Origin of the sequence: Serratia silvae (assembly GCF_023282985.1) — a bacterium.
In the GTDB taxonomy this organism is placed as follows: Bacteria; Pseudomonadota; Gammaproteobacteria; order Enterobacterales; family Enterobacteriaceae; genus Chania; species Chania silvae.
This window is the reverse complement of sequence record NZ_JAGQDC010000007.1, coordinates 1-57,671: the sequence shown is the minus strand read 5'-3', so window position 1 is coordinate 57,671 and position 57,671 is coordinate 1. Positions and strand designations below refer to the sequence as shown.

Sequence of the window (57,671 nt, the reverse complement as noted above, 5' to 3'; positions counted from 1 at the left end):
CATGATAGATATTAACGATCTTCACGATCGCATCCTTTAACCATTTTAAAGTCGAGGTGTGGCGTAATTGACTGGATTAAAATTTGTTAATAATTTGAAAAACGGTTTTTTATTCTTATTTTACTTAAAGTTGATAAATTCCGCTTAAGCTAAATTTAATAATCTATATTTAACCACGATAGCCTGTGTCATCAGGTTGTTGCCGCCAGGGTTCCCTTGCAAAAAAACAGAACCCGGCTTGAGCGTCATTTTTGGCAGTTTTTGGCAGTGCGTGAGTCCACCAGAGAATTTCCATACGCAACCTGGTTGCATGAATACACATCGGTGTAAGTTGTTATTGGGAGTTATCATGGGCGAAAAAAAGAGTTTATTACTGGCCTTGCTGGCTACTGCAACCTTGACGTTGGCCTCTGGTGTTCAGGCGGCAGGGACCTTGACAGGTCAAGTCGGCATTCAGTTGACGATCGGCAGCGGCTGTACCGTGGGTAATGGCGGCGCGACCGGCGGCACCAACCAATGGGGGACCTTGAACTTTGGCAGTTACTCCGATCTGACCAGCGTAATCAACGGTACGGTGTTTGGTGCCAATGGCACCAGTGCCGTCACCATTACCTGTAGTACTGGCCTGAGCCCAACGCTGTCGCTCAATGGCGGTCTGGCGGCAACGGGAGCGTTGCGTGCTATGAGCTCCGGTAGCGACACCATTCCCTATCGCCTCTATTCAGATAGTGCGCGTACTACGGAAATCGCCATTAATACGCCGATTGCTTTAACGACGGGCACAACGGCGCAAAACATTCCGATTTATGGCCGCGTATTACCTGGCGACCAACTCAGCACCACTCCAACCGCAGGGACTTATAACGATACCGTCGTCGCCACGCTTTCCTGGTAAGGCTGTTATTGAGCCAGGGGGCGAGTCTGCTCCTGGCCTGTTTTCTATACGGGAAGGAACGAGCATGGGGTTCAAGGTGTTGCTGCTGTTGCCTGCGATCTTGTCGCAGTCTTTACTGCTCTACATTCCCTTAGGTCAGGCGGCGACGATCGGCATTGCAGCCACGTTGCTGCCTGCCTGTGAAGCAGGAACGACGACGTCTGGCAACACCAGCTTTGGCACGATGAATTTCGGCACTTTTGCCGCTCTGAGCAATGTTATCAACGCGACCAGCGCCCAGTTGGCGGGCTCAATCCGTGTCAAATGCGTCAGCGGGTTGAGTTATAAAATCTTGCTGGATGGGGGCAGTAGCGGCGTGGTCTCGAATCGCAAAATGGTGAATACCACCAACAGTTCGGTAAGCGTGCTCTACAACCTTTACACCAACCAACCCGGAGGAACGATTTGGGATAACACCACCGGGCTGAGTGATACCGGCAACGGTGCCGATCAATGGCACACCGTCTATGGCCGTGTTCCGGTGCAAACCACACCGGCTGCCGGTGTTTATCTGGATACGGTGAATGTCACCGTGTCCTGGTAGCGGGGGCCATTGATGCGCTATGTCTCCTTGATCCTGCTGCCGTTGATGATGTGCGGTGCATTACGTGCTGCCACGCCAACCACTACGACCTTTACCGTGACGGCAACCCTGACCAACGGCTGTGCTTTTGGCAGCTCGCTTTCCAGCCCTACTTCCAACCTCGGCACCATCAATTTCGGCACCATGACGATCCTTGCCAGCAATGTCGATACCGTTAGCACTGCGGGTGCCGGCTCAGTGGTGGTGACCTGTACGCCGGGAGCGACGGTCACCATTTCCATGGATTACGGGACTCACGGTGGCAGCGCCACCCGGCGTTTCATGCAAAACACCGCCAATAGCGACACGCTGGGTTATCAGCTGTTTCAGGACGCCAACCGCAGCCAGGTTTGGGGGAATGGCGCACTGGTGATGTCTATCCCCAGTTTTCCCAGTACAACACAAACTTACCCGGTTTATGCCCGTTTATACGCCGTGACCACACTGCCTTCGGCAGGAACGTATACCGATACGGTCACCGTAACGTTAACTTATTGAATCATCAGGATATGAGCCATGTCGACCTTGTTTAGCCGCCTTATCACTGCCGCATTACTGAGTTACACGCTGTGCTCCTCAATCACCGCCCAGGCTGCCAGTTCGGTGCTGGTCTGGCCGGTATATCAAATCATTGAATCCGATCAGAATGGTTCCGCCTTATGGCTGGAAAATCGAGGGGCAGAGCCCGTTTCTTTACAGGTGCGGGTGCTGGCGTGGAAACAGGAAAATTTTAACGAGCGCTATGCCGATCAGAATAACGTGGTTGCCAGCCCACCTTTTGCCACCGTACCACCAGGGCAACGCCAACTGATCAGGTTGATTCGCAATACGCCGGTACCGGCCAATACCGAGCAGGCCTACCGCATTATCGTTGATGAAATCCCGTCGCCGATCAGTGGTGCAGCCGAGGGGCAAAGTAAAGCGGTGGTTGGTCTGCAATTACAGATGCGCTATCTGCTGCCGCTGTTTATGGATGGAGGCAGCTTGTGGACCAACGAACGTAGCGATATCAAACGTGATGCCTCCACGGCGACGCGCCCGGTGTTGCAATGGCGCACGGTCAATGACGGCGGGAAAAGCTATTTGCAGGTCCGTAATAGCGGCATCGTGCATGCGCGGTTGAGCAACGTGTTCTGGTCACAGCCTGGCAATCAGCAGCAGGGTGTGAAAACCATGAACGCAGGCTTTATGGGCTACGTATTGCCGGGGCAGTCAATGCGTTGGCCGGTTCCTGCCGGAGTTAGCCCTGGCGGGCAGCTCAATGCGCAAATTGCCGATAACACCAAGCCCATTGTCATTCCACGCGGCGAATAGCGTCAGGAAGCGCACCGAATGCCGATCAGAACCATTACTCGTCCCGGTCATCAGTATCCGCTGTATTGCCGGGGAGGCCTATGCCTGCTTTGTCTGAGTACCTTCAGCGTCCAGGCGCAGGAATACTCCTCATTGCCCGATGCCCCGCGTGCGGCGCCGGTGATCACCAATGCGATGTTCTACCTGACCCTGGTGGTTAATGGTCAGAGCGACGGCCAGGTGGTTCCCGTGACCTATCGGGAAAATGCGTATTACGTGGAAGCTGGCGTGCTGGCTAAAAACCACGTACATACCCATGGTCAGCAAGGGTTGATTAAGGTCGAGCAGCTGCCTGGGGTGAAGGTAAAATATGATTCTGCCGCCCAGCAACTGGTTTTGCAGGTGCCGGATGCCTGGTTGCCAAAACAGGACGTCGGCGGCGGTGAGCTGATGAATTACACCCCGGCGCAAAGCAGTACCGGGCTGTTGTTTAACTACGATTCCTATTATACCGATCCTCACGGTGGCTCCAGATCGGTTTCGACCTGGATGGAGCAGCGTCTGTTCAGCAATGCGGGGATTATCAGTAACACCGGGACTTACCGCTACAATATCGACACGCTATCGGGGGATGGGGGCAGTAGCGTACAGGATCGCTATCTACGCTACGATACGTTCTGGCGTTACAGCGACGAAAAAGATCTGATTAGCTATCAGATTGGGGATTTCGTCAGCAACTCGCTAACCTGGAGCAATTCGGCCCGCATGGGAGGAGTACGTGTTAGCCGTAACTTTGCCCTGCGCCCGGATCTGGTGACCTACCCGCTGCTGCAATACAGCGGTACTGCTGCGGTCCCCAGTACCGTCGATTTATTTCTCAACGGCTTTAAGGCCAGTAGCAATAATCTTAACTCCGGGCCGTTTACCCTCACCAATGTGCCTTACATCAACGGGGCAGGTGAGGCGACGATCGTCACCACCGATGCGGTTGGGCGTCAGGTCTCGACTACCGTGCCGTTTTATGTGTCCAACACCCTGTTGCGTAAAAATCTGAGCGACTTTGATGCGTCACTTGGCGCGGTGCGTCAGAACTATGGCATCTCCAACGGCGACTATTCCGACGCGGCTTTCAGCGGGATTTACCGCTACGGGCTGAGTAATTATCTGACGCTTTCCGGGCATACCGAGACTACGCAAGGTTTGACACTCGGTGGGTTAGGTGCCGATATCGCGGTAGGAACCTGGGGAACGCTTAGTCTGTCTGGCAGCCAGAGCAAAGCCAATCATCCACCGGTGGCGACCAGCGACGTGGTGAACGACCAGATCGTCTCGCCGAACATGCCTGGCATGCCGAATCCCAACCAAGATGATAATAATCCACTGGGCACCAACGTGACGGACAAAAAAGACGGTAGCCAGTACACGCTGGGCTACTCTTATAGCTCCACGCTATTTAGTATTTCGGCACAGCGGGCTTCACGCAGCGTGGGTTATCAGGATCTCACTTCTTATACCAGCAATACCCGCCTGAGCCGTCAATCCGATCAGGCCACCTTCAGCGCTTCGCCGTTTGGCTCGAGCAATGGCACCTTGGGTCTGGGCTATTACGACGTGCAGGCCTATGACAACTCTCATACCCGCCTGGTGAACTTCTCTTACAGCCGCGCCCTGTGGGGTCAGAGCAGCATGTTTGTCTCACTCAACAAAACGTTGGGCGATAACGGCTACAGTGCACAGCTGCAATTCATTATTCCACTGGGCGGTGATATCAGCCTCAATGCGGGGTTGGCACGTAACAATAATGGGCATTATCAGCAGCAGGTTGGTGCTGGCAAAGCGGCTCCCACCGACGGTGGCCTGGGTTGGAATCTGGCTTACAGCGGCGGCGGTGATGCCTATCAACAGGCCGATGCCACCTGGAAAACCCGTTATGCTACGCTGCAAGGCGGCATCTTTGGCCCACAAGGGGAATATACCAACTGGGCAGACCTGAGCGGCTCAGTGGTGTTTATGGCCAACTCTTGGTTCCTGTCGGACAAAATTAACGATGCGTTTATTGTGGTGGATACCGATAATTACGCAGGCGTTTCGGTGCTGTATGAGAATCAGAAGATGGGCACCACCGACAGCAACGGGCATCTCCTGATCCCGTCGATCAGCTCGTACTATCCGGCCAAGGTAGAGATTGACACACTGCCGTTACCGGCTGACGTGGTGGCTAACCAGGTCAATAATCGCATTGCCGTTAAGCAAGGCAGCGGGATGGTGGTGAAGTTCCCGGTACAAAAAACCCTGTCGGCCAATATCACGTTACATGACAGCACTGGGCAACCGTTGAAATTGGGGACGTTGGTTACGGAACAAAATACGCAACAAACCACCGTCGTCGGTTATGACGGGCTGGTGTACTTCTCGCATTTACAACCCCATGGTCAGTTAAGTATCCAGCGGGAAGATCGCTCGGTATGCCGTGTGGGCTTTGACCTGAACCCCAATTATCGTAGCATTGAACAGGTCGGGCCGCTGGTCTGCCAAGGCGGTGCAGATGAGGCAAAATCATGAAAGGGTTAGTATCATGGATACGAACAGGATTGGCGTTGACGCTGTTAGCGGGGTTTATGTCATCAGCCTGGGCAGGCTGCACGGCTCCTGCCACCAACGGAACGCTGGGCACGCAAAATTCCTTTGACGTCAGCACGACCCCGTTAACCACCTCTGTCAGTAGCGGGCTGAAATGTACTGGCTCGCTGCTTAATATTGGCGGCACTAACACCATTAAGGCGACCATCGGTACGACTTTACATCCAGTTGGCACCCAGCCGCGTTTATACAGTGCGGCCACCGGTCAGTATCTGCCATACAGTCTGTGCAAAGATGGTGGCTGTAGCGCCCTGTATAATCAGGGTAGCGTCATTACCTGGACCAGTACTACCGCACTGGATCTACTAGGTCTGTTTACCGGGCCAAACGGTACGCTGCCGATTTTTATCCGGCCACAAATGAACTCTAATCTTGCTGCTGGCACTTATACTGATACCATTCCGATTGCTTGGGACTGGAGCATCTGCTCGATTGCGCTTGGCCCCATTTGTATCGCAGACACCGGGAGTATAACGTCCGGCTCCAATATCAATCTGTCGCTGGTTGTCACCAACTTTTGCTATATCGACAGCGCGCCGAATGTCGGGTTCGGTAGCGCGGCGTTACCCTCTGGCCTCACTACGGTAGTTGCCAATACTATCAGCGTACGTTGCACCCTCAACGCCAGCTATTCGGTCAACCTGACCAGCAGCGTCGCCAGTTCGGGGCAATATCGGCAAATGGCGTCTACGGTAAACGGCACCACCAGCTATATTCAGTATCAGCTGTTCAAAGGGGATAGCACCGTTTGGACCGCCGCCACCAATAGCAACGCGACGGGCGCGGGCACCTCGCAATCCTTCCCGTATACCGCTTCGGTTAATCTGTCACAAAATAACCAGCCAGCGGGGAGCTATAGTGACACTGTAACGGTTACCGTAGCCTATTAGACGTTATTGATGGAAATCCAGTACTCCATCGCGCACCAGTTCGCGGGGCAGACTGTTTTTAATCCGGCTGCCGATCAGTTTGGCCAACCCTAGCGGCTGATGCTGATAAGTGACGATACACTCATTGCTCTGCGGTGGTTGCGAGGGATAGAGATCGCGGCCATGAAACCATTCCTGGGCCAGTGCCGCATTGAGCTCAAAAGTTTGTGGGTTGCCACTGGCAGCCAAGGCGATCACCGCCTCATGCTGCCAGCGGAACCCTTTTGGGAAGCGTTCCGCCAACTTAAGGCCAATGCGCGAAAAACGCACTTTGCTGACTAAAGGTTCCAGCGCAGCCGGGAACAGCCAGATTTCTTTATCCCGCACCCATAATTTGCTGGTTTCATCCCAAGCTAAGCCCGAGGCTGCGGCAGCCTGTGCCACCAGCACGGACTCTTGGGCCGATAGTGGGGCGAAAGGGAACTTGCCCAGCTTATAGTTCGGTTTGGCCAGGGCCGGAACGCTGTGATTTTTACGCAGCCGGGCGACAAAGAAGCCTTCACTGTCATAAATCTGCGGGAATACGTGCAGGTAGCCTTCTGGGGTGAGGGCAAGCTGTGCCTGTGGGAACAGATCGCCCAGCGGTTCCACGCTGACGGCATCGCCATAGGTTGCCAACAGTTGGTGCACCACTTGCTGATTTTCCTGAGCATTCAACGTACAGGTGGAGTAAACCATCACGCCGCCGGGTGCCAGGGCGTGGAAGGCGCTGTCGATCAGTTCCCACTGGGTTTGCGCAATGCTGGTGACGCTTTCTGATGACCAGTTGCTCATGGCATCCGGATCTTTGCGCACTACGCCTTCACCAGAGCAGGGGGCATCCAGCAGGATGGCGTCAAAGCTTTCCGGTAAAGCTGCGCCAAACACCCGGCCGTCGAAATGGGTCAGCGCCGTATTTTTGACGCCGCAGCGGCTGATGTTGGCGTGTAACACCTTGACCCTGCTGGCCGAATATTCATTGGCGACAATGCCACCCTGATTGCCCATCAGCGCGGCGATCTGGGTAGTTTTGGAACCCGGTGCGGCGGCAACGTCCAGCACCCGGTGCGGGGTTTCACGCCCGGCAAACAGGGCGCTCACCGGCAGCATGGAGCTGGCTTCCTGAATGTAGAACAGGCCGCTTAGATGCTCCGCCGCGCTACCCAGCCGTAATGCTTCGTCCTCGCGCTCGATCCAAAAGCCTTCGGGGCACCAGGGGATGGGCTCCAATCGCCAGTCGTAGTCTTTTACCAGCGCCAGAAAGTCCACAACGCTGATTTTCAGCGTGTTGACCCGCAGGCTACGTCGCAAGGGTTGTTGGCAAATAGCGATGAAGTCATCCATGGATAAATGGTCAGGCATGATGGCGCGAGTCGCGTCAAGAAAAGCAGGAGGCAAAAAAGCAGGGGCAGGTTTAGCCACAGGGAGCCCTCAGGGCGGAAAAAAATCGAAGGGGCTAGTTTAACATAAACTGCCTGCCTGAGAATACCGGCAAGTTTCGCTTAATGAGATGAATGGCAAAGCAGTAATGGTATGGATTATCTTGGGGGGACAGGCGGGCGCGGCAGGGTTCAGAACATTGAACCCTGCCGAGAGCTATCAGTTGTCCCTTGGGATGGCGGTGCCCCATTCGCGCCAATCTTTCGGCTCTTCTGCATTCAGCAGGAAGTGTTTGTTCGGCGTGGCTTTAGGGGCCAGCGGAATGCTAGGTGGGGTGGCAAAGGCAATACCCCCGCGAATAAACTGCTGGAAGGTACCGCTCTTGATCACGCCACCCGTCAGGCCAAACTGCAGGTTATAGCCAGAGGCCAGCCAGAAGACGCTGTTGTTACGCACCAGATGCTGGAATTTCTTGCTGACGCGCAGTGAGACGTGCACGCGATCTGACATTGCCCCCAGATAGAAACCGGTCACGGTACCCACTTCAATGCCACGGAACAGGATCGGCGTGCCGATTTGCAGCGAACCGGTCTCGGCGGCGTCCAGGATCACGTTCAGGCCGTCCAGGTAGCGGGAGTCGGTAATGCTGGCTTCCTGTAGCTCAAACGTGCGCATCGAGCCGCCGTGGCCAGGTTCCACGTTGATATAGGGCTGCAACAAGGAGTCCAGATTATTGACCCCAGCGGCGGAAATCTCCGGTGAGACGATGGCGAAACGGCTGCCGAGGCGGGCAAAGGTTTTCACATACTCTGGGTACAATACCGCTTTCGCCAGCACCTCGTTACGCTCCGGTGCCAGCTTCAGTGACTCAAGCTGGCCGATATCAATGCCCAGATAGCGTATTGGCATCCCAGGCGACAGCTTGCTGGCATCATAAGTACGCAGCGTAATCTGACTACCCACGGCGCGAGCGGCGGTTTCGGAGGCGTACAGTACGCGTTTAGCCCCTTTATCCAGCGTAACGCCTTGTAGGTTATCAAAGCTGATGGCACCTTTCAGAGCGCGGTTAAGCGGGGAAGCCTGCACCGTCAGGCCGCTGCCGTTCAATTGCACCTTGGCGCCGCCCTCCGCCCAGAAAATGCTTTCGCTGGTTAACAGCTTACGGTATTCGGGGCTGATGTAGACCTCAACGTCAAACTCGTTGGCCTTGGGCCGCACGTTGACAATCTCACCCACCTGGAACTTGCGGTATAGCACCACCGAACCGGCTTGCACATCTGGCAGACTGGTGGCGGTAAGCGTCAGGGTAGGGAGTGGGTTGTTGCCGACGATGCCCTCGGCGGCTTTTTCCGCGTTGCTGTACAGCGGATACTGCGCCTCCGGCTCGCCTTTACCTCCAGGGATCAGGCGTACGCCGCCGTCCAGCCACTCTTGGGCGCTGGCACCCAACATCTGTACGCCATCCAGACCGAATTTGACATCCACTCGGCTGTTGACCACGAACTTACTGTCTTTATGCAGCAAACTGCGGTGCTGAGCTTCGATCGCCGCCGTAAAGGTCACGCCGTCGTCGGTCAGGGTACGAGTCAGGATCTGGCCGATCTTGATACCGTGCACGATTAACGGCTGCTCGACGTCGATGCCGTAACTTTGCGGGGCATTCAAGGTGACCGTCACAACGCCAGGCTGTTGCAGCAGCGTTTTACTGCTGTCCAACACGGTAAAGTGCTGTTGGGGTTCGCCTTCACCCGGAACCAGTTCCAGAGTGTTGCCGGTTAACAACTGGCTTAGCTTGGCATCGTTCAGGCTGATTTTTGGGCTGCGCATCTCGATACGTGTGCCGCTGCGCATCAGATCGACCACCGAAGGATCGATAGTCAGCTCGCCAGTTACCTTACTATCCGGTTGCAGAGCCAGGCGGGTCAGCGTGCCGACCTGCAATCCTTGATACATCAGCGGCGTGTGCCCCTCGCTCAGGCTGTTGCCGTCAGGCAGATCCAGCGAGATGCTCACCCCACGCTGGCTACGGGCCAGGTCTGGATACAGCGCATAGTTTTGATCGGCCTTGGCCTGCTTGCCGTCGAGCGGGGAGTCAAAGGCTATCGCACCATTTACCAGCGCGGCCAGGCTCTCCATCTGCACGCTGGCCCCGGACAGGCTGAAGTCGCCTTTAAAACCGGAGACGTTCCAGAAGCGAGTGTTATCCTTCACCAGATTGGCAAAGCGGCGGTCGATCAGCACGTCGATGATCACGCCTTTGTTACCCGGCGAAATCGTGTAGTCATACACTTTACCTACCGGGATCTTGCGATAATAGACCAGCGAACCGGTGTTCAGGGAACCGAGGTCGTCTGCTTGCAGGTGGATCATCAGCTCGCCGGTACTCAGGCGGTATTTCGGCTGTGTATCCAGCGCGGTGAAGTGGGTTTGTGGCTTGCCCCGGCCTGGCATCATGCCGATGTAGTTACCACCGACCAACGCATCCAGGCCCGAAACCCCGGCCAATGAGGCTTTGGGCGTCACCAGCCAAAATTGTGTGCCTTCGCGCAGGGAGTCTTCCAGATCGCTCTTGATGCTGGCTTCAACCACGATGCTACGCAGGTCCTTGCTCAGTGAAATGCTTTGCACGGTGCCCACGTCCACGCCCTGATAACGCACCGGCGTTCGGCCAGCGACAATACCTGCTGCCGACTGGAAGTCGATGGTGACGCTGTTGCCGCTCTCCTGGTAATTGGTATAGACCAGCCACCCGGCAATCAGCAGGGCGATAAACGGCAGTAACCAGAATGGCGAGATTCGGCGCTTGTTTTTGACCCGCGCCTCAGTCGGCGTATTCGGCGTTTCCTGTTGCATGTGCATCCCAAATCAATCGGCTGTCCAGCCACTGTACGGCAAGAATAGTTAAAATAACCGCAGACCCAAAGTAAAAAGCTGCTGGTCCCATAGTAAAAGAAAACAGTTGGTCGCGATTGATCAGCGACATCATCAACGAAATCACGAACAGATCGAGCATCGACCAGCGGCCAACCCAGATGACCAGCCGTAGCAGCCGGATGCGGGTTTTGAGGCTGTGCGATGTTTTGAAATGAATGCTGCACAGTAGCACCAGCAGCACGATCACCTTGGTAAAGGGCACCAGGACGCTGGCGATAAACACGATGGCGGCGATTGGCATGTTGCCCGAGGTCGCCAGCGCAACGACGCCGCTGAAAATGGTATCTTCCATGCGCGCGCCGTTGGCGTAAACCACTGAAATCGGCAGCAGGTTGGCGGGGATCAGCAGCACGATGGCGGCAATCAGCGCGGCCCAGGTTTTTTGCAGGCTGTAAGGCTGGCGATGGCACATCGGCACATGACAGCGGGGGCAGCGGCCACGTTCATCCTGAAAACCGGTAAAGTGGCAGGCCAGGCAGACGTGTAACGCCTCTGGTTTGCCCTCTGGTTGTTCCTGCGGATAGTAGCGTTCCCACATTTGTTCCAGATTCATGTGGATCAGCGTCAGCAGGCTGAGGAGGGTCAGTGCCAGATAGGCAATCAGGGCGCTGCCGGTTTGAATATCTGCATATTCCTTGACCTTGATCGCCGCGACCACCATGCCAATCAGGTAAATATCGAGCATGATCCACTCTTTCAGCCGCTCCAGCATCAGTAATACTGGCCGCAGGTTCATGCCGAGCGCATGGCCAAACCACAGGTACAGCAATGACAGCGCCAACGTCAGCGGCGCGCCGATGGTGCAGAAGGCGACCATGCTGGCGGTAAACGGATCGCCTTGGCTGCTCATTTGCCAGATGCCTTCCAACAGACTAGCGTTAATCCGCGTGCCGAGTAGGCGAATGCTGATCAGTGGTTCGGTAAAGGCAAAGGGCATCAGCAACAGCATGGTGACGGCCATGGCGGTCAGACGGGTCATCGACCAGTCGCGGCCATGCACCACCTTGGCGTTGCAGCGTGGGCAGTAGGCGGCCTGATTTCGGGTCAAAGGCGGCAATGTGAACAGCAAATCGCATTCACAACAGCGTTGGTGGCGAGCCTTGGAGAGCGGGCCGGTAATGGCGAGTATCTTCATGAGTGCTGTTCTGCGACCTGAGGTCTACTTAGGTTAGTTGGAAAACCAACCTGTCAATGTCATCAGTCTGTAAAAAGGGATGGCATCGCAAGTTACAAATGATTTTAGACGGCAAACATACCCTGTTGTACCGTGTTTTGGGAAGCAACGGATGATTAACCTTGTGGCTATACGCATTTAAAGCTTATTTTATAGGGGCTAAGTCTGGATTATTGAAGCATTTGAACGGTTGATTATGACTAAAGAATCATTCTACGCGGAATTAAAACGCGATTTAAACGCATTGCTGGATGGGGAAGAAAATTTTATTGCCGCGTTGTCTAACGCCAGTGCGCTGCTCAATGAGCGTCTTGATGACGTTAATTGGGTGGGTTTTTACCTGATGGAAGGCCATCAAATGGTGCTAGGTCCGTTCCAGGGCAAGATTGCCTGCGTGCGGATCCCGTTGGGTAAGGGCGTTTGCGGTACGGCAGCGGCGGAGAACCGAGTGCAGCGCGTTGGCGATGTTCATGCATTTCCTGGACATATCGCTTGCGATGCCGCCAGTAACGCAGAAATTGTGTTGCCGTTAGACGTCAGTGGTCAGGTCATCGGTGTCCTGGATATCGACAGCACAGTTTATCAACGCTTCGATGAACAGGACGAAATCGGTCTGAAAGCAGTGGTGGCGGGGCTTTGTGCACGGCTGGCACAGAGCAATTTTGCGAAATATGTCACTGTAGCGGCAAGTTGATCTACGGTTAACGTGGCATTTAGCGATGGCGTCATTATAATGACGCCTGTTCATGCCTGCGGCTTGTTGGCAACCCGTTGTAATCAGGAAATTTCATGGAAAATCAACACAAGTTGAACTCAGTTAAAGAAGTCATTGCTTTTCTTGCCGAGCGTTTCCCGCTCTGCTTTAGCGCCGAAGGCGAAGCACGCCCGCTGAAAATCGGTATTTTTCAGGATCTGGTAGAACGTGTACAAGGGGATGAGAACCTCAGCAAAACGCAGCTGCGTTCCGCCCTGCGCTTGTACACCTCAAGCTGGCGTTACCTGTACGGTGTGAAAGTTGGCGCCCAGCGTGTAGACCTGGATGGTAACCCGTGTGGTGAGCTGGAACAGCAGCATGTCGATCATGCTCGCCAGCAGCTTGAAGAAGCCAAAGCGCGCGTTCAGGCACAGCGTGCCGAACAGAATGCCAAAAAACGTGAAGCTGCTGGTGAGTCCGCCACTGCCGAGCCTCGTCGTGCGCGTCCTGCCGGCAAAAAGCCAGCCGTACGTCGTGAAGGCGGAGCCGCAGCAGAGAACCGCAAGCCGCGTCCACAACAAGCACGCCCACAGCAAGCTCGTGAACCTCGTGTTGCCAAAGAGGCCAGCCAGCCGCGCCATGTGCCAGTCACAGACATCTCAAAACTGCAAATTGGCCAGGAAATCAAAGTCAGAGCAGGTCAGAGCGCGATGGACGCAACCGTACTCGAAATCGCTAAAGATGGCGTACGTGTACAGCTCTCCTCCGGTCTGGCGATGATTGTGCGCGCAGAACACTTGCAGTTCTGATACGGAGGCCAACCAAGGCATGAACAAATTTGTCAGATTAACCGCAGTTGCGGCTTTGCTGTGGGCGGGTGTCAGTTACGGAGCGGATACAGCCAACATCCGCATCGATCAACTGCCCAAGCTTGAGCAGGAAGCTGAACATGCAACCGTGAGTGAGCGCGTAACCTCGCGCTTCACTCGCTCTCATTATCGCCAGTTTGCTCTGGATGCGGATTTTTCAGGCAAGATCTTTGATCGCTACCTGAATATGCTGGACTACAGCCACAATGTGCTGCTGGCCTCCGACGTCGCGCAATTTGCCGACAAACGCAGCACGCTGGGTGAAGAGCTGAAATCCGGCAAACTGGTTACGCCTTATGCGCTGTTCAATCTGGCGCAAAAACGCCGCTTTGAGCGCTATCAGTATGCGCTATCGTTGCTCGACAAGCCGATGAACTTCACCGGTAACGACACCATTGACGTAGACCGCAGTAAAGCGCCGTGGCCGAAAGACAAGGCTGAATTGGACCGCCTGTGGGATGCCAAGGTCAAATACGATCAGTTGAACCTGAAGCTGACCGGCAAAACGGATAAAGAGATCCGTGACACATTGACCAAGCGTTATCAGTTTGCGATCAAACGCCTGACGCAAAGCAACAGCGAAGACGTGTTCTCGCTGATCATGACCGCGTTTGCCCACGAAATCGATCCGCACACCAACTACCTGTCGCCACGCAATACCGAACAGTTCAATACCGAGATGAGTCTCTCGCTGGAAGGGATTGGTGCCGTGTTGCAGATGGATGATGATTACACCGTGATCAACTCCATGGTGGCAGGCGGCCCGGCAGCCAAGAGCAAGGCGATCACCGTGGGCGACCGTATTGTCGGCGTTGGCCAGGCAGGCAAACCGATGGTGGACGTGATCGGCTGGCGTCTTGACGATGTCGTCTCGAAGATCAAAGGGCCGAAGGGCAGCAAGGTTCGTCTGGAGATCCTGCCGGCAGGTAAAGGCACCAAAACCCGTATAGTTACGCTGACTCGTGAGCGTATCCGCCTGGAAGATCGCGCAGTTAAAATGACCATCAAGACCGTTGGCAACCAGAAGGTCGCGGTGATGGACATTCCTGGCTTCTACGTCGGCCTGACCGATGACGTAAAAGTCCAGTTGCAAAAGATGGCCAAGCAGAACGTTGACAGTCTGATTATCGATCTGCGCGCCAACGGCGGCGGGGCATTGACCGAGGCAGTATCGCTTTCCGGCCTGTTTATCCCGAGTGGCCCGGTTGTTCAGGTGCGTGATAACAACGGCAAAATCCGCGAAGATGCGGATAACGACGGCGTTGTCTATTACAAAGGCCCGCTGGTGGTGCTGGTTGACCGCTTCAGTGCCTCCGCCTCCGAGATCTTTGCGGCGGCAATGCAGGACTATGGCCGTGCGCTGATCGTCGGCGAACCTACCTTCGGTAAAGGCACTGTGCAGCAATATCGTTCACTGAACCGCATTTACGATCAGATGCTGCGCCCTGAATGGCCTGCGCTGGGCTCTGTCCAGTACACCATCCAGAAGTTCTACCGCGTTAATGGTGGCAGCACCCAACGTAAAGGTGTCACGCCAGATATTCTGATGCCAACGGGGATCGATCCGGCAGAAACCGGCGAGAGCTTCGAAGACAATGCCATGCCGTGGGATAGCGTAAACGCAGCGGCCTACACCAAAACCGGTGATTTGAAGCCGTTTGAACCGCAACTGTTGAAAGACCATGCGCAGCGTATCGCCAAGGATCCAGAGTTCCAATATATCGCGCAGGATATTGCCCATTACAAGGCGTTGAAAGATAAACGCAACATCGTTTCTCTTAATCTGGCTACCCGTGAGAAAGAGAGCCATGATGATGATACTACGCGCCTGAGCCGTATCAATGAGCGTCTGGAGCGTACGGGTAAGAAACCCCTGAAGTCCTTGGAGGATCTGCCAAAGGACTACAAGGAGCCGGATCCGTATCTGGATGAAACGGTCAAGATCGCGCTGGACCTGGCCAAAAGCGAAAAGCTGCAGCCCTCGCAACAGACGGCTGCCACCAAGTAAGTTATTTACGGATTTAATGTTATTGAGCGCACCTTCGGGTGCGCTTTTTTTTTCACCATATCCGCACTAAAATTTCTGTTGTAGTCTCCCCCTTGTGCACAGAGATCGTTTACACTTTGTAAAACCCTTGTTTTATCGTGACTTTGTAAAGTTACGTATTTTTAGTGGGTTAATGGCCTGCCAATCTTGAAATTGTGATCAATGCCCATAAGATCTGGCTATCTGAGGTCGCGTTTTGTTAACAAATAACGAGGAAGTAAACATTCTATGATGCGTATAGCTTTGTTCCTGCTCACCAACCTGGCGGTGATGTTGGTTTTCGGGCTGGTGCTTAGCCTGACAGGGATCCAATCCAGTAGCGTTCAGGGCCTGATGATCATGGCCGGTCTGTTCGGTTTTGGCGGTGCGTTTGTTTCACTGCTGATGTCCAAATGGATGGCGCTGCGCTCCGTCGGTGGGGAAGTGATTGAACAACCGCGTAACGAAACCGAACGCTGGCTGTTGGACACGGTGCGTCGCCAATCGCAGCAGGCGGGTATCGCCATGCCGCAGGTGGCTATCTACCAAGCGCCGGACATTAACGCCTTTGCAACCGGTGCACGTCGTGATGCATCGCTGGTGGCGGTTAGTACCGGCCTGCTGCAAAGCATGAGCCGTGATGAGGCGGAAGCGGTGATCGCCCACGAAATCAGCCACGTTGCTAATGGTGACATGGTGACCATGACGCTGATCCAAGGGGTGGTGAATACCTTCGTGATCTTCGTGTCGCGCCTTATTGCCCAGGTGGCCGCCGGTTTCCTCGGTAACCGCGATGGGGAAGGCGAAGGTAATGGTAACCCGATGATTTACTTCGGCGTGTCGATGGTGCTGGAGCTGGTGTTTGGTATTCTGGCCAGCATTATCACTATGTGGTTCTCACGTCATCGTGAATTCTACGCCGATGCGGGTTCAGCCAAACTGGTTGGCCGTGAGAAAATGATCGCTGCGCTCCAACGCTTGAAGACCAGCTATGAACCGCAGGAAGCGGGCACCCTGATGGCTTTCTGCATCAACGGCAAATCCAAGTCGTTCAGCGAGCTGTTTATGTCGCATCCGCCGTTGGACAAGCGTATCGAAGCGCTGCGTTCCGGCCAGTATCTGAAATAACCCTGCATCAAACAAAAACCCTGGCTTGCCGGGGTTTTTGCTATTGCTCGCTCGTAGGGGCGCCGAATGCACCCGCCGTTTCTGTGCTAAATGTAAAAGCAGTGGGATATCTGCCGCTAATCCCATCAATTATGGCGAATATTGCGCAACCTCCATTGCGTGGGGTAAAATGTTCCGATTATACTGAAACTCTTGTTCAAATTTCCTAAAACAAAAATAGTTAAGTTAAGGTATTAACCATGGCTAACGCAGATCTAGACAAACAACCGGATTCCGTTTCATCAGTGCTGAAAGTGTTTGGCATCCTGCAGGCACTGGGTGATGAGCGCGAGATCGGCATTACCGAGCTTTCTCAGCGGGTAATGATGTCCAAAAGTACCGTTTACCGTTTCCTGCAAACCATGAAGTCGCTGGGTTATGTCGCACAGGAAGGGGAGTCGGAGAAATATTCGCTGACCCTAAAGCTGTTTGAATTGGGTGCCAAATCGCTGCAAAACGTCGATTTGATCCGCAGTGCGGACATCCAGATGCGCGAACTGTCTAACCAGACGCGTGAGACCATCCACCTGGGGGCGCTGGATGAAGACAGCATCGTCTATATCCACAAAATCGATTCCATGTATAACCTGCGTATGTATTCACGTATTGGTCGCCGCAACCCGCTACACAGTACTGCCATTGGTAAAGTCCTGCTAGCCTGGTGCGATCGCGGTGAAGTGGAAGAGATTCTGTCCCACGTCGAGTTTACCCGTAGCACTGCGCACACCATCGCCAGCGCCGCAGAATTACTGCCGCTGTTGGATAAGGTGCGTGAACAAGGATTTGGCGAAGATATCGAAGAACAGGAAGAAGGCTTACGCTGCATCGCGGTGCCAGTGTTTGACCGTTTTGGCGTGGTGATCGCGGGCTTGAGCATCTCCTTCCCGACCATCCGCTTCTCCGAAGAAGGCAAAGAGGGCTATGTCGCACAGTTGCACACTGCCGCTCGTCTGATTTCGGAGCAGATGGGTTATCACGACTATCCGTTTTGACCGTTTCTGAATAGCTAAGGGCCAAACGTACGTTTGGCTCTACGTTTCTGCATCTTCACCTTTCTCTATCTCACCACAGTAAAACCTTCACCGCTTAACGATGACTCTAAACGCCAAGTATAAAAAAACCGGCGCCTGGGCGCCGGTTCAGTTTGCGAATCTGTCCAGGGTTACCGGTGAGCCAGTTCCGCTTCGTCTTCGCTGTCCATAATGGTTTTGTCGGTCTGCTTCATCAGTTGGCTGGTGATGGTACCTGCGGTCATCGAACCACTAACGTTCAGCGCGGTACGGCCCATGTCGATCAACGGTTCAACCGAAATCAGCAGGGCGACCAGGGTCACCGGCAGGCCCATCGCTGGCAGTACAATCAGCGCTGCGAAGGTCGCGCCGCCACCCACACCGGCAACACCGGCTGAACTGACGGTAACAATGCCGACCAGCGTCGCGATCCACAGTGGATCAAGCGGGTTAATGCCTACGGTTGGCGCAACCATCACCGCCAGCATTGCTGGGTAGAGACCCGCACAACCATTCTGACCAATGGTGGCACCAAAGGAAGCAGAGAAGCTGGCAATTGACTCAGGCACGCCCAGACGGCGAGTCTGCGCTTCCACGTTCAGCGGGATGCTGGCAGCGCTGGAGCGGCTGGTGAAGGCAAAGGTCAGCACCGGCCACGCCTTGCGGAAGAATTTCAGCGGGTTAACTCCGGTGAAGCTCAGCAGCAGTCCGTGAACCACGAACATGATCGCCAGACCTAGGTAAGAGGCAACCACAAAACTGCCCAGCTTGATAATATCGTGGATATTGGAGCCAGCAACGACCTTGGTCATCAACGCAAGTACGCCGTACGGCGTCAGCTTCATCACCAGACGGACCAGCTTCATCACCCAGGCTTGCAGAGTATCGATAGCTACCAGCACGCGCTGGCCTTTCGGCTGGTCATCTTTGAGCAGTTGTAGCGAAGCCACACCCAGGAAAGCAGCGAAAATCACTACGCTGATGATGGACGTTGGGTTGGCCCCAGTCAGATCGGCAAATGGGTTTTTCGGCACGAATGACAGGATCAATTGTGGCACACTGAGATCGGCTACTTTACCTGCGTAGTTGGTTTCGATCGCCGACAGACGTGCGGTCTCCTGCGTACCCTGGACCAGACCTTCTGCGGTCAGCCCGAACAGGTTGGTGACCAATACGCCAACCAGTGCGGCAATCAGCGTGGTAAACAGCAGGGTACCAATGGTCAGGAAGCTGATTTTGCCCAACGAAGAAGCGTTGTGCAATTTGGCTACCGCGCTAAGGATAGAGGCGAAAACCAGCGGCATCACGATCATTTGCAGCAGCTGTACATAGCCGTTACCGACGATGTTAAACCAGCTGATGGACGCTTTCAGCACTGGGTTGTCCGAGCCGTAAATCAGTTGCAGTGCCAAACCGAACACGACACCCAGTGCCAGGCCGACCAGCACTTTTTTAGCCAGGCTCCATTGCTTATGGCGGGTTTGCGCCAACAGCAAAAGGAGGGCGGCAAAAACCAGCACGTTTAATACGAGCGGTAGATTCATCCCCAATGTCTCCAATCTTGTTTTCTTATAATTAAAAGTGCCACGCACCGATGTAATGCGATGTAAATATCGTAACAGTTTGCGATGACTCACACTTATATCTAAAAAGAATTTAATATAACTTTTGACTTGAAATCGGCGATATTATGAGCCAATGGGCGGAAAAACAGTCGATTTTTTGTGATCACAGTCGGATATTTTTAATTTGCTCAAAATATGACTGCACGGGAAGGGTGTAATCCCCTTGCCAGTAAATGGCGAAAGCCACCAGGCATAGACACAGCACCCGTTCCAGCTGATTGCCTTTTTGTGAGTTCAATATCGGTAGGCAGAAACGCCAGCGGCAGGGCCAGAGCAACGGCACGCCGGCAGGGGTTAGCATATCGGCCAGCAGGTGGCTGAAATAACCGATAATCATGGCGTGCAGCACGTCCGCGGGGATTGGCCAACCGCGCGGCACCTCAAGCTGAAATAACCACATGCCGCCGACGATCGCCAGCAGGCTATGGGTGAAACCGCGGTGGCCAAAGGCGCGCGAGATCGGAACCGCGATCCAGCGTAGGCGTTGACCCAGGATGGATTTAGGGTGATCGATATCGGGTAACAGTGACGTCAGTAGCGCGGCAGGAATGATGTGCCACCAATCGCCAGCGGCGAGCACGGGAGTCACCTCCGCTTTCTTGGCAAAGATCGCGCAGGCAACAGAGAAAATGAGATGTCCTTCCGCGGTCATGTTGCAAGATCCCGGCCACTAAACTGTTAATTTATCCAGTATATGGGAATTTTTACAGTAACGGAAGCGGTTACCCTGTAACGATTTGTTAATTTTACGCCGTTTTACAAAGGGTTGAAACCTCGAGTCTGACGGACACAGTATACAGGTAAACTCGTCATTGTAGGGGCGCCGCCTGCTGCACCCGTTCAAATTCGGGGGAGGAGATGTTTGCTGTGGGGATCAGCGGGCCAACCAGTCGCCGTCCATCGCGAGAGTGTAGCCATTAACGTAGTCGGACGCTGCCGAGGCGAGGAAGACGATCGGGCCCATCGAGTCATCCGGTGTGCCCCAGCGTCCGGCGGGGACACACTCAAGTGCGGTCTTCATCGGTACGTAGTTGCTGGGAATCATAGATTTGTTCTCTTACCGTGAGGGAAGAAAGCACCGGGCTTACGAAGGCTACTGCGTGGCAGTGACAGTGTCACCGAATCGCCCGGTGTTTTCTTTATGTGATCAGCATAATTTGAATGGCATCTTAATTCAATTAAAATGAAATTATGTTTTATTTATTTTGTTGCGTGGAGGAGTGAAAAAGGCATCAGCAGGGCCGATGCCATCAAGATCAGGCCAGATGGGCGGCAGTCAACTGCTCGAGGCTTTGCAGTTTAAGGTCGGCCAAGGCCCAGCGCGGATCCTGGCTGTATTCGTGCGCAGGGATCACGATCGACTTCATGCGTGCCGCTTTGGTAGCAATCATGCCGTTGAAGGAGTCTTCCAGAGTAATGCAATGCTGTGGGTCGCTGCCCAGACGCTCGGCCGCGATCAGATAGACTTCTGGGTGCGGTTTGCTGTACGGCAGATATTCGGCCGAAACCAACTGGTCGAAGTAACTCTCCAGATCGAACATCTTTAGCACCTGTTGCTGCATATGTAGCGGAGAGGCGGAGGCCAGCCCAATGTTCAGGTCCAGGCTACGGCACAGTTCCAGCGCTTGTTGCACCCCAGGCAGCAGCGGGCGCTTCTCCTGCACCAACTCGATGGCCCGCTCTATAATGCGTCCAGCCACTTCCTCCTGAGATGGCCCTTGCCACGGCATGGCCTGGAACCACATCCGTACCACCAGATCGATGCGTAAACCTAGCGTATCCGGCAGTTTGTGACGGTCAGACAGATCCAGCCCCAATGAGCTGAAGATGTCCATTTCCGCCTGTAGCCACAGGGGTTCCGAATCGATCAGTAGACCGTCCATATCAAAAATTGCGGTTGCTATGCGTTGCGAATAAGCCATTAACAATTAACTCCTGCAGCACCAGTAAAAGAAAATGTTTTCGCCACTCTATCATCTTTGTTCAGGCAGCTGCATCCTTCGGGCCTAGGGTGTATTTCCCAAAATACAGGATCTCACTGGATTCAGACAGGAAGACGAAGAAAACGGTGGGCGAGTTTCATTAACTACAGGTAGACTTAGCGCAACAACGGTTACGTCGCTTACAAGGGGAACACATGACGTATCAACAGGCTGGGCGCGTTGCCATTCTGAAACGCATTTTCGGATGGGTCGTTTTCATCCCGGCGTTACTTTCAACGCTGGTTTCATTGCTGGGTTTTGTTTATCAACACAGTGAGAAGTCCAGAGGGATCAACGCCGTGATGCTGGATTTTGTCCACGTCATGGTCGATATGGTGCGCTTCAATACGCCATTCCTGAATATTTTCTGGTACAACTCACCGGTACCGGATGTGGATAAGAGCCTGTTTAGTGGCGCTAATCTGATGTTTATCATCATCTATTTCCTGATCTTTGTCGGTTTGGCATTGCAGACGTCCGGTGCGCGCATGTCGCGTCAGGTGAGGTTTATCCGTGAGGGATTGGAAGATCAGATGATCCTGGAACAGGCCAAGGGCAGCGAAGGGCACACGCGTGCGCAATTGGAGGAGCGAGTAACGTTGCCGCACCATACCATTTTGCTGCAATACTTCCCGCTGTATATTTTGCCGGTAGTGATCGCGGTGGTGGCTTATTTTGTGCTCAAGCTGCTAGGGCAAATGGCCGGAGTGGCCTAGATCTGAAATTAACGGGTGCCGCATGTAGCGCCGCCGCATGTCGTCAGGGCGCCATTTGGCGCCCTGATTGTTTACAGCGTTTCCGGGTGGAGCAGATTGTCGATGGCCCGTTGTGCCATGACCAGATGTTGGCCGCCAAACAGGTTGCTGCGGTTGAGCAGGTAATAAAGCTGATACAGCGGCTGACGTTCGATAAACCCTGCCTCCAGCGGCCACACGCGCTGATAGCCGTCATAAATCTGGGCGGGCAAATCTGGATAAAGCGGCAGCATTGCCAAATCACACTCCCTGTCGCCCCAGTAACAGGCTGGATCGAACAGCAAAGGCCCATCTGCGGCCTGAGCACAGTTGGCTGGCCACAAATCGCCGTGCAGCAGGGAAGGCTGCGGCTGATGGTTTTGCAACCGCAGATACACCACGTCTATAATTTCGTCGATATCACCGAAGGTCATGCCCTTTTCCGCCGCCAGCTGTAGCTGCCAACCGATGCGCTGCTCGGCAAAAAATTCCGCCCAGCGGCGTTGCCAGGCGTTGGGCTGCGGCGTGGTGGAAAGATGGTTATCGAAGTCGAGGCCGAACTGGGGTTGTTCGCTCCACTGGTGCAGGCGGGCCAGTTGTTGCCCGAGGCAGTGCGCCCCGTGCGCATCCAGCGGTTTAAGGGGTTGATATTCCAGCAGCAGAAAACTGTAATCGCGATCGCTGCCAACCCCATATACTTCGGGCACTCTCACGGTCTTACTGCGCGCCAACAGGGCCAGTTGATCGGCCTCCGCAGTGAATATCGGCAGCATTTCGCGGGCATCGCATTTAACAAACACCTCGTTGTCGCCGTAACTCACGCGCCACGCCGGGTGGATTTCTCCCCCGGGCAGTTCAGTCCTTTCGCGGATTTCTGCGCTGCCAAGATGCTCACTCAACAGACGGCTAACGGCTTGCCACATAGTAATCCCCTTCTGCGTTGCCTGCGATTTCATTAGGTTAGCGCCTTTCCTGCGGCGAAAACACGATGTGGCGCACAGCTGCGCCATCTATTGACGAAAATATCATCGCCGCGTGTCTGGTCAAAGTATATACGCTATTGATTAATTTAAGTACGCTTATGCTTAATGCCTCTCGGTTCAGGCTAATTTGCTGAGTATCTTCTTACGCGGGGAACGTCATACAAGGGATTTTCCCCCCAACCCTCCCCAGGAGAGGGTTGGGGGGGCGGGTTGGTGAATGGAGTTAAGTCAGGAGTAACAGCGCGGTAAGTTTCTTATCAGCACATACGACAGTCCCTACGAATGGCCCTTAGCCAGGTTGCTCTCGTGGCGTTGCACGGGTTTGAAGTGGCTGTAGAGCAGGGCGATGACAAACAGCAACGCCTGGACGATCACGATGCACGGCCCGGTTGCGCCATCGATATGAAAGCTGATCAGCGTCCCCAGTACGCAGGAAAAAACGGAAGCGACGGTGGCGACGATCAGCATCCGGTTGAAACTGCGGCACAGGGTGAACGCAATGATCCCCGGTGCGATCAGCATCGCAATCACCAGGATCACCCCCACCGCCTGTAGCGAGGCCACAATGGTTAATGCCAGCAGGCACAGTAAGCCGTAGTGCAGTAACTTCACCGGCAGGCCGATGACGCGCGCATGGTTGGGATCGAAACAGTAAAGCATAAAGTCCTGGCGCTTGAGCAGTACGATCGCCAGCGTGATCCCGGCGATCCACAACGTTTGCCGCAGCTCACCGTCGGTGATCCCCAGCATATTGCCGAACAGGATATGGCTGAGGTGTTGATCGGTATCGATGCGGGCAAACAGCACCAGCCCAAAGGCAAACATGCCGGAGAACACGATCCCCATCACCGTGTCTTCCTTTACTCGGCTGTGCTCTTTCAGATAGCCCGTCGCTAGCGCGCAGAAAATGCCGGAAAGAAATGCGCCAATCGCCAGCGGAATACTGAACACAAAGGCCAACACGATGCCGGGTAGCACGGCGTGAGAGATGGCATCGCCCATCAATGACCAGCCTTTCAACACCAGATAACAAGACAGCACGGCGCAAACTACGCCGGTGACGATGGCCGCGATGATGGCGCGCTGCATAAAGGGATAGGCGAACGGCTCAGAGAGCCATTGCAACAGGAATTCCATCAGTTGCCCTCCGGAGAGTTGCCATGGGTTGCACGGCGTTTTGAGGCTAACAGTCCGTGCTTCGGTGCGAACAGGAAGGCCGCCAGGAACACCAGCGTTTGCAGCGTGACGATCACGCCGCCGGTTGCTCCGTCGACGAAAAAGCTGAGGTAAGCGCCCAGGCCGCTGGTCAAGGCACCGATGGCGATGGCGATAATTACCAGCCGGCCAAAACGGTCGGTCAGCAGATAGGCGGTGGCACCGGGGGTTATCACCATAGCGATCACCAGAATGGCACCGACGGTTTGCAGCGCGGCCACGGTACAGGCGCTAAGCAGGGTAAAGAACAGGATCTTCAGCTTTAATGGCGAAAGCCCAATTGATACCGCGTGGTTTTCGTCAAAAAATACTGCCAGCAGGTCTTTCCACACCAGGCATAAGATCAGCAACGAAACGCCGATAATAATTTCCACCTGCAACACGTCTTCATCTGCGATACCGAGAATGTTGCCGAAGATGATCGACTGCACGTTCACCGAAGTGGGATTGAGCGAAATGATCAACAGGCCGACGGCGAAAAAGGTGGAGAAAATAAAGCCGATAATCGCATCTTCACGCAGGCGGGTGACGTGGCGTACCAACGTCATTGCCAGCGCGGCCAACATGCCGGTGAAAAACGCACCGGCTGCATAGGGCAGGCCGAGGGCATAGGCACCGGCCACGCCAGGCACCACGGAGTGGGAAAGCGCATCCCCCATCAACGACCAGCCTTTCAGCATCAGATACGCCGACAGAAAAGCGCAGGCCGCACCGACAATGGCGCTGACCCACATCGCCTTGACCATGTAGTTGTAGTTGAACGGTTGCAACAGGATCTCGAGCATCAGGGGTTATTCTCCTTTTGCTGGCTTTGCGCCGGAGGATCGCTCTTGGTATGGCCATAAAACACCGCAGGGCGCTCGTCATCGGTGATTACCGTCACGGTGCGGGGATCGTTGTCATCGTGCAGATCGGGCCCTGAGAGGTTGATATGGCGCAATACGCCACCGAACGCCAGTTCCAGATTGCTTTGCGTGAAGGTGGTTTCGAGCGGCCCGGCGGCCAGCACGGTACGGTTAATCAGGATCACCCGATCGCAAAATTCCGGTACGCTACCGAGGTTGTGGGTCGATACCAGGATCAGGTGGCCTTCATCGCGCAGCGAGCGTAACAGCTCGATAATAGCGTTCTCGGTTTTGACATCCACGCCGGTAAAAGGCTCATCAAGCAGCAGCACCGTTCCCTGCTGAGCCAGCGCACGAGCCAGGAATACGCGCTTTTTTTGCCCGCCGGAAAGCTCGCCGATCTGTCGGCTACGTAGCTCACTCAGGCCAACGCGCTCCAGCGCCTTATCGACCCGCAGCCGATCTTCGTTAGTAGGAATGCGCAAGAAGTTCATTTTGCCGTAGCGGCCCATCATCACCACGTCTTCCACCAGCACCGGGAAGTTCCAGTCAACCTCTTCGGTCTGCGGCACGTAGGCGATAATATTTTTCTTCAGTGCGGCGACAACCGGTTGCCCGCTAAGCATCACCTGGCCAGATGTCGGTTTTACCAGGCCCATGATGCTTTTGAAGAGGGTCGATTTTCCGCTGCCGTTAACTCCCACCAGCGCACAAATCGAACCCCCGCTCAGGGTAAAGCTGGCGTTATGGATCGCCGTATGGCCGTTGTTATAGGTGACCGATACGTCATCCACATTGAGTTCGGGGCGGATAAAGGTCTCTGTGCTCATTGATTAAATCCTTTGGCGATGGTTTGCACGGTGACATTGAGCAGGTCGATATAGGTGGGCACCGGCCCGTTGGCCGCAGACAGGGAGTCGACATACAGCACACCGCCGTATTGCGCACCGGTTTCTTTAGCCACCTGCTTGGCCGGTTTATCCGAAATGGTACTTTCGCTGAACACCACCGGAATGTGGTTGGCCCGTACGGTATCGATCACACGGCGCACCTGCTGTGGTGAGCCCTGTTCGTCGGCATTGATCGGCCACAGATAGACTTCTTGCAACTGATAATCTTTAGCCAGATAGCTAAAGGCACCTTCGCTGGTCACCAGCCAGCGCTGGGCTGACGGAATGCGTGACAAACGCTCACGCAGTGGGGCATCCAGCGCCGCAATTTTTTCAGCGTAGGCTTTGGCATTGCGGTTATAGGTTTCCGCGTTGTCGGGATCGTGCTGTACCAACGCTTTGCGGATGTTCTCGACGTAGATCAGTGCATTGCTTGGTGACATCCAGGCATGGGGATTTGGATTACCGTTATACGGGCCTTCATGGATTGGCAGCGGGGTGATCCCTTCAGTCACCACGGCGGCGGGAACTTGTTTGATATTTTCAAAAAAGCGTTGGAACCAGCGCTCCAGATTCATCCCGTTCCATAAAATCAGATCGGCGTGCTGTGCCTTAACGATATCGCGCGGCGTAGGCTGATAGTCGTGGATTTCCGCCCCAGGCTTGGTGATGGACTCCACCACGGCGGCGTCGCCCGCCACGTTCTGAGCGATATCCTGGATAATGGTGAAGGTTGTCACCACGCGTAGCTTATCCTTTGCCAAAGCCGGTTGGCTGACAGCAGCAACACTGAGGCATACGCAGAGCAGGGCAAGTGAGCGAATGCGGGACAAGCTAAAATGACGGCGGGTAAACACGTTGTTTTTCATTGGCATGATGACGTCTCCTTATTCAAATGAAAATGATTATCAATATCAATTGAGCGGAAGTCAAGCAACACCAAACTTTGCCAAAGGGTTATTTTGTTGTTAATTAAATAATGCCGCCGAGTGAGTTATAACATTTTATGTATCGGGATGTAACCGCTTAAAGTAGTCACTGCAAGTGACTATCTGCACCTCGGGTTTCTCCCCCAATGCCACCTCACCCAACCCCTGCGCTAACTGTTGTACATCCTCTTGATTTAAAGGCGTTGTTAGCGAAAAACTGTTGATCCCCAGCTCATGGGGAACGCCCTTGCTGTCGCTGAGCGTGGTGGAAAAACCGGCCAGCGTCATTTGTCCGGTTAATTTAGCTAAATCGGTTAAGCTATGTTCCGGGTAGGTGAAAGACACCACAAAACCTATGGACGAAGATTGACTCATAAATCACCTCTTGGTATATGGATAGCCTGAGAATAGACCAAAAATGTCATGCAGGTATCCTTACCAGTTGTATATGCTACGCAACTCATTGAAAGGAGTGAGGGATTCTGTGAAAACAAAAATAGGTTGCCTGATGGCAATCGTACTATTAGCCGGTTGTGCGAAAGATCCGCAAACAACGGGCAATCAGGCAGGCAGTGGCACTTCGGGCGGTTGGTTAAAAACCCCACCGCAAACACCAAGTAACCGAACCGGGACACCGGTCGCTTATAATGATTATATCCGTCAGGCCGCCAGAAACTATGGTGTCGACGAAACGCTGATTAAGGCGATCATTCAGGTGGAGTCCGGGTTTAACCCGAATGTGGTCAGCACCTCGAATGCCGTTGGGCTTATGCAGCTGAAAGCCTCAACCGCAGGACGCGATGCTTATCGTATGAAGGGAAAGAACGGGCAGCCAAGTTCGCGTGAGTTGAAGGATCCGGCGGTTAATATTGATCTGGGAACAGCCTATATCAATATTCTTCAAAGCCAGCAACTAGCCGGGATCACCAATCCGCAGACGTTACGCTATGCCACCATCGTTTCCTATGTGAATGGGGCAGGTGCGATGTTACGGACTTTCTCATCGGATAAACGTGTGGCGGTAAACCGCATTAATCAGATGAGCCCGGACGAGTTTTATCAGCATATCCAGAAGAAGCACCCGGCACCGCAAGCGCCGCGTTACTTGTGGAAAGTTACCACCGCTTATCAAGCGATGACCTACTAGCCTCAGATTGCCTACAGCCGGCCTCATTAAGGGGCCGGTTTTGCTATTTTTCCCGCTAAAAGTGCGTTCTACATCCCATTTCCGCTTATCTCCCGCCTGATAATCGAAAAAACCGCACAAATTGTTAATTTTACATTAACAAAGAAAACTTTACGCTCAATCAATTAGTTACCGGTAACATTGTTGCCAAAGCTCATGTTTTGACCTTCAATAAATAGACAATTACGTTACAAATTATTTTTAAATCCCGCATCGACCGCAAGGTTGAGGTTAAATAGTTGTGATTATTTTTGGATGGAATGTGATATGTCGAACGATAAAACTAACAATTCCCGGCGCGATTTCTTGCTGAAATCGATGACGCTGATCCCCGCGGCCGTTATCGGTGGTAGCGGTGTGGGAGCTCTGACGGCACCAGCACCGGCGCTTGCCGCTAGTGATACTTCCAAACAGGTTAACTATCAACCTATCTTCTTTACCCCCGAAGAGTGGGCTTTTGTTCAGGCGGCGGTTGCGCGTTTGATCCCGGCAGACGATCGCGGGCCGGGCGCGTTGGAGGCCGGCGTGCCGGAGTTTATCGATCAGCAGATGAATACGCCTTATGCCACCGGTGCAATCTGGTATATGCAAGGGCCATTTAATCCTGATGTCGCTCCGGAAATGGGTTATCAACTGCCGTTGGTGCCCAAACAGATTTATAACCTGGGGATCAGCGAGGCTGATGCCTACAGCAAGAAAACGGCAGGCAAGGTCTTCGCCGAGCTCGATGGCGCACAACAGGATGCGCTGTTGCATAAGTTTGAATCTGGTGAGGCCGAGTTTGCGCAACTGCCTGCCAAGCTGTTCTTCTCTTATCTGTTGCAAAACACCCGTGAAGGCTTTTTCAGCGATCCGATCCATGGCGGTAACAAAGAGATGGTAGGTTGGAAGCTGATTAATTTTCCGGGGGCGCGCGCCGACTTTATGGACTGGGTTGAGCGAGGGGAACGTTATCCCTTCCCACCGGTATCGATTCGTGGGGAGAGAGGGTAATTATGGCAACGGTAATGAAGAAGCAGGATGTGGTGATCGTCGGTTTTGGCTGGGTTGGCGCCATTATGGCGAAGGAGTTGACCGAGGCAGGGTTGAACGTGGTAGCGCTTGAACGTGGCCCGATGCGCGATACCTATCCAGACGGCTCCTACCCGCAGGTGATCGACGAACTGACCTATAATATCCGCCGTAAGCTGTTCCAGGACCTCTCCAAAAGTACCGTGACTATCCGTCACAACACTAGCCAAACCGCAGTGCCTTATCGCCAGTTGGCGGCTTTCCTGCCGGGCACCGGCGTCGGCGGAGCGGGCCTACACTGGTCTGGCGTGCATTTTCGCATCGATCCTATGGAGCTGCGTATGCGCAGCCATTATGAAGAACGCTACGGCAAAAGCTTCATCCCGAAAGACATGACGATCCAGGACTTCGGGGTGAGCTACGACGAGCTGGAGCCGTTCTTCGATAAGGCTGAGAAGGTATTTGGCACATCAGGTACCGCCTGGACTGTGAAGGGCCAGTTGGTGGGTAAAGACAAAGGCGGTAACCCCTTTGCACCAGATCGTTCCGACCATTTCCCGCTGCCAGCTCAGAAGAACACCTTCTCCGCACAGTTGTTTGAAAAGGCGGCGCGTGAGGTGGGCTATCATCCTTACAATCTGCCTTCTGCCAATACATCAGATTCCTATACCAACACTTATGGCGCGCAGATGGGGCCTTGCAACTTCTGTGGCTACTGTAGCGGTTATGCCTGCTACATGTATTCCAAGGCGTCGCCTAACGTCAATATTCTGCCAGCGTTGCGGATGGAAAAGCGCTTTGAGCTGCGCACTAACGCCAACGTGCTGAAAGTTAACCTGACCGCAGATAAAAGCCGGGCGACCGGGGTCAACTATATCGATGCCCAGGGGCGTGAGATCGAACAACCTGCCGATCTGGTGATCCTCGGAGCCTTCCAGTTCCACAATGTGCACCTGATGCTGCTTTCTGGTATTGGCAAACCTTATGATCCGCAGACCGGTGAAGGGGTGGTTGGGCGTAACTTTGCCTACCAGAACCTGACCACCATCAAGGCGTTCTTCGATAAGGACGTCCACACCAACCCGTTTATTGGCGCGGGCGGTAACGGCGTTGGCCTGGATGATTTCAATGCGGATAACTTCGACCACGGTAAGGAAGGTTTTGTCGGTGGCTCACCGTTCTGGGTGAACCAGGCAGGTACCAAACCGATCTCCGGCCTGCCAACGCCTCCTGGTACGCCAGCCTGGGGCAGCAAGTGGAAAGCCGCAGTGGCGGATGCCTATACGCACCATGTCTCTATGGATGCCCATGGTGCGCACCAGTCCTATCGTAGCAACTACCTCGATCTCGATCCGACCTATAAGAATGTCTTTGGCCAACCGTTGCTACGCATGACCTTTGACTGGCAGGAGAACGACATCAAGATGGCGCAGTTTATGTTTAACAAGATGGCTCCGATCGCCAAGGCGATGAACCCGAAACTGATTTCCGGCAGCCCGAAAAACGCTAACAGCCATTTTGATACCACCAGCTATCAAACCACGCACATGAACGGCGGTGCGGTGATGGGGGAAGATCCTAAAACCAGCGCGGTAAACCGCTATCTGCAAAGTTGGGACGTGCATAACGTGTTCTCGATCGGCGCATCGGCCTTCCCGCAGGGGCTAGGCTACAACCCGACCGGCACCGTTGCCGCGTTGGCCTACTGGTCTGCCCGTGCCATTCGCGAGCAGTATCTGAAAAATCCAGGCCCATTGGTGCAGGCATGAGGACGCGAGTGATGAAAGCTTTGGTTCCCGCACTGGTTCTCAGTGCACTGAGTTTTTCCGTTTTGGCACAGGACACGACGATCAGCAGCGAATTGCTCAAACGAGGTGAATATCTGGCACGCGCTGGTGACTGCGTGGCCTGCCATACCGATGGCAAAAACGGCGTGCCCTTTGCTGGTGGTTTAGCAATGGAAACGCCGATTGGCACTATCTATTCCACCAACATCACCCCGGACAAAACCACCGGCATTGGCGACTACAGTTTCGAAGATTTCGATAATGCGGTACGTAAAGGCGTCGCCAAGAACGGCAGCACCCTGTACCCGGCGATGCCTTATCCTTCGTTTGCGCTGGTGAAAGAGGAGGATATGCGTGCCATGTACGCCTATTTCATGCACGGCGTGCAGCCAATAGAACAGGCGAATAAGGATTCAGATATTCCTTGGCCGCTATCCATGCGTTGGCCGCTGCACATCTGGCGCTCGATGTTTGCACCAACACCGGCCGATTTCGCGGCAAACGCCAACGCCGATCCGGTTATCGAACGTGGCCGCTATCTGGTTGAAGGGCTGGGGCACTGCGGGGCATGCCATACGCCACGCCGCATGACCATGCAGGAAAAGGCGTTGAGCAACACGGAAGGCGATGATTATCTGTCTGGCAGCAACGTGCCGATCGACGGTTGGGTAGCCTCCAGCTTGCGTGGTGATAATAAAGATGGCCTGGGCACCTGGAGCGAGAGCGAACTGACTGAGTTCCTGAAAACTGGCCGTAACGATAAGTCGGTGGTATTTGGTGGCATGAGCGACGTTGTCGAACATAGCCTGCAATATCTCAGCGATGAAGATTTGACCGCGATTGCCCGCTATCTGAAAACCTTACCGCCGAAAGACGGTAAACAGCAGGCCGCACCGGTTGAAGACAGCGTCGCCAAAGATTTGTGGCGTGGTAACGACAGCAAGCCGGGCGCTGCGCTATACGTCGATAACTGTGCCGCTTGCCACCGTACCGATGGTGTTGGTTACCCGCGTGCTTTCCCGGCGCTGAAGGGCAACCCGGTGGTGCAGACTGACGATGCGACTTCGCTGATCCACATTGTGCTGGTCGGTAATACCACGCCAGCGGTGAAGGGGGCAGTTTCCAACCTCACCATGCCGCCGTTTGGCTGGCGCTTGAACGACCAGCAGGTCGCGGACGTGGTGAACTTTATCCGTTCCAGCTGGGGCAACAACGCCAAAGCTATCAGTGCCTCCGATGTGGCTGACGTGCGCAAGGATCGTTCAATAATCCGCGATGAGAAGGCCATGGGTAGTTCTGCTATCCCAGAGCTGGCACCAGTGGGCGCCAAGTAATCCTTCAAGGGGCCTCGTTCGAGGCCCTTTAATCGTCTATCATTAATTTCCAATATATTAGATGTTGTAATCATTTGTTTTTTGATTGATTTTTAATCATCTTTAGTGGTGTGTTCCTAGGTTTTAAAGCTGTTCTATCTGATGTTGTCAGTTTTTTAGAGTGTGTTATATCGCTAAATTTCATTATGTAGTTGTTTTTAAGTGGTTTTTGATTGTTGTTTTTCTTTGGTGATTAATTTTTTCATTAATGTTATTAATGTTTTTGCGAGGGGAGTTGAAAGTAAAGGGAGTTTGTGAGCGTGATGATGATAGCTTTATTGTTGGTATTGTATGTTTCCATTGCTTTTGAGGTCGATAGACGTAAGCGAATCTGTATTGGTCTTGGTCGTAAATATACTTACAGAAAGCGCATCAATTTCAGAAGGAAATGTGCAAGATTAATCGATACGCTGCTTTTTAGAACATGACGAGCTGTGATTTGCCATATTCGGCCAACAAAGCAGATTTTTTTAGGTGAGATGCCCCGGAAAACGGGGCTTTAGATTGATGACCAAGTAGCCGCAGCTATTTGATACCGTTCATGCCTGTTAAAAGTGTTCACCGTTATCGATCTAGTCAAAATGTCGATTTACTCTCCGTGAGCATACCCACGCTTTTGTGATCCTGACGATAAAAAGTGTCAAATCCACAGTATGCATTCAGCGCCTGCTTTACTATGGTCTTTGTTATTGAGCATTTGCCAAAGGACATTGCCATGGAAAAAATCGACCTGCATATGCATTCCAACTACAGCGATGATGCAGACTTCCCGGTTGAGACAGTGATCGCACGCTGTCTGGTCAACGGCATCAGTACGTTGGCGGTGACCGACCATAATAATGCCAACTCGGTGCCGGAGGCCAAGGCGCTGGCATCGTCCAGTCTCAATGTCCTGTCCGGCATTGAGATCGACTGCACCTTTGCAGGGCGTAACTTCCACCTGTTGGGCTACGGTTTTACCCCCAGCGATGACTTTGTGGAGATCTATAACAATTTCAGCGCCATTCAACGGGAATTGACTCCGCAAAAATTTGCCAAGCTGCGCGGGTTGAAATTCCATCTGGATGAACAACGCCTGGAGCAGGTATGCGGTGGCGCTATCCCGCAGGAAGAGCAGATGGGTGAGGTGATACTGGAAGATCCACGTAATGATGGGCACCCGTTGCTGATGCCATATCGCCCCGGTGGCGAAAGAGCCGATATGCCGCTAATCAACTTTTACTGGGACTTCTTTGGCCCAGGGAAGGTGTGCTATATGCCAGTCACTTATCCCGCCATGAGCCGCATGGTGGAGGTGATACGCCATAATGGGGGCATACCCATCCTGGCGCATATCGGTGCTAACGTTAAACGGGACCATACCCAGGTTATCGATGAGATGTTGAAGATTGGCGTGATGGGGGTTGAGGTGTTCTCAAGCTATCATTCACCGGAGTTGGCCAGCCAACTGTATGAGTTTACCGTTGGCCGCTCGGCGTTCGTTACCTGCGGCAGCGATTTTCACGGGCGTAACAAGCCAAAAATAGAAGTAGGGCAATGTGCTTACGGCCCACAGCATATTGGCGAAATACGCCGGTTTATTGCTGCTGCCAGCGCCTAGGCATTGTTTCATTCCGTATGGCTCGTGAGCGGTGTTGGCTGCTCACGAAGCGCGCAGTTAACCGCCGAAACATAGACCACATTAGTGTTTTTCATTATCCTTTGCCGTCCTTTTATCAGGTTGGTGAATTTCTTTCGCCATTAATGTCCTGTTTTATTTAAACATTCTACGGAGAAGGGAGTTTCCGTCGGGCGCATTCGTTGGCACTGTAGATTAAGGTAAGCTTTTTCATGAGTACGATTTCTCCAGATCATGACGCGTTGGCCATTGCCCAACCAGCCAAATGGAACAAGACCGACACCGTCTGGATGTTCGGGCTTTACGCCACGGCTGTGGGTGCTGGCACCCTGTTTCTGCCGATCAATGCCGGTCTGAATGGCCCGTTGGTGCTGCTATTGATGGCACTGTTTGCCTTCCCTCTAACCTATTTACCCCATCTGGCGCTAACCCGCTTTGTCCTCTCTGGCTCCAGCCGCGACGGTAATATTCAGGACGTGGTGGTTGAGCATTTCGGTGTGTTAGCCGGCAAGATCATTATGGTGCTGTATCTGATGGCGTTTTTCCCCATCGTGCTGGTCTACAGTATTTCCATTACCAACGCCTTGGACAGCTTCCTGACCCATCAATTTCACTTCGCCCCGGTGCCACGTATCTGGCTGAGTTTGGCGGTGGTGGTGGTGCTCAATCTGGTGCTGCTGCGGGGAAAGGATACGATCGTCGCGGCGATGGGCGTCTTGGTATTCCCATTGCTGGTGTTTCTGATGGGTATTTCGCTGTATCTGATACCTACCTGGCAGACCGAGAACTTTGTCAATGGGGTGGTCAACACTCAATTTGACAGCCCCGACCTGTGGCACTCGTTGTGGTTGGCGGTCCCGGTGATGGTATTTTCCTTTAGCCATGCGCCGATCATTTCTTCGTTCGCTTCCACCCAGAACAGCTTATACGGTGACAAGGCCGAGCGCCGTTGTGCACGGATTATGCGTTACAGCTACCTGCTGATTTGCGTCACCGTGCTGTTCTTCGTGTTCAGCTGCGTGCTGAGCCTTTCGCACCAGGAGATGGAGCAGGCGAAAGCGCAGAACATCACGGTACTGACTACCTTGGCCAACAAGTTTTCCAATCCGCTGATTGCCTATCTTGGGCCGATAATGGCGATGTTGGCGATGGCAAAGTCCTATCTTGGCACTTCATTAGGCGTGACCGAAGGTGCGACCAGCCTGATCGATGGACTAACACGTGCCGTTGGCAAGCCGCTAAGTGCCGCGACGACCCATCGTATTTCCGGCGTGGCGCTGTTCTTGCTCACCTGGGGGGCCACCGTCTGGAATCCGAGCGCCTTGCATATCATTGAAACCATCAGTGGTCCACTGATTGCGGTGATCCTGTTTATTCTGCCGATGTATGCGGTGCGCGTGGTTCCGGCTATGCACCGTTATCGCGCTTTGAGTAATGGCTTTGTGTTGGTGATGGGGCTGATTGCGCTTTCTGCTTTGGTTTACGGATTGGCATAGAGATCAAATTGGCCCCGCGATTGCGGGGTCGGTTGGGTTAGGTCATTGGCACGTACGTAGAGATCAGCTCCAACACGCCGTTGATAATAAACTGCACGCCCATGCACACCAGCAGGAAGCCCATCAGGCGGGAAATGGCCTCGATACCGCTTTCACCAACCAGTTTCATGATCGCCGTGGAGCTGCGTAAACAGATCCACAGAATGATCGCTATCGTCAGGAAAATGGTCACCGGCGCGGCCAGCAATACCCAATGGGCAAAGCCCAGCGTATTTTCTTTGACGCTGGACGCGGTACTGATGATCATGGCGATAGTACCCGGCCCGGCAGTACTTGGCATGGCCAGCGGTACAAAGGCGATATTGGCCGAGGTTTTCTTGCGCAGTTCTCTACTTTTGGTTTCTACCTCTGGTGCTTCATCGGCACTTTGCTGTGGAAATAACATGCGAAAACCGATAAAGGCGACAATCAAACCACCGGCGATACGCAAGCCGGGGATGGAAATCCCAAAAGTGCTCATAACCAGTTGACCAGCATAGAATGTCACTGTCATGATAAGGAACACGTATATTGAAGCCATCAGCGACTGATGGTTGCGCTCTTCGTTGGTCATATTTCCCGACAGACCAAGCAGCAGCGCCACGGTGGTCAGCGGGTTGGCCAGTGGCAACAGTAGGGCTAGCCCCAGTCCGATGACCTGAAACAACTGCAGAATACTCGACATAAAACAAACCCCAGAAAGAGAATGAAATGAGGGCGCAGTCGCTACGCCCAAAAGCTTTTACAACTGCCAGTGTCAGACCAGACGCTCAATTTTTTTGTGCCGCCATACCAATCTATAAAACGTTGTCTGTAATGCCAACATTGTCAAATAGGCGATAGGGAACGCCATCCATACCCCCTCTAATCCAAAGTGATTGCTGAGCAGATAGGCCGCTGGCAACTGTACGGCCACGATGCTGAGAATGGAGATCGTCACCGGTACTAACACCACGCCACTGGCGCGCATGATACCGCCGACAATTGCCTGGAAACCAAACACCAACATGCTCCACAGCATGATATGCAGTAAATGCTCTGCTTCTGCCAAGACTACCGGGCTGGTCAGGAACAGGCCCAGCAGCCAATGTGACAGCAGGTAGACCAGAATAATCAACGAGCCGGTCAGCCAGAAGTTGATAAACAGCCCTGTGCGCAAGATGGGAGCAATGCGCTCGGTTTTGCCTGCGCCGATAGCCTGAGCGCCCAAAATGGAGGCGGTGACGGCAATCGACAGAGCAGGGAATTGCACATAGTTAACGATCTGTGTCACTGCGCCATAGGCTGCCGTGGCATCCGAACCGTGGCGGTTGACCAATGTCAGGATGAGCAATTCCGAGATAGAAATTACCACCATTTGTAAACCGGTGGGTAGGCCAATATGTAACACTTTGCGTAGTACCACCGTATCTAACTTTAGCGCGGCCAGCATGGCTCGGTCGGGGGCCAGCACGTGTTTTTTGCGGCGTAGGCGCAATGTCAGATACACCATCGCCAGTGCGTTACCGACCATCCCCGCCAAGGCGGCGCTCTGTATGCCCATGGGGGTAAAGCCCAGCCAGCCACGGATCAGGGCTGGGGTGAGCAGCAAACCGACGACGGTAGACAGTAGCAGGGCCAAGAGTGGCGAGACCGTGTCGCTGACGCCGCGCAGCAGCTGGGTGAACAACACAAATACTAGCAACAACGGCATAATCAGCATCATGATGCGGGCGTAAGAGACTGCTTCTTCAAGCACATCTGCTGGTGTGCCTAGCGCTTGTAGCGCCTGACGGGCAAACAGGCTGCCGAATATCGCCGCCAGTAAGCCAAGCGATACGCCCAGCATCAAGGCCGTACCGGCAATAGATTTGACTTTCTCTGGTTCATTCGCGCCCCATGCCTGCCCAATCAGCACCGAGGCACCGGCACCAACGCCAATCACCAGTGAGATAAAGAAGAAGATGACCGGGAACATACTGGAGATGGCGGCCAACGCATGGGTGCCTAGCATCTGGCCGATATAGATGCCGTTCAGCGTGCCTGAAAATCCTTGCAGGAAGTTGGACAGCACCATGGGCACCAAAAAGATCAGATAGATGCGCCAAAGCGGTGGCTGTTTGTGCTGCGGATGGGTTTGCATTTAATAATTTTTCCTGCGCCTGAAAGGCCTGTAAAGAGCGCTATCAATGCTTATCAATAACGTTATGGGTGATCAGCGGGGGAACGCATCGCGAGTCATCCAGGCCAGATGCGCCTGAATATCGGCAGGCCATTGCGCAATTCGCTCGGCAAACAACTTGCCGTCGTGGCCAAACAGTGTGCGTGTGGCTTCTTCATAGCCTGGTAAAGAGCCGGCGATGGCGCTCATAAAGCGATAGCTGTTCTCCTTGATGCGGCGCTCATTATCCTGCTCAACCGCAGTACGCCGGGCTTCATCAACCAGACGGCGTAGCGCCGCAGAAGCTCCACCACGCTGTTGTGCCAGCCATTCCCAATGACGGGGCAGGAGGGTCACTTCGCGGGCCACCACGCCGAGCTTGGGCCGACCAACCGAGGACTGAGCTGCCGGTTCGCTGCTATCAAGCTCAGCGGCATCGCCGCCAGGCTGAGGCCAAACGTAGCCTGCTGGCCAAGGGTAATCCACCTGGGAGCCGGTGGCATCATCAAACACTAACAGCCCACCGGCAGTAAGATCCATCGCAGCAAGCGCCTGAGCGACATCGGCATAAGACCCGGCAGCCACTCGTTGATGCTGCAAGAAGGCGGTGCAGCTTGGCGTATTGATGATTTTCATATGCTTTATATCCGGGTTAAATTATTTTACCCGGGTAATTTGTCTGGGTTATTGTGGTAAGTCAAGTGCGATCAATTATGCAGCAGGGTAAACTGCGCTTTATTTATCCTCCACAGTTTTAATGTTACTATCTGCAAGGCTGTGAACAGCCACTGGAGGTTCGCGTGTTATTAACGGACCAAGTTGTGCGTCAATCTGGCAATTGTGGGCGAGATATGACGCATAACTGACTAAACACTAACCAAAATATCTGTACTGCATGTGATCTGTCGTGTGGGTCACCACTGTAGATAAGGAATTATGAATGCCTGTTATTACTCTTCCTGACGGAAGTCAGCGTCAATACGACCATGCCGTTTCCCCTATGGATGTTGCCCGTGATATCGGCCCTGGCCTTGCCAAAGCCTGTATTGCTGGCCGCGTTAACGGTGAACTGGTCGATGCCAACGATGCCATCGAATCCGATGCACAACTGGCCATCATTACCATCAAAGATGCCGAAGGCCTGGAAATCATGCGCCACTCCTGTGCGCACCTGTTGGGTCATGCGATCAAACAGTTGTGGCCAGATACCAAAATGGCGATTGGCCCGGTGATCGACAACGGTTTCTACTATGATGTTGACCTCGACCATACCCTGACGCAGGAAGATCTGGATCTGCTGGAGAAGCGGATGCATGAATTGGCCGACAAAGATTATGACGTCATCAAGAAAAAAGTGAGCTGGCAGGAAGCCCGCGACACCTTCGCGGCCCGTGGCGAAAGCTACAAGGTGGCGATTCTGGATGAAAATATCAGCCATGACGACCAACCTGGCCTGTATCATCACGAAGAATACGTGGATATGTGCCGTGGCCCGCACGTGCCGAACATGCGTTTCTGCCATCACTTCAAACTGCAGAAAACCTCCGGTGCTTACTGGCGTGGCGACAGCAAAAACAAAATGCTGCAACGTGTCTACGGCACTGCCTGGGCAGACAAGAAGCAGCTGAACGCCTACCTGCAACGCCTGGAAGAAGCGGCCAAGCGTGATCACCGCAAAATCGGCAAGCAACTCGACCTGTATCATATGCAGGAAGAGGCTCCAGGCATGGTGTTCTGGCATAACGACGGCTGGACTATCTTCCGCGAACTGGAAGCCTTTGTGCGCATGAAGCTCAAAGAGCACCAGTATCAGGAAGTGAAAGGGCCGTTCATGATGGACCGTGTGCTGTGGGAAAAAACCGGGCACTGGGAAAACTACAAAGACGCCATGTTCACCACTTCGTCAGAAAACCGTGAATATTGCATCAAGCCGATGAACTGCCCGGGCCACGTGCAGATCTTCAATCAAGGCCTGAAGTCCTACCGTGATTTGCCGCTGCGTATGGGTGAGTTCGGCAGCTGCCACCGTAACGAACCATCCGGTTCGCTGCATGGTCTGATGCGTGTGCGTGGCTTCACTCAGGACGATGCCCATATCTTCTGTACCGAGGATCAGGTGCGTTCCGAAGTGAACGACTGCATCAAAATGGTCTACGATATGTACGGTGTCTTTGGCTTCGAAAAGATTGTGGTGAAACTGTCCACCCGTCCAGAGAAGCGCATTGGTACTGACGAAATGTGGACTCGAGCCGAAAACGATCTGGCCGCTGCGCTGACTGAAAACGGGATTCCGTTTGAATATCAGCCGGGTGAGGGCGCTTTCTACGGACCAAAAATTGAATTTACCTTGCATGATTGTTTGGATCGCGCATGGCAATGTGGTACCGTGCAACTCGATTTCTTCTTACCGGGCCGTTTAGGCGCGTCGTATGTTGGCGAAAACAACGAACGCGTGGTCCCGGTAATGATCCACCGTGCTATTCTTGGCTCCATGGAGCGCTTCATCGGTATCCTTACCGAAGAATATGCCGGTTTCTACCCAACCTGGATTGCTCCAGTGCAGGTAGTGGTGATGAATATCACCGACAGCCAGTCTGATTACGTCCAGCAATTGACCAAAAAACTGCAAGATGCAGGCATTCGGGCAAAAGCGGACTTGAGAAACGAGAAGATTGGCTTTAAAATTCGCGAACATACTTTACGACGGGTTCCATACATGTTGGTGTGCGGTGATAAAGAGGTCGAATCAGGCAAAGTTGCCGTTCGTACCCGCCGTGGCAAAGACCTGGGGAGCCTGGACGTACAAGAAGTCGTAGACAAGCTGCTACATGAGATACGCAGCCGAAGTCTTCATCAACTGGAGGAATAAAGTATTAAAGGCGGAAAACGAGTTCAACCGGCGCGTCCAAATCGCATTAACAAAGAAATTCGCGCGCAAGAAGTTCGCCTAACCGGCGTCGATGGCGAGCAGATTGGTATTGTCAGTCTGAATGAAGCTCTTGAAAAAGCTGAGGAAGCGGGTGTTGATTTAGTAGAAATCAGCCCAAATGCCGAACCGCCAGTTTGCCGGATCATGGATTACGGCAAATTCCTCTATGAGAAGAGCAAGTCGACCAAAGAACAGAAGAAGAAGCAAAAAGTTATCCAGGTTAAGGAAATCAAATTCCGTCCTGGCACCGATGATGGCGACTATCAGGTCAAACTACGCAACCTGATTCGCTTTCTGGAAGACGGCGATAAAGCCAAGATCACCCTGCGTTTCCGTGGGCGTGAAATGGCGCACCAGCAGATCGGTATGGAAGTGCTTAACCGCGTCCGTAAAGACCTGTGTGAAGATATTGATCTGGCAGTGGTCGAATCCTTCCCAACAAGGATCGAAGGCCGTCAGATGATTATGGTGCTCGCACCCAAGAAGAAACAGTAAGGCTTCCAAGTAATCGAACCCACGCCGTGCAAGCGTGCGTGGGTTTTATTCGCCTCACTGATTCGTTGTTTAACAATGCGAAGTGGATTTAATTAACATGCCAAAGATTAAAACTGTACGTGGTGCAGCCAAGCGCTTCAAAAAGACCGGCAGCGGTGGTTTTAAGCGCAAACATGCTAACCTGCGTCATATTCTGACCAAAAAAGCAACCAAGCGTAAACGTCATCTGCGTCCGAAAGGCATGGTGTCTAAAAACGATCTGGTCCTGGTTACTGCGTGCCTGCCGTACGCATAAGCCATATTTTTTGAATCTAGAATAAGACTTTAGGAGAGAGCATATGGCTCGCGTAAAACGTGGTGTAATTGCACGCGCACGTCACAAGAAAATACTGAAACAAGCGAAAGGTTACTACGGTGCCCGTTCGCGCGTTTATCGTGTTGCCTTCCAGGCAGTAATCAAAGCAGGTCAGTATGCTTACCGTGACCGTCGTCAACGTAAGCGTCAGTTCCGTCAGCTGTGGATTGCACGTATCAACGCAGCTGCTCGTCAGAACGGCTTGTCTTACAGCAAATTCATTAACGGCTTGAAAAAAGCGTCTATTGAAATTGACCGTAAGATCCTGGCTGACATCGCAGTATTCGACAAAGTGGCCTTTGGCGCACTGGTCGAAAAAGCGAAAGCAGCACTGGCGTAAGCTAGTCGAAAAGAGGGAGCTTGCTCCCTCTTTTACTGTTTGTTCCCAATACAGATATTGACTTTTATCGGCTGGCGCTATCACACTGGTAACCAATCTATCAACAAGGTATCACCATCATGCACGCTGTTATTTTCCGCTTCTTTTTTTACTTTAGCGCCTGACTTCAGGAGGCTTTGCGCGTAAGAAAAGAAACGGAAAGTAGCGCCTAAGCCTCCCAAGTGGAGGCTTTTTTGTTTTTGGCCACCTTCTGCGCCTTTCAGGCCCACGGCGCTTGCTTGGCTACGGCTTGAAATTCTTTGAAGATCAACCAAAGGCGTGTTGGAATAATAGATAACAATTACTTAGGGCCACAAGGCCAGAGGAAGAGGAAAGCAATGTCACATCTCGCAGAGCTGGTTGCCAACGCCAAGGCAGCCGTAGAAGATGCCCAAGATGTTGCCGCGTTGGATTTGGTACGCGTCGAATATTTTGGCAAGAAAGGTCATTTTACCTTACAGATGCAGTCCCTGCGTGAAGTGCCAGCGGAAGATCGCCCGGCAGCCGGGGCGGTGATCAACCAGGCAAAACAGGAAGTTCAGGATGCGCTGAACGCGCGTAAGAACGCGTTGGAATCTGCAGTGCTGAACGCACGTCTGGCGGCGGAGACCATCGATGTCTCGCTGCCGGGGCGTCGCCTGGAGAACGGGGGCCTGCACCCGGTTACTCGCACCATCGATCGTATCGAAACCTTCTTTGGCGAACTGGGCTTCTCGGTAGAGACCGGCCCGGAAATCGAAGATGACTATCATAACTTCGACGCGCTGAACATCCCTGGCCATCACCCGGCGCGTGCCGATCACGATACCTTCTGGTTTGACGCGACGCGCCTGCTGCGCACCCAGACCTCTGGCGTGCAGATCCGCACTATGAAGAATCAGCAGCCACCGATCCGCATCATCGCGCCGGGCCGCGTGTATCGTAACGACTATGATCAGACGCATACTCCGATGTTCCACCAGATGGAAGGCTTGATTGTCGACAAGGACATCAGCTTCACCAATCTGAAAGGGACGCTGCACGATTTCCTGAACAACTTCTTTGAAGAAGACCTGCAGGTTCGCTTCCGTCCTTCCTATTTCCCGTTCACCGAACCTTCTGCCGAAGTGGATGTGATGGGCAAAAACGGCAAGTGGCTGGAAGTGTTGGGTTGCGGCATGGTGCACCCGAACGTACTGCGCAACGTGGGCATCGATCCGGAAATCTATTCCGGCTTTGCCTTCGGCATGGGGATGGAGCGTCTGACGATGCTGCGTTATGGCGTTACCGATCTGCGTGCGTTCTTCGAAAACGATCTGCGTTTCCTCAAACAGTTTAAGTAAGGCGGGAATATCACATGAAATTCAGTGAACTCTGGTTGCGCGAGTGGGTAAACCCGGCCATCAGCAGCGAAACATTATCCGATCAAATCACCATGGCAGGCCTGGAAGTAGACGGCGTTGAGCCGGTGGCTGGCGTATTCAACGGCGTGGTCGTCGGCCACGTGGTGGAGTGCGGTCAGCACCCGAACGCCGACAAACTGCGCGTCACCAAAGTCGATGTGGGCGGTGAACGCCTGTTAGACATCGTTTGTGGTGCGCCAAACTGTCGTGCAGGCCTGAAAGTAGCCGTTGCTACCGTCGGGGCAGTGTTGCCGGGCGACTTCAAAATCAAAGCGGCCAAGCTGCGCGGCGAGCCTTCTGAAGGCATGCTGTGTTCGTTCTCCGAACTGGCAATTTCAGACGATCATGATGGCATCATTGAGCTGCCGGCAGATGCGCCGATCGGTACCGATATCCGTGACTATCTGCAATTGAACGATAGCGCGATCGAAATCAGCGTCACGCCGAACCGTGCTGACTGCCTGGGCATCATTGGCGTAGCGCGCGACGTTGCCGTGCTGAACCAACTGCCGCTTAGCGAGCCGGATATGAGCCCGGTTGCCGCCACCATCACCGACACACTGCCAATCCGTGTAGAAGCCCCTCAGGCCTGCCCACGTTATCTTGGACGTGTAGTAAAAGGCATCAACGTAAAGGCCCCTTCACCGTTGTGGATGCGTGAGAAGCTGCGCCGCGCCGGTATTCGCTCGATTGATGCCGTGGTTGACGTGACTAACTACGTGCTGATGGAACTGGGTCAGCCGATGCACGCTTTCGATCTCAATCGTATTGAGGGCGGTATCGTGGTGCGTATGGCTCACGAAGGTGAAACCCTGCGCCTGCTGGATGGTAACGAAGCCAAACTGCAAGCAGACACACTGGTGATTGCCGATCAGCAAAAAGCGTTGGCCATGGGGGGGATCTTTGGTGGTGAGCACTCTGGCGTGAATGACGAAACCCAGGATGTGCTGCTGGAGTGCGCCTTCTTCAGCCCGCTGTCGATTACAGGCCGCGCTCGCCGTCATGGCCTGCATACCGACGCCTCACATCGTTACGAGCGTGGCGTAGATCCGGCACTGCAACATAAAGCGATGGAACGAGCCACACGCCTGCTGATCGATATCTGCGGTGGTCAGGCTGGCCCAATCATTGACGTTAGCGATGAGAGCACCTTACCCAAGCGTGCCACCATTGCGCTGCGTCGTGAAAAGCTGGATCGCCTGATTGGCCACGTGGTGCCAAGCGAACAGGTGAGCGATATTCTGCGCCGCCTGGGTTGCCAGGTTACCGAACAGGGCGACAACTGGCTGGCGGTGGCACCAAGCTGGCGTTTCGATATGGAGATCGAAGAAGATTTGGTGGAAGAAGTGGCCCGTGTCTATGGCTACAACAACATCCCGGATGTGCCAGTACGTGCCGATCTGGTGATGACCAAACACCGCGAATCCGATCTGACCCTGAAGCGCGTGAAGACCATGTTGGTCGATCATGGCTATCAGGAAGCAATTACTTACAGTTTTGTTGACCCGAAAGTGCAGGCGTTGCTGCACCCAGGTGAAGAAGCCCTGATCCTGCCAAGCCCGATCTCGGTAGAGATGTCCGCGATGCGTCTGTCACTGTGGACCGGCCTGCTCTCGGCGGTGGTTTACAACCAGAATCGCCAGCAAACTCGGGTGCGCCTGTTTGAGAGCGGGCTGCGCTTTGTCCCTGATACTGCGGCAAATCTGGGTATCCGCCAGGATGTCATGCTGGCTGGCGTGATTGCCGGGCATACCCATGATGAGCATTGGGATCTGGCAAGAAAGCCGGTGGACTTCTATGATTTGAAAGGGGATCTGGAGTCGATATTGGAGCTGACCGGTAAATTATCCGAAATTCAGTTCAAGGCAGAGTCCAATCCCGCCCTGCATCCTGGGCAGAGTGCGGCCATTTATTTACACGGCGAGCGTGTCGGTTTCATCGGTGTGGTTCACCCAGAACTTGAGCGTAAACTGGATCTTAACGGCCGAACTGTGGTATTTGAATTGGAGTGGAACAAGCTCGCAAGCCGCGCCGTGCCTCAAGCCCGTGAGGTTTCTCGCTTCCCTGCAAACCGCCGCGATATCGCCGTCGTAGTGGCTGAAAACGTCGCCGCAGAAGATATTTTGGCAGAGTGTAAGAAAGTTGGCGCAAATCAGGTAGTTGGCGTAAACTTGTTTGATGTGTACCGTGGCAAGGGCGTAGCTGAGGGTTATAAGAGCCTGGCTATCAGTCTGGTGTTGCAGGATACCGCCCGTACACTGGAAGAAGAGGAGATTGCCGCTACCGTTGCAAAATGTGTAGAGGCTCTAAAACAGCGATTCCAAGCATCCTTGAGGGATTGAACCTATGGCGCTTACTAAAGCTGAAATGTCAGAACACCTGTTTGAGAAGCTAGGGCTTAGCAAACGGGATGCCAAAGACCTGGTAGAACTGTTCTTTGAAGAGGTCCGTCGAGCTCTGGAGAACGGAGAACAGGTCAAGCTGTCTGGTTTTGGCAATTTTGATTTGCGAGACAAGAACCAACGTCCGGGACGCAACCCGAAAACCGGTGAGGACATTCCGATTACGGCGCGCCGCGTGGTCACTTTCCGTCCGGGACAGAAACTGAAAAGCCGGGTGGAGAACGCCAGCCCGAAAGAGTAGGTTACACAACGCCAAAAAGGCCGCGCAAGCGGCCTTTTTCTTTAGCCAGTTTATCAACCTCACTGGGCCAGCGCTGCATGCTGTTCCGGTCTATTGCCATCATTGCACCGATGACCGGCAATGCCAGCCGCTGTTTTCCCAACCATTCGATGACTCAGTCCTTCCCCTAAGCGCCCGAACCTCCTACTATTTGCTGCAAGACGTTATTTTCAGGCCGCTATCGGCCAGTAGGGAAGTTGTGTAGTTATGCCGAGCAGTCAGACCTTCACTTTGTTACAACAGCATCAACACCGCCGCGATAAACGCTATTTGACCTGGCTGACGCTGGGCGTCGTGCTGGCATTTGCCTTCAGCCTGAGCGCCGGGGATCTGTGGATCTGGCCTGCGCAGTGGTTGAGTGAGCCTGCACAGCTGTTTGTCTGGCAATTGCGCCTGCCACGGGCGCTGGCGGTGATGCTGGTGGGGGCAAGCCTGGCGGTGGCCGGTGCGGCGATGCAGGCCCTGTTTGAGAACCCGCTGGCGGAGCCTGGACTGCTTGGCGTATCCAACGGTGCCGGAGTGGCGCTGGTGCTGACGGTGCTGTTCGGCAACGGCCTGCTGCCGGTAGCACTGATGAGCATGAACGCCATCGCTGGCGCCCTGGTGATGACCTTCCTGTTGCTGATTTTTGCCCGCCGTCGCCGGTTGAGCAACGCACGTTTGCTGCTGGTGGGGGTAGCGCTGGGGATTGTGTGCAGCGCGATTATGACCTGGGCCGTGTATTTCAGTTCGAGCCTCGACCTGCGGCAACTGATGTATTGGATGATGGGTGGTTTCGGCGGGGTGGATTGGCGGCAGAAATGGCTGTTGTTAGCCCTGTTGCCGGCGCTGCTGTGGCTATGCGCACAAGGCAAGGTGCTGAACTTGATGGCGCTTGGCGAAATGCAGGCCCGGCAGTTGGGCCTCTCTCTGCACGTATGGCGTAATCTGCTGGTGCTGGCCATCGGCTGGCTGGTGGGCACCAGCGTGGCCCTGGCGGGCGTGATTGGCTTTATCGGCCTGGTGATCCCGCATATTTTGCGCCTCAGTGGTTTGACCAACCAACGTTACCTGCTGCCAGGCTGCGCCTTGGCAGGCGCGGGCGTCTTGTTAGTGGCGGACGTGGTGGCGCGGATTGCGCTGTTTTCGGCGGAATTACCCATCGGCGTGGTCACTGCAACGCTGGGAGCTCCTCTTTTTATCTGGTTACTGGCGCGGACAAAAAGCGTAAGGTAAACCGGCTGCCGGTAATGCCCGGCGGCGTTTTTCTGTCTCACCTGCAAATAAAACCAAAGGAAAACATCTGATGAGCAACCCCATTTATGCCATTCCCCTGCAAACCATTGAGAACCAATCTACCACGCTGAACGCCTATGCTGGCAAGGTGCTGCTGGTGGTCAACGTAGCGTCGGAATGCGGCCTGACCAAGCAATACGAAGGTCTGGAAAAGCTTTATGAAACCTGGCGTGAGCAGGGTTTTGCGGTGTTGGGCTTCCCCTCCAATGAGTTTCTTGGCCAGGAACCGGGCAGCAATGAAGAGATCCTGGCGTTTTGCCGTGGCACCTTTGGCGTCCAATTCCCAATGTTTGCCAAAATCGAAGTCAATGGTGAAGGTCGCCATCCGCTTTATCGGGAACTGATTGCCGTACAGCCAGAGGCCGTCGTACCAGAAGGCAGTGGTTTCCTGGAGCGGATGAGCAGCAAAGACCGTGCGCCGAAGCACACCGGCGATATCCTGTGGAACTTTGAGAAATTCTTGATTGGCCGTGATGGTCAGGTGATCCAACGCTTCTCGCCGGATATGACGCCGGAAGATCCACAGGTGTCCGAGGCCATCAAACAGGCTTTGGCCAAGTAAAGGAGCGAACAGAACCATGCTGCAACTCAGTGAGGTAGGGGTAGAAGGGCGATTGGTGCCGTTTTCTGGGCAGATCGCCGCTGGGTTGCAGGTGCACCTGATCGGCCCTAACGGCGCAGGTAAGAGCACGTTGTTGGCCAGATTGGCGGGAATGTTGCCAGGGCTTGGCGAAGTTCGGCTGTCTGGGCGTTTACTGGAAGCGTATACGGGGAATGAACTGGCAAGGCACCGGGCTTATCTGTGTCAGCAGCAGCCTCCGGTTGCGCTAATGCCGGTATTTCAATATCTCGCCTTACATCAGCCCGCCGAGGCGGAAGAAAGCGAGCTGGAAAAAGCCATCCTGTATTTGGCACGTAGCCTAAAGCTGGCGGATAAATTATCCCGCATGTTGACTCAACTCTCCGGGGGGGAATGGCAACGGGTGCGGCTGGCCGCAGTGTTGTTACAGGTTTGGCCGACGGTCAACCCGCTTAGCCAATTACTGCTGCTCGATGAACCGACCAACAGTCTGGATGTGGCGCAAAAGGTGGCGCTCGATCGCCTGCTGCGCGAATTTTGCCAAAGTGGCCGCAGCGCCCTGGTCTGTGCTCACGATCTCAATCATACCTTGCAACAGGCCGATCGGGTCTGGTTGCTGCAATCAGGACGGTTGGTCGCCGAGGGGGGCACCCACGAGGTAATGGAGCCGGGGTTATTATCCAAGGTATATGACGTGGATTTTCATCTGCAGGCGGTGGGAGAACAGCGCTGGATTATGACTAAAACAGCCTAGCGATGTTTAGACGTTTTTTAACCGATAAAACGGAGATTAAACGAAAAGTAAACGTGATCGATATAATTACCCAATAAGGGTACAAATCCTGCGGGTAATCTCACAAAATAAGATGGAAAATCCACGATTACCTGCTACGCTGAACGGGTTGAAAAGAAATAAGTAAAAAAATATAACTGCATAACTCAATGATTATGCAACTAATTATTGGTTCCTTGATGAAGAAGTTTTACAGAAGGTTTCCTGATAATAATTTCTCCCTTAAGGTTTAGTTAAGCTTGCCCAAGTACATTGGCAGTTAATCCACCAGTGATCATTCTTTGCGACGTTTACTATTCGTTAAATGTAAAAGTCTTACAGTAGTTTAAAGAAAATCGAGACGTTTGGGGTTTAATTATGGATCAATTCCTGCCTTTTTCACGCCCGGCAATTGGGGATGAAGAAATTGCGGCGGTAGAAAAGGTGTTGCGTTCTGGCTGGATCACCACCGGGCCGCAAAATCAGCAGTTGGAAAGCGAGTTTTGCCGAACTTTCGGCTGCAAGCATGCGGTTGCCGTCTGCTCTGCAACGGCGGGGATGCACATCACTCTGATGGCTCTGGATATCGGGCCAGGGGATGAAATCATTACCCCTTCACAAACCTGGGTTTCCACCCTCAACATGATCGAATTGCTTGGCGCTACGCCGGTGATGATCGATGTTGACCGGGACACTTTGATGGTCAGTGCAGCCGATGTTGAGGCGGCCATCACCCCACGTACCAAAGCGATTATTCCCGTTCACTATGCGGGCGCACCATTACCGATGGATGAGCTGCGCGCAGTGGCTGAACGCCACAACCTCCCCCTGATTGAAGATGCGGCTCACGCCGTAGGCACCCGTTTCGATGGTGAATGGGTGGGCGCGCGGGGTACTGCCATTTTCTCTTTCCACGCCATCAAAAACCTGACCTGTGCTGAAGGCGGCCTGATCGCGACCGATGACGATCAACTGGCCGATCGCGTCCGCTGCCTGAAGTTCCACGGCCTGGGCGTTGACGCTTTTGACCGCCAACTGCAGGGGCGTAAGCCGCAGGCAGAAGTGGTTGAACCTGGCTACAAATACAACCTGTCAGATATTCATGCGGCGATCGCTGTGGTGCAGCTGGCGCGTTTGCCAGAGTTGAACGCCCGGCGCAAGGTGCTGGCGGAACGTTACCTGGCCGCGCTGCAAGATTCGCCTTTCCAGCCGTTGGGGTTACCAGATTATCCGCACGATCACGCCTGGCACCTGTTTATGGTGCGTGTTGATGAACAACGTTGCGGCATTGGGCGCGATCAACTGATGGAACGGCTGAAAGAAGTTGGGGTCGGCACCGGTCTGCATTTCCGCGCCGCCCATACGCAAAAATTCTACCGCGAACGTTACCCACAGCTGTCACTGCCCAATACCGAATGGAACTCGGCACGCCTGTGCACTTTACCGCTGTTCCCAGATATGACCGAAGCCGATGTCGATCGCGTGGTCAATGCCTTGTCTTCCGTATTGGAGTCTTCCCGTGTCTCGCGCTGAACCTATTAGCAAAGTTTCGGTGGTGATCCCGGTGTACAACGAGCAGGAGAGTTTACCTGCCTTGTTGGAGCGCACCACCGCCGCCTGTAAACAACTATTGCAACCTTATGAAATTATTCTGATTGACGATGGCAGCAGCGACAACTCTGCCGCCATGCTGACCGCCGCGGCGGAACAACCGGGGAGTTGCATTATTGCCGTGCTGCTGAACCGTAACTACGGCCAGCATTCCGCCATCATGGCGGGCTTCAATCAGGTCAGTGGCGATCTGGTGATCACCCTGGATGCCGATTTGCAAAACCCGCCGGAGGAAATTCCCCGTCTGGTCAGCGTCGCGGAAGAGGGTTATGACGTGGTGGGGACCGTGCGTGCCAACCGTCAGGACTCCTGGTTCCGCAAGACGGCCTCCCGCATGATTAATATGATGATCCAGCGCGCGACCGGTAAATCCATGGGCGACTATGGATGCATGTTGCGTGCCTATCGCCGCCATATCATTGAGGCGATGCTGCACTGCCATGAGCGCAGCACCTTTATTCCGATCCTGGCCAACACCTTTGCTCGCCGTACCACGGAGATCGAGGTGCGTCACGCTGAACGCGAGTTCGGTGACTCCAAATATAGCCTGATGAAGCTGATCAACCTGATGTATGACCTGATCACCTGCCTGACTACCACGCCGTTGCGTCTACTCAGCGTAGTGGGCAGCGTGATTGCGCTGTCGGGCTTCGTGCTGGCGGTGTTGTTGATCGTGCTGCGCTTGGTCCTGGGGCCGGAATGGGCGGCAGGCGGAGTGTTCACGCTGTTTGCGGTGTTATTCACCTTTATCGGTGCACAGTTTGTCGGTATGGGATTGTTAGGGGAGTACATCGGCCGGATTTATAACGACGTCCGTGCTCGTCCCCGCTATTTTGTCCAGAAAGTGGTCGGTGCAAAACCAACCCAAAATAATCAGGAAGAAGAATGATGAAAGCTATTGTATTTGCTTACCATGATATCGGCTGCGCAGGCTTGAAAGCGCTGACAGAAGCGGGCTATGACGTACAGGCCGTATTTACCCATACCGATGATCCAGGTGAAAACAACTTCTTCTCTTCCGTTGCTCGCCAGGGCGCCGAACTGGAGCTGCCGGTGTATGCGCCGGAAGATGTCAATCATCCGCTGTGGGTGGAGCGTATCCGTGAGCTGCAGCCGGATATCATTTTCTCTTTCTACTACCGCAATATGTTGAGCGATGAGATCCTTTCTCTGGCTCCAAAAGGTGGTTTTAACCTGCATGGTTCACTGTTGCCACGCTACCGTGGCCGCGCGCCGATCAACTGGGCGCTGGTGAATGGCGAAACCGAAACCGGTGCCACGTTGCACAAGATGGTCAAACGTCCGGATGCCGGCGATATCGTTGGTCAGCATAAAGTGGCGATTTCCGAGCAGGACACCGCGCTGACGCTGCACAAAAAAGTGTTGGAAGCGGCGCAGATCGTCTTGAAAGAACAACTGCCGAAACTGAAAGACGGCACGGCTAGCTTAACTGAGCAAAACGAAGCGGATGCCAGCTATTTTGGCCGCCGTACTGCTGCCGACGGTGAGATCCAGTGGCACAAGTCTGCTCATGAAATCAACAACCTGGTGCGAGCTGTCACCGAACCTTATCCGGGCGCCTTCAGCTATCTGGGCCAGCGCAAGGTGATTGTTTGGCGCGCACGCGTGCTGGATACCGCGCATGATAAGCAGCCTGGTACGGTGCTGAGCACCACCCCACTGGTGATTGCCTGTGGTGAAGGGGCGCTGGAAATCGTGGCTGGCCAGAGCGAGTCTGGTTTGTATGTGCAAGGCAACCGCCTGGCAGCGGAAATGGGCATGGTGAGCGACGTACGTCTGGCTGCCAAGCCAAGCTCGGTGATGAAGCGCCGGACCCGCGTGCTGATCCTGGGAGTTAACGGCTTTATCGGCAACCATCTCACCGAACGCCTGCTGCGCGAAGATCGTTACGATATCTATGGCCTGGATATCGGCTCTGATGCAATCAGCCGTTTCCTGGATAACCCGCGCTTCCACTTTGTGGAAGGGGATATCAGCATTCATTCCGAGTGGATCGAATATCACATCAAGAAGTGCGACGTGGTATTGCCGTTGGTGGCGATCGCCACACCGATCGAATACACCCGCAATCCGCTGCGCGTGTTCGAGCTGGATTTCGAAGAAAACCTGAAAATCGTTCGCGACTGCGTGAAATACAACAAACGCATCATCTTCCCGTCCACCTCCGAAGTTTACGGCATGTGTGACGATAAAGAGTTTGATGAGGACACTTCGCGTCTGATCGTCGGGCCAATCAACAAACAGCGCTGGATCTATTCGGTCTCCAAACAGCTGTTGGACCGGGTTATCTGGGCTTATGGGGCTAAAGAAGGCCTGAAGTTCACGCTGTTCCGTCCGTTTAACTGGATGGGGCCACGCCTGGACAACCTGGATGCGGCGCGCATCGGCTCATCGCGTGCGATCACCCAGTTGATCCTGAACCTGGTTGAAGGCTCACCGATCAAGCTGGTGGACGGTGGGGCGCAGAAACGTTGCTTTACCGATATCAACGATGGTATTGAAGCGCTGTACCGCATTATTGAAAACCGCAACGGTCAATGTGATGGTCAGATCGTCAACATCGGCAACCCGACCAACGAAGCCAGTATTCGTGAGCTGGCGGAAATGCTGCTGGCCAGCTTCAATGAGCATCCGCTGCGCGGCAATTTCCCGCCGTTTGCCGGTTTCAAGGACGTGGAAAGCAGCAGCTACTACGGCAAAGGATATCAGGACGTTGAGCACCGTACACCAAGCATCAAGAACGCGCGCCGCCTGCTGGGCTGGCAGCCGACGATCGCCATGCAGCAAACCGTTGCCGAGACGCTGGACTACTTCCTGCGTACTACGGTAAAGGAAGGTGATGGTGCATGAAGAAGGTCGGCCTGCGAGTTGATGTAGACACCTTTAGCGGTACCCGTGAAGGGGTGCCGCGCCTGCTGGAACTGTTTGCCAAATACGATATTCAGGCCAGCTTCTTCTTCAGCGTCGGGCCGGACAACATGGGGCGCCACTTGTGGCGCCTGCTTCGTCCCCAATTCCTGCTGAAAATGCTGCGTTCCAAGGCGGCGTCTCTGTACGGTTGGGATATCCTGCTGGCGGGGACCGCGTGGCCTGGGCGGAATATTTCCCGACCTTTGGGGCCATTGATGAAGCGCACGTTGGAGATGGGCCACGAAGTAGGGTTGCATGCCTGGGATCATCAAGGGTGGCAGGCCAAGGTGGGGCAGTGGTCCAAACCCGAGTTGACGCGTCAGGTTCAGTTGGGCGTTGATGCACTGGCCAATGCAATCGGTCAACCGGTCCGATTTTCGGCGGTGGCGGGGTGGCGTGCCGATCAGCGCGTGGTGGAGGTTAAGCAAGGTTTTGGTTTCGAGTATAACAGCGATTGCCGTGGCACCCATCCGTTCCGTCCGCTATTAGAGAACGGCCAGCCGGGCACGGTGCAAATCCCCGTGACGCTCCCCACCTTTGATGAGGTGATTGGCCGTGAAACCAGCATGGCGGATTTCAATGATTATATTCTGCGAGCGATAGAAAACGATGGTGGGGTGCCAGTGTACACCATACATACCGAGGTGGAAGGTATGTCGCAGTCGGCCATGTTCGAACAGTTGTTACAGCGTGCAAAACAGCAAGGTATCGAGTTCTGCCCGCTGAGCGCGTTACTGCCCCAAGACGTGTCATCACTGCCGCTAGGCCGCATTATACGCGCACCATTTCCTGGCCGAGAAGGCTGGTTGGGTTATCAAACCGAAGTTGGGGGAGAAAAGGTTTCATGAAAGCGTTGAAAGGATCCTGGGCCATCGTATTGGCCATTTTTTTTGCCCTGGTGTATCTGCTGCCGGTGAATGGGCGGTTGCTGTGGCAGCCAGATGAAACCCGCTACGCCGAAATCAGCCGTGAAATGCTGGCGCGCGGAGATTGGGTAGTGCCTAACCTGCTCGGCCTGCGCTATTTTGAAAAACCGGTTGCCGGTTACTGGTTTAACAACATTAGCCAGTGGTTGTTCGGCGATAGTAACTTTGCCGTGCGCTTTGGCTCGATATTCAGCACGGGCCTGACTGCCTTACTGGTCTTTGCTCTGGCCTGGCTGATGTGGAAAAATGCGCGTCGTGCCTATCTGGCGGTGCTGATCTTCCTGTCGATGGTGCTGGTATTCAGTATCGGCACTTACAGCGTCCTCGATCCGATGATCTCGCTGTGGTTGACGGCAGCCATGGTCAGCTATTATCTGACGCTGAAAGCCACCACCGCCAAAGGTAAGCTGGGGGGCTATGTGTTGCTCGGGCTGGCCTGTGGCATGGGTTTTATGACCAAAGGCTTTCTGGCGCTGGCGGTGCCGGTGATTGCCGTTATCCCCATTGTTATTCAGCAGCGTAAAGTTAAAGATCTGTTCTGCTATGGGCCAGTGGCGATCGTGGTGGCGGTACTGCTCAGCCTGCCGTGGGCGCTGGCGGTGGCCCAACGCGAGCCGGACTATTGGAACTACTTCTTCTGGGTGGAGCATATTCAGCGCTTTGCCGAAGACAATGCCCAGCATAAGGCACCCTTCTGGTATTACATCCCGATCCTGATCGCTGCGGTACTGCCGTGGTTGGGGTTATTGCCTGGTTCCCTGCTCAAGGGATGGCGTGAGCGTGCGCAACGCCCGGAGCTGTTTTTCCTGTTGAGCTGGGTGATGATGCCGCTGATCTTCTTCAGCATCGCCAAAGGCAAGCTGCCTACCTATATTCTGCCTTGCATGGCGCCGTTGGCACTGCTGATGGCGGCTTACGCCGAGGATTGCGCAGGGCAGTTACGTACTCGGGTCTTCAAGGTGAATGCTCTACTGAATGGCCTGTTTGGTCTGATTGGCATTATCGCGTTGTTGCTGATCGGCTCCGGTATGTTACATAAAGTACATCTGTTTACTGCCGATGAGTGGCCGAAAATCGTGCTCGGTCTGATTGCCTTTGGTGGTTGGCTGCTGTTTGCCGTGATTTCCGCTCGTGATAACGCGAAACGCTGGACCTGGGCGGCCGCCTGCCCGCTGCTGCTTTGTCTGTTGATCGGCTACGCTATCCCACAGCAGGTGATCGACTCCAAGCAGCCGCAAAACTTCATTCGTGACAATATCGCCACGCTCAGCCAGAGCCAGTTTGTGTTGGCCGATCGCGTGGGTATCGCCGCTGGCCTGGCCTGGGAACTGAAGCGCAGCGATGTGCTGATGTACGGTGAAAAAGGCGAGCTCACTTATGGCTTGGCCTATCCCGATGCGCGAGAACACTATATCGGTGAGGAAGATTTTGCTGGCTGGTTGGCTCAGGCTCGTAAACAGGGGGATGTGTCACTGGTAATGCAACTCTCCCGTGGTGAGCACGTGCCGACAGATTTGCCACCGCCAGACAGCGTGGTCGAGATGCATCGCATGGCATTGGTATGGTATAAGCAGCAACCATGATGGCGTATTTATTGGTGATCCTGGTTAGCCTGTTCACCTGTGCGGGGCAGCTGTGTCAGAAACAGGCTGCCCTTACCTGGCAACAGGCTGGCGATCGGCGGCGGGCTTTAACGCTGCGCTGGTTGGCGCTGGCGGTGCTGCTAATGGGGCTGGGCATGCTGGTGTGGCTAAATGTGTTGCAGCGTCTGCCGCTCAGCCTGGCCTATCCGATGCTGAGCCTCAATTTTGTCCTGGTGACGTTGGCGGCGCGCTGGTTGTTTAACGAGCCGACCACGGTGCGTCACTGGTGCGGCGTGGCGTCGATCATGCTGGGGATCCTGCTGATGAGTCTGCAATCATGAAAGGTTATCTTTGGGGCGCGGGTAGCGTTCTGTTAGTGACGTTGGCCCAGTTGCTGATGAAATGGGGCATGGGACAAATCCCGCTGTTGTCCTTTGCCGATGTTACCTGGCCGTTACTCAACCAGTATGGAATGGCCTTGATAGCGGTGGTCGTTGGCATCTTCGGCTATGCATTATCAATGCTGTGCTGGTTCTTCGCGCTGAATTATCTGCCACTGAACCGGGCTTATCCGTTGTTGAGCGTCAGTTATGCGCTGGTTTACCTGGCGGCGGTGATCCTGCCCTGGTTTAATGAATCAGCCACCTTGCTCAAAACGCTGGGGACGCTGTTTATTCTGTTCGGCGTCTGGTTGATCAACAGCCATCGAGCGGAAAAAAACAGTTAATAGCGGAAAAAATGCTGTAGATTCTAATATCTCGTGCACAAAACTTGCCTTTTTCTTATCTTGAGCGATAAATTAACGCCAAACAGCATTCTCATTACCTGGGGTGGTGTGGTGAAATACCGCAGGCGGTTGATCCGGTTAGGTGTTCAAGTGAAGGATATAATGCGATGCGCGTATGGTTTCTATTAGCCAGTTTAATTCTTGCCGGTTGCAGCAGCCATGCGCCGCCGCCGAGTGGTCGTTTGTCCGATTCCATCGTGGTGGTAGCGCAATTAAATGAACAACTGCGCCAATGGTATGGCACCCCGTATCGCTACGGCGGGCTGGATCGCGGCGGCGTAGACTGTTCCGGCTTTGTCTATCGTACCTTCAGCGACCGCTTTGATATGCAATTACCGCGCTCCACGGCGCAGCAGACCGGACTGGGGACCAAAGTCTCGCGCGATGAGTTGATGCCGGGTGATCTGGTGTTCTTTAAAACCGGCAGCGGAGAGAATGGCCTGCATGTTGGGATCTACGATACCAACGACGAGTTTATTCATGCTTCTACCAGCAAAGGCGTGACGCGTTCCTCACTCAACAACGTTTACTGGCGCAAGGTATACTGGCAGGCGCGCCGGATTTAACGCCTCAAATCGCTTATCTGGTGTATTATGGCAGCCCTGCATGATGAGGTGACTGCCATGAATTCCTTACGTTTATTGATTTCTGATTCCTACGATCCCTGGTTTAATCTGGCGGTAGAAGAGTGCATTTTCCGCGAAATGACTACGCAAAAAATCCTCTTCCTGTGGCGCAATGCCGAAACCGTGGTTATCTGATAGAATTCACACATAAGAATATGCTTTATGTGAGACTTCGTCATGACCAAGAAACGACCCCACATCTACACCCGCGTATCAAAAGCAAAGCAAATTGAAGGTAGTGGTTTAGACGAGCAAACAGCAAGAATTCAGCAATACCTCAAAGACAAGCAACATCTTTTTGAAGGTGAGCCTGTTTACTGGACAGATGTTGGTCTTTCTGCATATAGAAACAAAAACATCACTGACGGCCAGCTTGGTAAGTTCATGGAACTGGTTGATTCTGGAGCTATAGGTGAGGGGGATGCTCTAATCATCTACAGCCTTGACCGCCTATCACGTCGTTCTGCTTGGGATGAGGTTACTATTCCCAAAATTGTTAATAGTCGCTGTGATATCCATGATGTGAGTACGCCTGTAGTACTTAAACATGACGATCCTTTTTCTAAGATAATCATGGAGTTGATTATCCAACGTGGAAACAACGAGTCTAAAATAAAATCTGAGCGTTCTACCAGCGGCTGGGAGATGCGTTTTGATAATATGGTGAAAAAAGGCGATATTATGACTCGGCGTTTACCTCGATGGCTTGATTACGATGAGTCATGTGGTTATACCCTCAAAGAAAGAGAAGTAAATATAATTCGTGATATATTCAGGGATTACGCCAGAGGGATAAGTAGCCCTGTTATCGCAAAGTGATCTTACCCACTAACAATGGACACACGACTAAGCGAGGGTCTGGTTTTCAAATTGTTCCGGGCTGAGTCCGCCAC

Annotated in this window: 53 protein-coding genes, 2 pseudogenes and 1 other annotated feature; of the genes and pseudogenes, 39 read left to right on the top strand and 16 right to left on the bottom strand. The window is 53.8% G+C overall.

The genetic code is table 11. The features are described 5' to 3' along the window. Positions 1-349 precede the first annotated feature (349 nt). From KAJ71_RS10670 to KAJ71_RS10645, 6 genes are all read left to right on the top strand, one after another. Positions 350-895: a Csu type fimbrial protein gene (locus tag KAJ71_RS10670; RefSeq protein ID WP_248945690.1), complete on the top strand. Its 546-nt coding sequence runs from the start codon at positions 350-352 to the stop codon at positions 893-895. Between the two features lie 64 nt (positions 896-959). Further along, on the top strand, positions 960-1,478 hold the full coding sequence (locus KAJ71_RS10665) for a Csu type fimbrial protein (RefSeq protein ID WP_248945689.1): 519 nt from the start codon (positions 960-962) through the stop codon (positions 1,476-1,478). A 12-nt stretch (positions 1,479-1,490) separates the two neighbouring features. Beyond that, entirely contained in the window at positions 1,491-2,015 is a 525-nt protein-coding gene (locus KAJ71_RS10660) for a Csu type fimbrial protein (protein ID WP_248945688.1), read from the top strand. Positions 2,016-2,033: 18 nt separating this feature from the next. Continuing rightward, entirely contained in the window at positions 2,034-2,831 is a 798-nt protein-coding gene (locus KAJ71_RS10655; protein ID WP_248945687.1) for a fimbrial biogenesis chaperone, read from the top strand. Positions 2,832-2,849: 18 nt separating this feature from the next. Beyond that, on the top strand, positions 2,850-5,372 hold the full coding sequence (locus tag KAJ71_RS10650; RefSeq protein ID WP_248945686.1) for a fimbria/pilus outer membrane usher protein: 2,523 nt from the start codon (positions 2,850-2,852) through the stop codon (positions 5,370-5,372). Next, entirely contained in the window at positions 5,369-6,340 is a 972-nt protein-coding gene (locus KAJ71_RS10645) for a Csu type fimbrial protein (protein WP_248945685.1), read from the top strand. The genes KAJ71_RS10650 and KAJ71_RS10645 overlap by 4 nt, the downstream gene beginning before the upstream one ends. 3 nt (positions 6,341-6,343) lie before the next feature. On the opposite strand, the gene rsmF is transcribed toward KAJ71_RS10645, so the two are convergent. The 3 genes from rsmF to yebS all read right to left on the bottom strand — a co-directional run bounded on the left by rsmF (position 6,344) and on the right by yebS (position 11,807). Then, positions 6,344-7,780, bottom strand: coding sequence for a 16S rRNA (cytosine(1407)-C(5))-methyltransferase RsmF (gene rsmF, locus KAJ71_RS10640; RefSeq protein ID WP_248945684.1), 1,437 nt, complete (start codon positions 7,778-7,780; stop codon positions 6,344-6,346). Between the two features lie 177 nt (positions 7,781-7,957). Continuing rightward, positions 7,958-10,591 (bottom strand): PqiB family protein, encoded by a 2,634-nt coding sequence (locus KAJ71_RS10635; RefSeq protein ID WP_248945683.1) that lies wholly within the window; start codon positions 10,589-10,591, stop codon positions 7,958-7,960. Next, on the bottom strand, positions 10,560-11,807 hold the full coding sequence (gene yebS, locus KAJ71_RS10630; protein WP_248945682.1) for a membrane integrity lipid transport subunit YebS: 1,248 nt from the start codon (positions 11,805-11,807) through the stop codon (positions 10,560-10,562). Before yebS ends, KAJ71_RS10635 begins: the two co-directional genes overlap by 32 nt. 235 nt (positions 11,808-12,042) lie before the next feature. On the opposite strand from yebS, the gene msrC reads away from it, so the two are divergent. The 5 genes from msrC to kdgR all read left to right on the top strand — a co-directional run bounded on the left by msrC (position 12,043) and on the right by kdgR (position 17,594). Beyond that, positions 12,043-12,540 carry a free L-methionine (R)-S-oxide reductase MsrC gene (msrC, locus tag KAJ71_RS10625; protein ID WP_248945681.1) on the top strand — a complete coding sequence of 166 codons (498 nt, stop codon included), beginning with the start codon at positions 12,043-12,045 and terminating at the stop codon, positions 12,538-12,540. Positions 12,541-12,635: 95 nt separating this feature from the next. Further along, a complete protein-coding gene (gene proQ, locus KAJ71_RS10620) occupies positions 12,636-13,349 on the top strand; it encodes an RNA chaperone ProQ (protein ID WP_248945680.1) in 714 nt (237 codons plus the stop codon). Positions 13,350-13,368: 19 nt separating this feature from the next. After that, on the top strand, positions 13,369-15,417 hold the full coding sequence (prc, locus tag KAJ71_RS10615) for a carboxy terminal-processing peptidase (protein ID WP_248945679.1): 2,049 nt from the start codon (positions 13,369-13,371) through the stop codon (positions 15,415-15,417). A gap of 267 nt (positions 15,418-15,684) precedes the next feature. Next, complete coding sequence (gene htpX, locus KAJ71_RS10610; protein ID WP_248945678.1) at positions 15,685-16,563, top strand: protease HtpX; 879 nt, start codon at positions 15,685-15,687, stop codon at positions 16,561-16,563. 239 nt (positions 16,564-16,802) lie between these two features. Continuing rightward, on the top strand, positions 16,803-17,594 hold the full coding sequence (gene kdgR / locus KAJ71_RS10605) for a DNA-binding transcriptional regulator KdgR (RefSeq protein ID WP_248945677.1): 792 nt from the start codon (positions 16,803-16,805) through the stop codon (positions 17,592-17,594). Positions 17,595-17,764: 170 nt separating this feature from the next. Here kdgR and KAJ71_RS10600 read toward each other — a convergent pair whose 3' ends face one another. From KAJ71_RS10600 to hxpB, 4 genes and pseudogenes are all read right to left on the bottom strand, one after another. Next, positions 17,765-19,156 (bottom strand): L-cystine transporter, encoded by a 1,392-nt coding sequence (locus KAJ71_RS10600; RefSeq protein WP_248945675.1) that lies wholly within the window; start codon positions 19,154-19,156, stop codon positions 17,765-17,767. A gap of 184 nt (positions 19,157-19,340) precedes the next feature. Further along, on the bottom strand, positions 19,341-19,889 hold the full coding sequence (locus tag KAJ71_RS10595; protein ID WP_248945674.1) for a metal-dependent hydrolase: 549 nt from the start codon (positions 19,887-19,889) through the stop codon (positions 19,341-19,343). Between the two features lie 222 nt (positions 19,890-20,111). After that, positions 20,112-20,240: pseudogene (locus KAJ71_RS10590) on the bottom strand (2-deoxy-D-gluconate 3-dehydrogenase); the annotation flags it as partial. Between the two features lie 253 nt (positions 20,241-20,493). Then, the gene (gene hxpB, locus KAJ71_RS10585) at positions 20,494-21,159 is read right to left on the bottom strand and encodes a hexitol phosphatase HxpB (protein ID WP_248945673.1); all 666 of its coding nucleotides are present in this window, start codon (positions 21,157-21,159) and stop codon (positions 20,494-20,496) included. Between the two features lie 215 nt (positions 21,160-21,374). Between hxpB and KAJ71_RS10580 the strand changes: the two genes are divergently transcribed. Continuing rightward, positions 21,375-21,935: a YniB family protein gene (locus KAJ71_RS10580; RefSeq protein ID WP_248945672.1), complete on the top strand. Its 561-nt coding sequence runs from the start codon at positions 21,375-21,377 to the stop codon at positions 21,933-21,935. Between the two features lie 71 nt (positions 21,936-22,006). Here the strand turns inward: KAJ71_RS10580 and KAJ71_RS10575 are convergent, their stop codons facing one another. The 6 genes from KAJ71_RS10575 to ghoS form a co-directional block, all read right to left on the bottom strand. Next, positions 22,007-22,876 (bottom strand): fructosamine kinase family protein, encoded by an 870-nt coding sequence (locus KAJ71_RS10575; protein ID WP_248945671.1) that lies wholly within the window; start codon positions 22,874-22,876, stop codon positions 22,007-22,009. Positions 22,877-23,212: 336 nt separating this feature from the next. Next, complete coding sequence (locus KAJ71_RS10570; protein ID WP_248945670.1) at positions 23,213-24,073, bottom strand: metal ABC transporter permease; 861 nt, start codon at positions 24,071-24,073, stop codon at positions 23,213-23,215. Then, positions 24,073-24,936 carry a metal ABC transporter permease gene (locus KAJ71_RS10565; RefSeq protein ID WP_248945669.1) on the bottom strand — a complete coding sequence of 288 codons (864 nt, stop codon included), beginning with the start codon at positions 24,934-24,936 and terminating at the stop codon, positions 24,073-24,075. Before KAJ71_RS10565 ends, KAJ71_RS10570 begins: the two co-directional genes overlap by 1 nt. Continuing rightward, on the bottom strand, positions 24,936-25,826 hold the full coding sequence (locus KAJ71_RS10560; RefSeq protein WP_248945668.1) for a manganese/iron ABC transporter ATP-binding protein: 891 nt from the start codon (positions 25,824-25,826) through the stop codon (positions 24,936-24,938). Before KAJ71_RS10560 ends, KAJ71_RS10565 begins: the two co-directional genes overlap by 1 nt. Then, complete coding sequence (locus KAJ71_RS10555; protein WP_248945667.1) at positions 25,823-26,761, bottom strand: metal ABC transporter substrate-binding protein; 939 nt, start codon at positions 26,759-26,761, stop codon at positions 25,823-25,825. Before KAJ71_RS10555 ends, KAJ71_RS10560 begins: the two co-directional genes overlap by 4 nt. A gap of 129 nt (positions 26,762-26,890) precedes the next feature. Continuing rightward, positions 26,891-27,190, bottom strand: a complete 300-nt coding sequence (ghoS, locus tag KAJ71_RS10550) for a type V toxin-antitoxin system endoribonuclease antitoxin GhoS (RefSeq protein WP_248945665.1) — start codon at positions 27,188-27,190, stop codon at positions 26,891-26,893. A 109-nt stretch (positions 27,191-27,299) separates the two neighbouring features. On the opposite strand from ghoS, the gene KAJ71_RS10545 reads away from it, so the two are divergent. From KAJ71_RS10545 to KAJ71_RS10520, 6 genes are all read left to right on the top strand, one after another. Further along, positions 27,300-27,962, top strand: coding sequence for a transglycosylase SLT domain-containing protein (locus KAJ71_RS10545; RefSeq protein WP_248945664.1), 663 nt, complete (start codon positions 27,300-27,302; stop codon positions 27,960-27,962). 306 nt (positions 27,963-28,268) lie between these two features. Next, on the top strand, positions 28,269-28,994 hold the full coding sequence (locus tag KAJ71_RS10540) for a gluconate 2-dehydrogenase subunit 3 family protein (protein ID WP_248945663.1): 726 nt from the start codon (positions 28,269-28,271) through the stop codon (positions 28,992-28,994). Positions 28,995-28,996: 2 nt separating this feature from the next. Then, positions 28,997-30,781, top strand: a complete 1,785-nt coding sequence (locus tag KAJ71_RS10535; protein ID WP_248945662.1) for a GMC family oxidoreductase — start codon at positions 28,997-28,999, stop codon at positions 30,779-30,781. An 11-nt stretch (positions 30,782-30,792) separates the two neighbouring features. Beyond that, positions 30,793-32,133: a cytochrome c gene (locus KAJ71_RS10530; protein ID WP_248945661.1), complete on the top strand. Its 1,341-nt coding sequence runs from the start codon at positions 30,793-30,795 to the stop codon at positions 32,131-32,133. Positions 32,134-32,887: 754 nt separating this feature from the next. Further along, complete coding sequence (locus tag KAJ71_RS10525; protein ID WP_248945660.1) at positions 32,888-33,772, top strand: PHP domain-containing protein; 885 nt, start codon at positions 32,888-32,890, stop codon at positions 33,770-33,772. A gap of 230 nt (positions 33,773-34,002) precedes the next feature. Beyond that, on the top strand, positions 34,003-35,286 hold the full coding sequence (locus tag KAJ71_RS10520; protein ID WP_248945658.1) for an SLC5/6 family protein: 1,284 nt from the start codon (positions 34,003-34,005) through the stop codon (positions 35,284-35,286). Positions 35,287-35,323: 37 nt separating this feature from the next. Here KAJ71_RS10520 and KAJ71_RS10515 read toward each other — a convergent pair whose 3' ends face one another. The 3 genes from KAJ71_RS10515 to KAJ71_RS10505 form a co-directional block, all read right to left on the bottom strand. Beyond that, the gene (locus KAJ71_RS10515; RefSeq protein ID WP_248945657.1) at positions 35,324-36,010 is read right to left on the bottom strand and encodes a MarC family NAAT transporter; all 687 of its coding nucleotides are present in this window, start codon (positions 36,008-36,010) and stop codon (positions 35,324-35,326) included. A 72-nt stretch (positions 36,011-36,082) separates the two neighbouring features. Beyond that, positions 36,083-37,447: an MATE family efflux transporter gene (locus tag KAJ71_RS10510; RefSeq protein ID WP_248945656.1), complete on the bottom strand. Its 1,365-nt coding sequence runs from the start codon at positions 37,445-37,447 to the stop codon at positions 36,083-36,085. Between the two features lie 72 nt (positions 37,448-37,519). After that, positions 37,520-38,101, bottom strand: a complete 582-nt coding sequence (locus KAJ71_RS10505) for a DUF2239 family protein (protein ID WP_248945655.1) — start codon at positions 38,099-38,101, stop codon at positions 37,520-37,522. Positions 38,102-38,405: 304 nt separating this feature from the next. On the opposite strand from KAJ71_RS10505, the gene thrS reads away from it, so the two are divergent. The 21 genes and pseudogenes from thrS (at position 38,406) to KAJ71_RS10400 (ending at position 57,597) form a co-directional block, all read left to right on the top strand. Then, positions 38,406-40,334, top strand: a complete 1,929-nt coding sequence (gene thrS, locus KAJ71_RS10500; RefSeq protein WP_248945654.1) for a threonine--tRNA ligase — start codon at positions 38,406-38,408, stop codon at positions 40,332-40,334. Between the two features lie 3 nt (positions 40,335-40,337). Then, positions 40,338-40,889 (top strand): translation initiation factor IF-3, encoded by a 552-nt coding sequence (infC, locus tag KAJ71_RS10495; RefSeq protein WP_071683678.1) that lies wholly within the window; start codon positions 40,338-40,340, stop codon positions 40,887-40,889. A gap of 97 nt (positions 40,890-40,986) precedes the next feature. Next, a complete protein-coding gene (gene rpmI, locus KAJ71_RS10490) occupies positions 40,987-41,184 on the top strand; it encodes a 50S ribosomal protein L35 (protein ID WP_004931418.1) in 198 nt (65 codons plus the stop codon). A gap of 43 nt (positions 41,185-41,227) precedes the next feature. After that, on the top strand, positions 41,228-41,584 hold the full coding sequence (gene rplT, locus KAJ71_RS10485) for a 50S ribosomal protein L20 (protein ID WP_004963673.1): 357 nt from the start codon (positions 41,228-41,230) through the stop codon (positions 41,582-41,584). Between the two features lie 115 nt (positions 41,585-41,699). Further along, positions 41,700-41,822, top strand: a sequence feature (Phe leader region). Next, complete coding sequence (gene pheM / locus KAJ71_RS10480) at positions 41,704-41,748, top strand: pheST operon leader peptide PheM (protein WP_121608962.1); 45 nt, start codon at positions 41,704-41,706, stop codon at positions 41,746-41,748. (Overlaps the previous feature by 45 nt.) Before the next feature lie 139 nt (positions 41,823-41,961). Then, positions 41,962-42,945 (top strand): phenylalanine--tRNA ligase subunit alpha, encoded by a 984-nt coding sequence (gene pheS, locus KAJ71_RS10475; RefSeq protein ID WP_021804595.1) that lies wholly within the window; start codon positions 41,962-41,964, stop codon positions 42,943-42,945. A 14-nt stretch (positions 42,946-42,959) separates the two neighbouring features. Continuing rightward, positions 42,960-45,347 carry a phenylalanine--tRNA ligase subunit beta gene (gene pheT / locus KAJ71_RS10470; protein WP_248945653.1) on the top strand — a complete coding sequence of 796 codons (2,388 nt, stop codon included), beginning with the start codon at positions 42,960-42,962 and terminating at the stop codon, positions 45,345-45,347. Between the two features lie 4 nt (positions 45,348-45,351). Next, positions 45,352-45,648 (top strand): integration host factor subunit alpha, encoded by a 297-nt coding sequence (ihfA, locus tag KAJ71_RS10465; RefSeq protein WP_004943604.1) that lies wholly within the window; start codon positions 45,352-45,354, stop codon positions 45,646-45,648. Positions 45,649-45,894: 246 nt separating this feature from the next. Continuing rightward, positions 45,895-46,902 (top strand): vitamin B12 ABC transporter permease BtuC, encoded by a 1,008-nt coding sequence (gene btuC, locus KAJ71_RS10460; RefSeq protein WP_024485858.1) that lies wholly within the window; start codon positions 45,895-45,897, stop codon positions 46,900-46,902. A 70-nt stretch (positions 46,903-46,972) separates the two neighbouring features. Then, the gene (locus KAJ71_RS10455; RefSeq protein WP_248945652.1) at positions 46,973-47,524 is read left to right on the top strand and encodes a glutathione peroxidase; all 552 of its coding nucleotides are present in this window, start codon (positions 46,973-46,975) and stop codon (positions 47,522-47,524) included. Positions 47,525-47,540: 16 nt separating this feature from the next. Next, complete coding sequence (gene btuD, locus KAJ71_RS10450; protein WP_248945651.1) at positions 47,541-48,296, top strand: vitamin B12 ABC transporter ATP-binding protein BtuD; 756 nt, start codon at positions 47,541-47,543, stop codon at positions 48,294-48,296. Between the two features lie 396 nt (positions 48,297-48,692). Then, the gene (gene arnB, locus KAJ71_RS10445) at positions 48,693-49,847 is read left to right on the top strand and encodes a UDP-4-amino-4-deoxy-L-arabinose aminotransferase (protein ID WP_248945650.1); all 1,155 of its coding nucleotides are present in this window, start codon (positions 48,693-48,695) and stop codon (positions 49,845-49,847) included. Further along, positions 49,834-50,814: an undecaprenyl-phosphate 4-deoxy-4-formamido-L-arabinose transferase gene (arnC, locus tag KAJ71_RS10440; protein WP_098931300.1), complete on the top strand. Its 981-nt coding sequence runs from the start codon at positions 49,834-49,836 to the stop codon at positions 50,812-50,814. Before arnB ends, arnC begins: the two co-directional genes overlap by 14 nt. Beyond that, the gene (arnA, locus tag KAJ71_RS10435; protein ID WP_248945855.1) at positions 50,814-52,796 is read left to right on the top strand and encodes a bifunctional UDP-4-amino-4-deoxy-L-arabinose formyltransferase/UDP-glucuronic acid oxidase ArnA; all 1,983 of its coding nucleotides are present in this window, start codon (positions 50,814-50,816) and stop codon (positions 52,794-52,796) included. Before arnC ends, arnA begins: the two co-directional genes overlap by 1 nt. Then, positions 52,793-53,704: a 4-deoxy-4-formamido-L-arabinose-phosphoundecaprenol deformylase gene (gene arnD / locus KAJ71_RS10430; protein WP_046808198.1), complete on the top strand. Its 912-nt coding sequence runs from the start codon at positions 52,793-52,795 to the stop codon at positions 53,702-53,704. The genes arnA and arnD overlap by 4 nt, the downstream gene beginning before the upstream one ends. Then, entirely contained in the window at positions 53,701-55,365 is a 1,665-nt protein-coding gene (arnT, locus tag KAJ71_RS10425; protein WP_248945649.1) for a lipid IV(A) 4-amino-4-deoxy-L-arabinosyltransferase, read from the top strand. Before arnD ends, arnT begins: the two co-directional genes overlap by 4 nt. Beyond that, positions 55,362-55,706 (top strand): 4-amino-4-deoxy-L-arabinose-phosphoundecaprenol flippase subunit ArnE, encoded by a 345-nt coding sequence (arnE, locus tag KAJ71_RS10420; protein ID WP_024486713.1) that lies wholly within the window; start codon positions 55,362-55,364, stop codon positions 55,704-55,706. The genes arnT and arnE overlap by 4 nt, the downstream gene beginning before the upstream one ends. Beyond that, positions 55,703-56,092 carry a 4-amino-4-deoxy-L-arabinose-phosphoundecaprenol flippase subunit ArnF gene (gene arnF, locus KAJ71_RS10415; RefSeq protein ID WP_248945648.1) on the top strand — a complete coding sequence of 130 codons (390 nt, stop codon included), beginning with the start codon at positions 55,703-55,705 and terminating at the stop codon, positions 56,090-56,092. The genes arnE and arnF overlap by 4 nt, the downstream gene beginning before the upstream one ends. Positions 56,093-56,259: 167 nt before the next feature. Then, complete coding sequence (locus KAJ71_RS10410) at positions 56,260-56,718, top strand: NlpC/P60 family protein (protein WP_021178133.1); 459 nt, start codon at positions 56,260-56,262, stop codon at positions 56,716-56,718. Positions 56,719-56,775: 57 nt separating this feature from the next. Further along, positions 56,776-56,910, top strand: a pseudogene (gene lplA / locus KAJ71_RS10405) (lipoate--protein ligase LplA); the annotation flags it as partial. Between the two features lie 45 nt (positions 56,911-56,955). After that, positions 56,956-57,597 carry a recombinase family protein gene (locus KAJ71_RS10400; RefSeq protein ID WP_248945647.1) on the top strand — a complete coding sequence of 214 codons (642 nt, stop codon included), beginning with the start codon at positions 56,956-56,958 and terminating at the stop codon, positions 57,595-57,597. Positions 57,598-57,671: the final 74 nt, after the last annotated feature.

Excerpts from the sequence above, each read along its gene's own strand:
- KAJ71_RS10670 (WP_248945690.1), top strand. The coding sequence starts at position 350 with ATGGGCGAAAAAAAGAGTTTATTACTGGCCTTGCTGGCTACTGCAACC.
- KAJ71_RS10665 (WP_248945689.1), top strand. The coding sequence starts at position 960 with ATGGGGTTCAAGGTGTTGCTGCTGTTGCCTGCGATCTTGTCGCAGTCT.
- KAJ71_RS10660 (WP_248945688.1), top strand. The coding sequence starts at position 1,491 with ATGCGCTATGTCTCCTTGATCCTGCTGCCGTTGATGATGTGCGGTGCA.
- KAJ71_RS10655 (WP_248945687.1), top strand. The coding sequence starts at position 2,034 with ATGTCGACCTTGTTTAGCCGCCTTATCACTGCCGCATTACTGAGTTAC.
- KAJ71_RS10650 (WP_248945686.1), top strand. The coding sequence starts at position 2,850 with ATGCCGATCAGAACCATTACTCGTCCCGGTCATCAGTATCCGCTGTAT.
- KAJ71_RS10645 (WP_248945685.1), top strand. The coding sequence starts at position 5,369 with ATGAAAGGGTTAGTATCATGGATACGAACAGGATTGGCGTTGACGCTG.
- KAJ71_RS10635 (WP_248945683.1), bottom strand. The coding sequence starts at position 10,591 with ATGCAACAGGAAACGCCGAATACGCCGACTGAGGCGCGGGTCAAAAAC.
- yebS (WP_248945682.1), bottom strand. The coding sequence starts at position 11,807 with ATGAAGATACTCGCCATTACCGGCCCGCTCTCCAAGGCTCGCCACCAA.
- msrC (WP_248945681.1), top strand. The coding sequence starts at position 12,043 with ATGACTAAAGAATCATTCTACGCGGAATTAAAACGCGATTTAAACGCA.
- proQ (WP_248945680.1), top strand. The coding sequence starts at position 12,636 with ATGGAAAATCAACACAAGTTGAACTCAGTTAAAGAAGTCATTGCTTTT.
- prc (WP_248945679.1), top strand. The coding sequence starts at position 13,369 with ATGAACAAATTTGTCAGATTAACCGCAGTTGCGGCTTTGCTGTGGGCG.
- htpX (WP_248945678.1), top strand. The coding sequence starts at position 15,685 with ATGATGCGTATAGCTTTGTTCCTGCTCACCAACCTGGCGGTGATGTTG.
- kdgR (WP_248945677.1), top strand. The coding sequence starts at position 16,803 with ATGGCTAACGCAGATCTAGACAAACAACCGGATTCCGTTTCATCAGTG.
- KAJ71_RS10600 (WP_248945675.1), bottom strand. The coding sequence starts at position 19,156 with ATGAATCTACCGCTCGTATTAAACGTGCTGGTTTTTGCCGCCCTCCTT.
- KAJ71_RS10595 (WP_248945674.1), bottom strand. The coding sequence starts at position 19,889 with ATGACCGCGGAAGGACATCTCATTTTCTCTGTTGCCTGCGCGATCTTT.
- hxpB (WP_248945673.1), bottom strand. The coding sequence starts at position 21,159 with ATGGCTTATTCGCAACGCATAGCAACCGCAATTTTTGATATGGACGGT.
- KAJ71_RS10580 (WP_248945672.1), top strand. The coding sequence starts at position 21,375 with ATGACGTATCAACAGGCTGGGCGCGTTGCCATTCTGAAACGCATTTTC.
- KAJ71_RS10575 (WP_248945671.1), bottom strand. The coding sequence starts at position 22,876 with ATGTGGCAAGCCGTTAGCCGTCTGTTGAGTGAGCATCTTGGCAGCGCA.
- KAJ71_RS10570 (WP_248945670.1), bottom strand. The coding sequence starts at position 24,073 with ATGGAATTCCTGTTGCAATGGCTCTCTGAGCCGTTCGCCTATCCCTTT.
- KAJ71_RS10565 (WP_248945669.1), bottom strand. The coding sequence starts at position 24,936 with ATGCTCGAGATCCTGTTGCAACCGTTCAACTACAACTACATGGTCAAG.
- KAJ71_RS10560 (WP_248945668.1), bottom strand. The coding sequence starts at position 25,826 with ATGAGCACAGAGACCTTTATCCGCCCCGAACTCAATGTGGATGACGTA.
- KAJ71_RS10555 (WP_248945667.1), bottom strand. The coding sequence starts at position 26,761 with ATGCCAATGAAAAACAACGTGTTTACCCGCCGTCATTTTAGCTTGTCC.
- ghoS (WP_248945665.1), bottom strand. The coding sequence starts at position 27,190 with ATGAGTCAATCTTCGTCCATAGGTTTTGTGGTGTCTTTCACCTACCCG.
- KAJ71_RS10540 (WP_248945663.1), top strand. The coding sequence starts at position 28,269 with ATGTCGAACGATAAAACTAACAATTCCCGGCGCGATTTCTTGCTGAAA.
- KAJ71_RS10535 (WP_248945662.1), top strand. The coding sequence starts at position 28,997 with ATGGCAACGGTAATGAAGAAGCAGGATGTGGTGATCGTCGGTTTTGGC.
- KAJ71_RS10530 (WP_248945661.1), top strand. The coding sequence starts at position 30,793 with ATGAAAGCTTTGGTTCCCGCACTGGTTCTCAGTGCACTGAGTTTTTCC.
- KAJ71_RS10525 (WP_248945660.1), top strand. The coding sequence starts at position 32,888 with ATGGAAAAAATCGACCTGCATATGCATTCCAACTACAGCGATGATGCA.
- KAJ71_RS10520 (WP_248945658.1), top strand. The coding sequence starts at position 34,003 with ATGAGTACGATTTCTCCAGATCATGACGCGTTGGCCATTGCCCAACCA.
- KAJ71_RS10515 (WP_248945657.1), bottom strand. The coding sequence starts at position 36,010 with ATGTCGAGTATTCTGCAGTTGTTTCAGGTCATCGGACTGGGGCTAGCC.
- KAJ71_RS10510 (WP_248945656.1), bottom strand. The coding sequence starts at position 37,447 with ATGCAAACCCATCCGCAGCACAAACAGCCACCGCTTTGGCGCATCTAT.
- KAJ71_RS10505 (WP_248945655.1), bottom strand. The coding sequence starts at position 38,101 with ATGAAAATCATCAATACGCCAAGCTGCACCGCCTTCTTGCAGCATCAA.
- thrS (WP_248945654.1), top strand. The coding sequence starts at position 38,406 with ATGCCTGTTATTACTCTTCCTGACGGAAGTCAGCGTCAATACGACCAT.
- rpmI (WP_004931418.1), top strand. The coding sequence starts at position 40,987 with ATGCCAAAGATTAAAACTGTACGTGGTGCAGCCAAGCGCTTCAAAAAG.
- rplT (WP_004963673.1), top strand. The coding sequence starts at position 41,228 with ATGGCTCGCGTAAAACGTGGTGTAATTGCACGCGCACGTCACAAGAAA.
- pheS (WP_021804595.1), top strand. The coding sequence starts at position 41,962 with ATGTCACATCTCGCAGAGCTGGTTGCCAACGCCAAGGCAGCCGTAGAA.
- pheT (WP_248945653.1), top strand. The coding sequence starts at position 42,960 with ATGAAATTCAGTGAACTCTGGTTGCGCGAGTGGGTAAACCCGGCCATC.
- ihfA (WP_004943604.1), top strand. The coding sequence starts at position 45,352 with ATGGCGCTTACTAAAGCTGAAATGTCAGAACACCTGTTTGAGAAGCTA.
- btuC (WP_024485858.1), top strand. The coding sequence starts at position 45,895 with ATGCCGAGCAGTCAGACCTTCACTTTGTTACAACAGCATCAACACCGC.
- KAJ71_RS10455 (WP_248945652.1), top strand. The coding sequence starts at position 46,973 with ATGAGCAACCCCATTTATGCCATTCCCCTGCAAACCATTGAGAACCAA.
- btuD (WP_248945651.1), top strand. The coding sequence starts at position 47,541 with ATGCTGCAACTCAGTGAGGTAGGGGTAGAAGGGCGATTGGTGCCGTTT.
- arnB (WP_248945650.1), top strand. The coding sequence starts at position 48,693 with ATGGATCAATTCCTGCCTTTTTCACGCCCGGCAATTGGGGATGAAGAA.
- arnA (WP_248945855.1), top strand. The coding sequence starts at position 50,814 with ATGAAAGCTATTGTATTTGCTTACCATGATATCGGCTGCGCAGGCTTG.
- arnD (WP_046808198.1), top strand. The coding sequence starts at position 52,793 with ATGAAGAAGGTCGGCCTGCGAGTTGATGTAGACACCTTTAGCGGTACC.
- arnT (WP_248945649.1), top strand. The coding sequence starts at position 53,701 with ATGAAAGCGTTGAAAGGATCCTGGGCCATCGTATTGGCCATTTTTTTT.
- arnE (WP_024486713.1), top strand. The coding sequence starts at position 55,362 with ATGATGGCGTATTTATTGGTGATCCTGGTTAGCCTGTTCACCTGTGCG.
- arnF (WP_248945648.1), top strand. The coding sequence starts at position 55,703 with ATGAAAGGTTATCTTTGGGGCGCGGGTAGCGTTCTGTTAGTGACGTTG.
- KAJ71_RS10410 (WP_021178133.1), top strand. The coding sequence starts at position 56,260 with ATGCGCGTATGGTTTCTATTAGCCAGTTTAATTCTTGCCGGTTGCAGC.
- KAJ71_RS10400 (WP_248945647.1), top strand. The coding sequence starts at position 56,956 with ATGACCAAGAAACGACCCCACATCTACACCCGCGTATCAAAAGCAAAG.